This window comes from Megasphaera sp. ASD88 (assembly GCF_002287425.1).
GTDB classification, from domain to species: domain Bacteria; phylum Bacillota; class Negativicutes; order Veillonellales; family Megasphaeraceae; genus Megasphaera; species Megasphaera stantonii.
Genome location: NZ_NQXW01000012.1, coordinates 1 through 57,671, shown reverse-complemented (window position 1 = coordinate 57,671; position 57,671 = coordinate 1). Strand labels below are relative to the sequence as shown.

The 57,671-nt window shown below is 54.9% G+C and carries 49 protein-coding genes, 1 rRNA gene, 1 pseudogene, 1 riboswitch and 1 other annotated feature (1 of these 53 running past the window's edge); of the genes and pseudogenes, 12 read left to right on the top strand and 39 right to left on the bottom strand.

Annotation, left to right across the window (positions count from 1 at the left end; genetic code table 11):
• Positions 1–378, top strand: the 3' portion of a protein-coding gene (locus tag CJ260_RS07660) for a flavodoxin family protein (protein WP_095629762.1). Its footprint begins 189 nt before the window's first position; 378 of the gene's 567 nt are visible here — the last part of the coding sequence; the start codon falls outside the window, past its left edge; the stop codon is at positions 376–378.
• Positions 379–403: 25 nt separating this feature from the next.
• Positions 404–1,255, top strand: a complete 852-nt coding sequence (locus tag CJ260_RS07655) for an aldo/keto reductase (protein WP_095629761.1) — start codon at positions 404–406, stop codon at positions 1,253–1,255.
• 129 nt (positions 1,256–1,384) lie between these two features.
• Here the strand turns inward: CJ260_RS07655 and CJ260_RS07650 are convergent, their stop codons facing one another.
• Entirely contained in the window at positions 1,385–2,290 is a 906-nt protein-coding gene (locus tag CJ260_RS07650; RefSeq protein WP_143747681.1) for a LysR family transcriptional regulator, read from the bottom strand.
• 143 nt (positions 2,291–2,433) lie between these two features.
• Here CJ260_RS07650 and CJ260_RS07645 point away from each other — a divergent pair, with 143 nt between their 5' ends.
• Entirely contained in the window at positions 2,434–3,333 is a 900-nt protein-coding gene (locus tag CJ260_RS07645; RefSeq protein ID WP_095629759.1) for a DMT family transporter, read from the top strand.
• 17 nt (positions 3,334–3,350) lie between these two features.
• The gene (locus CJ260_RS07640) at positions 3,351–4,415 is read left to right on the top strand and encodes a hypothetical protein (RefSeq protein ID WP_095629758.1); all 1,065 of its coding nucleotides are present in this window, start codon (positions 3,351–3,353) and stop codon (positions 4,413–4,415) included.
• 90 nt (positions 4,416–4,505) lie between these two features.
• Here CJ260_RS07640 and CJ260_RS07635 read toward each other — a convergent pair whose 3' ends face one another.
• A complete protein-coding gene (locus CJ260_RS07635; protein WP_095629757.1) occupies positions 4,506–5,495 on the bottom strand; it encodes a bile acid:sodium symporter family protein in 990 nt (329 codons plus the stop codon).
• Between the two features lie 496 nt (positions 5,496–5,991).
• Positions 5,992–7,341 carry a hemolysin family protein gene (locus CJ260_RS07630; protein WP_198947422.1) on the bottom strand — a complete coding sequence of 450 codons (1,350 nt, stop codon included), beginning with the start codon at positions 7,339–7,341 and terminating at the stop codon, positions 5,992–5,994.
• A gap of 261 nt (positions 7,342–7,602) precedes the next feature.
• On the opposite strand from CJ260_RS07630, the gene CJ260_RS07625 reads away from it, so the two are divergent.
• Both CJ260_RS07625 and CJ260_RS07620 read left to right on the top strand, forming a co-directional pair.
• Positions 7,603–8,490, top strand: coding sequence for a radical SAM protein (locus tag CJ260_RS07625; protein ID WP_087477606.1), 888 nt, complete (start codon positions 7,603–7,605; stop codon positions 8,488–8,490).
• 15 nt (positions 8,491–8,505) lie between these two features.
• Positions 8,506–9,138, top strand: coding sequence for a hypothetical protein (locus tag CJ260_RS07620; RefSeq protein WP_095629756.1), 633 nt, complete (start codon positions 8,506–8,508; stop codon positions 9,136–9,138).
• 56 nt (positions 9,139–9,194) lie between these two features.
• Here CJ260_RS07620 and CJ260_RS07615 read toward each other — a convergent pair whose 3' ends face one another.
• The 5 genes and pseudogenes from CJ260_RS07615 to CJ260_RS07595 all read right to left on the bottom strand — a co-directional run bounded on the left by CJ260_RS07615 (position 9,195) and on the right by CJ260_RS07595 (position 13,412).
• A complete protein-coding gene (locus CJ260_RS07615) occupies positions 9,195–10,481 on the bottom strand; it encodes an aldo/keto reductase (protein WP_095629770.1) in 1,287 nt (428 codons plus the stop codon).
• A 10-nt stretch (positions 10,482–10,491) separates the two neighbouring features.
• Positions 10,492–11,487 (bottom strand): annotated as a pseudogene (locus CJ260_RS13150) (DUF6282 family protein).
• Between the two features lie 194 nt (positions 11,488–11,681).
• On the bottom strand, positions 11,682–12,086 hold the full coding sequence (locus CJ260_RS07605) for a hypothetical protein (protein WP_095629755.1): 405 nt from the start codon (positions 12,084–12,086) through the stop codon (positions 11,682–11,684).
• A 294-nt stretch (positions 12,087–12,380) separates the two neighbouring features.
• A complete protein-coding gene (locus tag CJ260_RS07600) occupies positions 12,381–12,965 on the bottom strand; it encodes a LysE family transporter (RefSeq protein ID WP_095629754.1) in 585 nt (194 codons plus the stop codon).
• Positions 12,966–13,013: 48 nt separating this feature from the next.
• The gene (locus tag CJ260_RS07595) at positions 13,014–13,412 is read right to left on the bottom strand and encodes a GNAT family N-acetyltransferase (protein WP_095629753.1); all 399 of its coding nucleotides are present in this window, start codon (positions 13,410–13,412) and stop codon (positions 13,014–13,016) included.
• A 135-nt stretch (positions 13,413–13,547) separates the two neighbouring features.
• Between CJ260_RS07595 and CJ260_RS07590 the strand changes: the two genes are divergently transcribed.
• Positions 13,548–14,519 carry a LysR family transcriptional regulator gene (locus CJ260_RS07590; RefSeq protein ID WP_095629752.1) on the top strand — a complete coding sequence of 324 codons (972 nt, stop codon included), beginning with the start codon at positions 13,548–13,550 and terminating at the stop codon, positions 14,517–14,519.
• 93 nt (positions 14,520–14,612) lie between these two features.
• On the opposite strand, the gene ilvD is transcribed toward CJ260_RS07590, so the two are convergent.
• From ilvD to CJ260_RS07535, 11 genes are all read right to left on the bottom strand, one after another.
• Positions 14,613–16,265 (bottom strand): dihydroxy-acid dehydratase, encoded by a 1,653-nt coding sequence (gene ilvD, locus CJ260_RS07585; RefSeq protein WP_095629751.1) that lies wholly within the window; start codon positions 16,263–16,265, stop codon positions 14,613–14,615.
• Between the two features lie 29 nt (positions 16,266–16,294).
• A complete protein-coding gene (gene ilvN, locus CJ260_RS07580; RefSeq protein WP_198643509.1) occupies positions 16,295–16,807 on the bottom strand; it encodes an acetolactate synthase small subunit in 513 nt (170 codons plus the stop codon).
• Entirely contained in the window at positions 16,804–18,501 is a 1,698-nt protein-coding gene (gene ilvB / locus CJ260_RS07575; protein WP_095629750.1) for a biosynthetic-type acetolactate synthase large subunit, read from the bottom strand. Before ilvB ends, ilvN begins: the two co-directional genes overlap by 4 nt.
• A gap of 34 nt (positions 18,502–18,535) precedes the next feature.
• Complete coding sequence (gene ilvC / locus CJ260_RS07570) at positions 18,536–19,546, bottom strand: ketol-acid reductoisomerase (protein WP_087477615.1); 1,011 nt, start codon at positions 19,544–19,546, stop codon at positions 18,536–18,538.
• Positions 19,547–19,637: 91 nt separating this feature from the next.
• Positions 19,638–19,881, bottom strand: a binding site (T-box leader).
• A 143-nt stretch (positions 19,882–20,024) separates the two neighbouring features.
• Positions 20,025–21,254 (bottom strand): ATP-binding protein, encoded by a 1,230-nt coding sequence (locus CJ260_RS07565; RefSeq protein WP_087477616.1) that lies wholly within the window; start codon positions 21,252–21,254, stop codon positions 20,025–20,027.
• 640 nt (positions 21,255–21,894) lie between these two features.
• Entirely contained in the window at positions 21,895–22,944 is a 1,050-nt protein-coding gene (locus CJ260_RS07560; RefSeq protein ID WP_095629749.1) for an S-layer homology domain-containing protein, read from the bottom strand.
• Between the two features lie 217 nt (positions 22,945–23,161).
• Positions 23,162–24,582 (bottom strand): IS3 family transposase gene (locus tag CJ260_RS07555; protein ID WP_095629748.1). Its coding sequence is split into 2 segments (ribosomal slippage): positions 23,162–24,015 and positions 24,015–24,582, totalling 1,422 coding nucleotides; the frame shifts between segments, so codons are not numbered across the junction.
• Positions 24,583–24,630: 48 nt separating this feature from the next.
• Positions 24,631–25,446: an ISL3 family transposase gene (locus CJ260_RS07550; RefSeq protein ID WP_095629769.1), complete on the bottom strand. Its 816-nt coding sequence runs from the start codon at positions 25,444–25,446 to the stop codon at positions 24,631–24,633.
• Between the two features lie 6 nt (positions 25,447–25,452).
• Positions 25,453–25,761, bottom strand: coding sequence for a transposase family protein (locus tag CJ260_RS07545; RefSeq protein ID WP_087477620.1), 309 nt, complete (start codon positions 25,759–25,761; stop codon positions 25,453–25,455).
• 322 nt (positions 25,762–26,083) lie between these two features.
• Positions 26,084–26,605, bottom strand: coding sequence for a flavodoxin (locus CJ260_RS07540; RefSeq protein ID WP_095629747.1), 522 nt, complete (start codon positions 26,603–26,605; stop codon positions 26,084–26,086).
• Positions 26,606–27,106: 501 nt separating this feature from the next.
• Positions 27,107–27,682, bottom strand: coding sequence for a flavodoxin family protein (locus tag CJ260_RS07535; RefSeq protein ID WP_095629746.1), 576 nt, complete (start codon positions 27,680–27,682; stop codon positions 27,107–27,109).
• A 197-nt stretch (positions 27,683–27,879) separates the two neighbouring features.
• Between CJ260_RS07535 and CJ260_RS07530 the strand changes: the two genes are divergently transcribed.
• Together CJ260_RS07530 and ychF are read left to right on the top strand one after the other, a co-directional pair.
• Positions 27,880–29,121, top strand: coding sequence for an LL-diaminopimelate aminotransferase (locus CJ260_RS07530; protein WP_087477622.1), 1,242 nt, complete (start codon positions 27,880–27,882; stop codon positions 29,119–29,121).
• A 16-nt stretch (positions 29,122–29,137) separates the two neighbouring features.
• A complete protein-coding gene (gene ychF, locus CJ260_RS07525; protein ID WP_095629745.1) occupies positions 29,138–30,244 on the top strand; it encodes a redox-regulated ATPase YchF in 1,107 nt (368 codons plus the stop codon).
• Positions 30,245–30,316: 72 nt separating this feature from the next.
• Here ychF and CJ260_RS07520 read toward each other — a convergent pair whose 3' ends face one another.
• From CJ260_RS07520 to CJ260_RS07510, 3 genes are all read right to left on the bottom strand, one after another.
• On the bottom strand, positions 30,317–30,562 hold the full coding sequence (locus tag CJ260_RS07520; protein ID WP_087477624.1) for a helix-turn-helix domain-containing protein: 246 nt from the start codon (positions 30,560–30,562) through the stop codon (positions 30,317–30,319).
• Positions 30,563–30,816: 254 nt separating this feature from the next.
• Positions 30,817–32,226, bottom strand: a complete 1,410-nt coding sequence (locus tag CJ260_RS07515) for an FAD-binding oxidoreductase (RefSeq protein ID WP_087477625.1) — start codon at positions 32,224–32,226, stop codon at positions 30,817–30,819.
• Positions 32,227–32,506: 280 nt separating this feature from the next.
• Positions 32,507–34,426, bottom strand: a complete 1,920-nt coding sequence (locus CJ260_RS07510) for an ABC-F family ATP-binding cassette domain-containing protein (RefSeq protein ID WP_095629744.1) — start codon at positions 34,424–34,426, stop codon at positions 32,507–32,509.
• Positions 34,427–34,581: 155 nt separating this feature from the next.
• Between CJ260_RS07510 and CJ260_RS07505 the strand changes: the two genes are divergently transcribed.
• Positions 34,582–36,120 (top strand): hypothetical protein, encoded by a 1,539-nt coding sequence (locus CJ260_RS07505; protein ID WP_095629743.1) that lies wholly within the window; start codon positions 34,582–34,584, stop codon positions 36,118–36,120.
• A gap of 51 nt (positions 36,121–36,171) precedes the next feature.
• Here the strand turns inward: CJ260_RS07505 and CJ260_RS07500 are convergent, their stop codons facing one another.
• Positions 36,172–36,594 (bottom strand): C-GCAxxG-C-C family protein, encoded by a 423-nt coding sequence (locus CJ260_RS07500; RefSeq protein WP_087477628.1) that lies wholly within the window; start codon positions 36,592–36,594, stop codon positions 36,172–36,174.
• 166 nt (positions 36,595–36,760) lie between these two features.
• A riboswitch (SAM riboswitch) is annotated at positions 36,761–36,856 on the top strand.
• A gap of 103 nt (positions 36,857–36,959) precedes the next feature.
• Here CJ260_RS07500 and CJ260_RS07495 point away from each other — a divergent pair.
• Together CJ260_RS07495 and metF are read left to right on the top strand one after the other, a co-directional pair.
• The gene (locus CJ260_RS07495; RefSeq protein WP_087477629.1) at positions 36,960–37,793 is read left to right on the top strand and encodes a MetQ/NlpA family ABC transporter substrate-binding protein; all 834 of its coding nucleotides are present in this window, start codon (positions 36,960–36,962) and stop codon (positions 37,791–37,793) included.
• A gap of 149 nt (positions 37,794–37,942) precedes the next feature.
• Entirely contained in the window at positions 37,943–38,806 is an 864-nt protein-coding gene (metF, locus tag CJ260_RS07490) for a methylenetetrahydrofolate reductase [NAD(P)H] (protein ID WP_087477630.1), read from the top strand.
• A gap of 60 nt (positions 38,807–38,866) precedes the next feature.
• On the opposite strand, the gene speC is transcribed toward metF, so the two are convergent.
• From speC to rrf, 16 genes are all read right to left on the bottom strand, one after another.
• Positions 38,867–41,026: an ornithine decarboxylase gene (gene speC / locus CJ260_RS07485; protein WP_095629742.1), complete on the bottom strand. Its 2,160-nt coding sequence runs from the start codon at positions 41,024–41,026 to the stop codon at positions 38,867–38,869.
• Positions 41,027–41,189: 163 nt separating this feature from the next.
• Positions 41,190–42,356, bottom strand: coding sequence for an acetylornithine transaminase (locus CJ260_RS07480; RefSeq protein ID WP_198947419.1), 1,167 nt, complete (start codon positions 42,354–42,356; stop codon positions 41,190–41,192).
• 40 nt (positions 42,357–42,396) lie between these two features.
• On the bottom strand, positions 42,397–43,272 hold the full coding sequence (gene argB / locus CJ260_RS07475) for an acetylglutamate kinase (protein ID WP_087477652.1): 876 nt from the start codon (positions 43,270–43,272) through the stop codon (positions 42,397–42,399).
• 128 nt (positions 43,273–43,400) lie between these two features.
• Positions 43,401–44,120, bottom strand: a complete 720-nt coding sequence (locus tag CJ260_RS07470) for an arginine biosynthesis protein ArgJ (RefSeq protein WP_095629740.1) — start codon at positions 44,118–44,120, stop codon at positions 43,401–43,403.
• A 29-nt stretch (positions 44,121–44,149) separates the two neighbouring features.
• On the bottom strand, positions 44,150–45,097 hold the full coding sequence (gene argC / locus CJ260_RS07465; protein WP_095629739.1) for an N-acetyl-gamma-glutamyl-phosphate reductase: 948 nt from the start codon (positions 45,095–45,097) through the stop codon (positions 44,150–44,152).
• Positions 45,098–45,392: 295 nt separating this feature from the next.
• Complete coding sequence (gene carB, locus CJ260_RS07460; protein ID WP_095629738.1) at positions 45,393–48,599, bottom strand: carbamoyl-phosphate synthase large subunit; 3,207 nt, start codon at positions 48,597–48,599, stop codon at positions 45,393–45,395.
• A 1-nt stretch (position 48,600) separates the two neighbouring features.
• Positions 48,601–49,659 carry a glutamine-hydrolyzing carbamoyl-phosphate synthase small subunit gene (gene carA, locus CJ260_RS07455; protein ID WP_095629737.1) on the bottom strand — a complete coding sequence of 353 codons (1,059 nt, stop codon included), beginning with the start codon at positions 49,657–49,659 and terminating at the stop codon, positions 48,601–48,603.
• Positions 49,656–50,945: a dihydroorotase gene (locus CJ260_RS07450; RefSeq protein WP_095629736.1), complete on the bottom strand. Its 1,290-nt coding sequence runs from the start codon at positions 50,943–50,945 to the stop codon at positions 49,656–49,658. Before CJ260_RS07450 ends, carA begins: the two co-directional genes overlap by 4 nt.
• Entirely contained in the window at positions 50,929–51,873 is a 945-nt protein-coding gene (locus tag CJ260_RS07445) for an aspartate carbamoyltransferase catalytic subunit (RefSeq protein ID WP_095629735.1), read from the bottom strand. The genes CJ260_RS07450 and CJ260_RS07445 overlap by 17 nt, the downstream gene beginning before the upstream one ends.
• 258 nt (positions 51,874–52,131) lie before the next feature.
• Complete coding sequence (locus CJ260_RS07440; RefSeq protein WP_087477639.1) at positions 52,132–52,653, bottom strand: copper amine oxidase N-terminal domain-containing protein; 522 nt, start codon at positions 52,651–52,653, stop codon at positions 52,132–52,134.
• A 26-nt stretch (positions 52,654–52,679) separates the two neighbouring features.
• A complete protein-coding gene (locus CJ260_RS07435; RefSeq protein WP_095629734.1) occupies positions 52,680–53,579 on the bottom strand; it encodes a DMT family transporter in 900 nt (299 codons plus the stop codon).
• A gap of 123 nt (positions 53,580–53,702) precedes the next feature.
• Entirely contained in the window at positions 53,703–54,641 is a 939-nt protein-coding gene (locus CJ260_RS07430) for a hypothetical protein (RefSeq protein WP_095629733.1), read from the bottom strand.
• Between the two features lie 18 nt (positions 54,642–54,659).
• Positions 54,660–55,247 carry an orotate phosphoribosyltransferase gene (gene pyrE / locus CJ260_RS07425; RefSeq protein WP_087477642.1) on the bottom strand — a complete coding sequence of 196 codons (588 nt, stop codon included), beginning with the start codon at positions 55,245–55,247 and terminating at the stop codon, positions 54,660–54,662.
• 4 nt (positions 55,248–55,251) lie between these two features.
• Positions 55,252–55,965 carry an orotidine-5'-phosphate decarboxylase gene (gene pyrF / locus CJ260_RS07420; RefSeq protein ID WP_087477643.1) on the bottom strand — a complete coding sequence of 238 codons (714 nt, stop codon included), beginning with the start codon at positions 55,963–55,965 and terminating at the stop codon, positions 55,252–55,254.
• 89 nt (positions 55,966–56,054) lie between these two features.
• Entirely contained in the window at positions 56,055–57,002 is a 948-nt protein-coding gene (locus tag CJ260_RS07415) for a penicillin-binding transpeptidase domain-containing protein (protein WP_095629732.1), read from the bottom strand.
• Positions 57,003–57,551: 549 nt separating this feature from the next.
• Positions 57,552–57,668, bottom strand: a 5S ribosomal RNA gene (gene rrf, locus CJ260_RS07410).
• Positions 57,669–57,671 lie beyond the last annotated feature (3 nt).

The following is a 57,671-nucleotide window of genomic DNA, read 5'->3' as shown; positions in this document are numbered from 1 at the left end:
GACGACATTACGAAATTGCTGCCGGTCATCGAGGCCTGCGACGCCATTGTCGTCGCCACTCCCATTTACAACCAGCAGGTATCGTCGCTGGCAAAGCTGTTTATCGAGCGGTTCTATCCCTGGTTCGATTTCAGTAAAAAGGGCATGTCCAATACGGCGAAATACGGCAAAAAAGCGGCCCTCGTCTGCTCCTTCTGGGACAGCCCCAAAGAGGAGGTAAAAAAATATGCCGATTGGACAGTAAGCGGCTTTTGCCAAATGGGAGCCGAACAATTTCAAACCCTCATCTTCAACCATATCCCCAATGCCGGCGACGTCGCAAACCGGCCCGATTACTTAGAACAAGTGCATCAGCTCGCCTGCTGGCTGAACGAATAACCTGTATACCAAGGAGGATACTCAGATGGAATACATAACCTTACGTGATGGAAATACTATCCCCGCCGTCGGCTTCGGCGTATTTCTCATTCCCAACGACGGCAGCACCTATGACGCCGTGACGAAGGCCCTGCATCTCGGCTACCGCCACATCGACACGGCGGCGGCCTATTTCAATGAAGACGAAGTTGGCCGGGCCGTCCGTGACAGCGGCATCCCCCGTGACGAAATATTCGTCACCAGCAAGCTCTGGCTTCAGGACTACGGCTACGACGCCGCCTGCAAGGGCATCGATGCGTCCTTGAAAAAGCTGGGCCTCGACTACATAGACCTGTACCTGATTCATCAGCCCTACGGCGACGTGCCCGGCGCATGGAAAGCCATGGAAGACGCCCAAAAAGCCGGAAAGATCAAATCCATCGGCGTCAGCAACATGACGCCCAACATCTGGAACCATTTCGTTCCCCAGTTCGACACGATGCCGGCAGTAAACCAAGTCGAATGCCATCCCTTCTTCCAGCAGAAACAGCTTCGTGAAGCATTAGATACCTGCGGCACAGCACTGGAAGCCTATTTCCCCTTAGGCCACGGCGACGAAGCCCTTCTCACCCATCCCCTCGTCACGGCCCTGGCCCATAAATACAATAAGACAGCCGGCCAAATCATCCTGCGCTTCGAAGTACAGGAAGGCTTCGTCGTCCTGCCGAAGTCGACCAATCCTCAGCACATGGCCGACAATATCGCCATCTTCGATTTTTCCCTGACCGACGAGGACATGGTGCGGATACGCGGCCTCGATACGGGAAAGGGCAGCCACGACCCGGAAACGCCGGGCATGGGCGACATGCTGCTGAATGCGTATAAGGTACATGAGTGAAGTCAACGCAATATGCGTTCAATCCTAAGAACTATTTACCAGCATAGTCTTACAAGTAACCCATACTTCTCCATACAGCACACAGGGCCGGCCCCGCAAGGACCGACCCTGTGTGTCATATATCATATTTTATTCTGCCGAGCCGGCAACGTGCCGCCGAATGATGTCGATAAATCCCCGCACTGCCTCAGACGGTTTCCGGGCATATAAAATCCCGTAGGAAACGCCGTAATCCAAATCGACGAGGGGCAGCGTAATCAGCGAGGGATGCACGCCTGCCCAGGCGTCCAGCGTCAAGAGGGGCAAGCCCTGCTGCCCGCAGAGATTGAACGTATCGACGTCGTAATAATAGCTTGCCTCTTCGATGATAATCTGGGGATGCTCCCGCTTCAGCAGGCGATGAAACTCGTCTATCTGCTCTGTATCGCCGCTTTTTACCATGACGACGCGCTCGCCGTGAAGGTCGTCCAGCGTCAGGGTCTTCCGCGACGCCAGGCGATGGCCTTCAGGAAGGGCGATGCAGAACCGATACGTCCCCAAGGGCAGGTAATTGGCCCTGGCCTGCATGCTGCGGGAGTTGAAGGAGCCCACTAAGACGTCGATGCGGTCGCCCAGGGAAGTGATGACCGACAGAATCTGTTCCTTCGTATCTTCATAGGGGACGATGCGGAACGTATAGTTCCCATAGGTTTCGCGCAGCGGAGCCCACAGGTCCGTCAGCACCTTGCTGGGGTTGAGCAGGGAAGATCCGACGCGGATCGTCACGCCGTCCCGGCCGCCGGCCTGCTTCGCCCGGGTCACGGCGTCGGCGGCATAGGCCTGCAGCCTCAGGCCGTCTTCATACAGGGAGCGGCCTGCCGCCGTCAGCGAAACGCCCTGATTGTTCCGCATCAGCAGCGTAAGGCCCAACCGCCGCTCCAGGGCGTTCATCTGCTTCATGACCGACGCCGGCGTGACGAAAAGGCGCTGGGCAGCCTTGGCAAAACTGCCGCTGTCTGCGACTTGTAAAAAGACTTGCAGCTGTTGACTCAGCACGATGTCATCCTCCCCTTCTGTGTAGTACACGAATTGTAGCACGCCCCTTAGCAGAGGTCAAGAAATTGGTATCGTTTATTCCCGTTTCCGTCAAGGTATGCTATACTGATTAAACATACACGTGAAAGGAAGTTTGTTACAGTATGGCTCTATCGTCTCTTTATAAAGGCATTCTATACTGCGTCCTCGGCGCCGTCACCTGGGGCGTCAACGGTACGGTCAGCCAATATCTCTTCACCCACTACGTCGTCGACTCGGCCTGGATTACGGCGCTGCGCATGATCGCCGCCGGCGTCGTCCTCCTAGTCCTGTTTTTCCCGAAGCAGCGGGCTGCCTTTTGCGGCATGTTTCACGACCCGGCCAGCCTCCGCAATCTTCTCCTCCTGTCGATTTTCGGACTCCTGCTCTGCCAGTATTCCTATTTGACGGCCATCAAATATTCCAATTCGGCGACGGCGACGGTGCTGCAGACCCTCAACGTCGTCCTCATGTCCTTTTTCCTGGCCGTCCGCTTCCGCCGCAGGCCGTCGGCCCGCGAGCTCGTCTCCGTCGCCCTGGCCGTTCTGGGCGTATTCCTCGTCGCGACGAACGGCAACCCGTCGACGATGGTCCTGTCTCCCCAAGGGCTGACGTGGGGCCTCATCGGAGCCGTCGGCTGCGTCGCTTACCCCACCCTGTCCCAGGGCCTGGCCATCCAGTGGGGCGCCGTGCCGGTCAACGCCGCAGGCATGATTATCGGCGGCTCCGCCCTCTGCCTGGGCGTGCAGGCCTGGGGCATGACGCCGGAGCTGGACGCCGTCGGCTGGCTCACCGTCGCCTTTATCATCCTCGTCGGCACGGCCTTGTCCTTTACGCTCTTCGTACAGGGCATCCGCCTCGTCGGCCCGATGAAATCCACCCTCATCGGCACGCTGGAACCGGTAACAGCGGCCGTCGTCTCTGCCGCCTGGCTGGGCACGGCCTTCCACCCCGTCGAGCTCGCCGGCTTCGTCTGCATCCTGGCCACGGTCTTCCTCATCGTAGTACAGTGGCCTTCCCGGTAATGTAAAGGAGGATTCCCATGCCTGCCAGCACCTTCGACATCAGAAACAGCATCCGCATCGCCGGAGCCTTCATCGCCTGGGTCATCGGCTCAGGGTTCGCTACGGGCCAGGAAATGCTGCGGTTTTACGCCAGCTTCGGCCTTTATGGGTACGGGGCTGTCGCCGTCAATTTAGTCGGCTTTTTAGGAATGGCCTACTTGCTGATGCGGACAGGCTTCGAACACAAAAAAGAACCGGGCTTTAATCACTTTCAATTTTTCTGCGGCCAAAGGCTCGGCCTCGTCTATACGTGGCTCATCATCGCCACGCTGATCCTGCTCATGCCGGTCCTCGTCGCCGGCGCAGGAGCGACCTTGTACGAATATTACCGCGTGCCCCAGCCTCTCGGCTCCGCCGTCATGACCGGCTTGCTGCTGGCGGCCTACCTCATGGGCTTCGAGCGCCTCATCCAGGTCATTTCCTCTATCGGGCCGGTTATCATCGTCTTTTCTTTAGCCATCGGCTGCGGCGCCATCGCCGCCGATTACGGCCAATTTTCCCAAATAGAAAGCTATGAATCAGCCCTCACCCCCTATCAGGCGGCGCCCAACTGGTTTCTGAGCGCCGTCCTGCACCTGAGCCTGAATTTCTTTCCGCCCAGCATGTACTTCACCCGCCTGGGCGTTTCCGCCACTTCCAAGCAAGAGCTGCGGGCCGGCGCGTTCCTGGGTGCCTTCGTCGTCATCCTCTGCATCGCCGTCATGACCACGGCTATCCTGCTGAACGGCAATGCCGCCGCAGGACTGGACATCCCCGTCCTGTACCTGGCGCAAAAACTCCATCCCCTGTTGGGCGCGGCCTTTTCCATCACGCTGCTCCTGGGCATCTTTTCCTCGTCATCCGTCATGATGTGGTCCATCTGCAGCCGAGTCACCTGCTGGGGAAAACAAGGCAACGTCGCCTTTGCCGTCGCCGTCGCCCTGTTTACCTATGTCGTCAGCCTCTTTTCCTTCGGCCGCTTAGTCGCCGTCCTCTATCCGGCCATCGGTTACGCCGGGCTTCTCTTTATCGCCTGCGTAGTATACAAAAATTTCAAAACCTAAGATATGCAAAACAGCGTATGTCCATTCCCCTTTTATCGGACATACGCTGTTTTTTACGCCACAAATAGTATTCTATCAAAGTGCAGCGGCTCAGTGGTGGGCCGGCGCCGGTACGGCTTCCGCTGCGGTGGCCTTCCGCGCTTCTATGGCGTCCATCTTGCGGGCGAAGATACCAGCCAGAATCGAACCCGTGACCTGGTGAATAGCCGCGCCGATAGCCGCGGGAATCGCCACGGCGGGAGCAAAGAATACCGACACGAGGGAAATAGCCAGGGCGTCGTTCTGCATGCCTACTTCCAGCGTAACGGAATGGCGCTGACGCTGTCCCAGGCCCAGCTTGCCCGTCACGAAGTAGCCGATGCCGAAGCCGAACAGGTTATGGGCCAATACGATGAGGACCATGAAGAAGCCCAATTCCAAAATCTTCGCGCCGTTGATGGCGATGACGCCGCCGACGATGGTCAGCACACCGAAGGCCGAAATGAGGACCAGTACCTTGGACAACAAAGCGATGTGCTTTTCACCGATGATCTTGTGAACGATCAGGCCGGCAGCCAGCGGCACGAGAATTACCTTCATGACGGTCATGGCCATGGCCAAGAACGAGACTTCGACCCACTGGCCTGCCAGGGCCCAGACGATAAAGGGCATCATAATCGGCGCCAGCAGCGTCGAGACCGTCGTAATCGATACGGCCAGGGGGACGTCTCCCTTGGCCAGAAAGCTCATGACGTTGGACGCCGTGCCGCTGGGGCAGGAACCGAGCAATACCATGCCGACGGCCAGTTCCGGCGTCAGGTCAAAGGCCAGCACCAGGGCATAGGCCACGATGGGCATAATCGTGTAGTGAGCCGTGCAGCCGATGAGCACTTCCTTCGGCCGCTGGATGACCAGCTTGAAATCCTTGGCGTGCAGGGTCATGCCCATGCCGAACATGATAATGCCGAGAAGCGTAACCGTATGGGGCACGGACCACAAAAACGCGCCGGGCATGAAGTACGCCCAAAGGACGACCAAGAAGACGATATACGTCAAATACCGTCCAACAAATCCACTCAGCATTCCAATCCATTTCATCATACAAAAAACCCCTTTCTGTACCCCTATCTTACGTATAACGAACAGCAAAACGGCGATTGGCGAAAAAAAATACTTTGCCTCAAAAAGAGACAAAGTATCATATACTCTGCGGTACCACTCTTGTTGCCCGTCGGGACCCCTCGTCGGCATCTCCGGAAAATCCTTTTAATGCCCGGCATGATAACGGATGCCTGCCGGCTGCGTCTACTAACCGGAAAGATAAGCGTTCGGGCAGCTGCTCCTGGGCGACTTCCTGCAGCGCTTCCATCCCGCCTCTCAGCATACGGCCGGTTCTCTGTAATTTCTGCGGCAGCAGTACTATTCCCAATCAACACTGTTTTGTATTCGTTGAAGCTTATTATACGCTTAAATCCTTCAAAGTCAATACATTTTTAAGATTTTACGAAGTTTACTAAATAAATTAATCGTTTAACTTTATATTTTAAAGTCAGTAAAACGTATCATCTATCCGGCAGCGCCGAAGGGCGGAGGCCCGTCAATCCTTGTTCAGCTGCTCGTCGAGCATATCCTGGCTGACGTCGTCCAGCTCGCTCAGCAGCTTGATCTTCAAGCGCGTAATGCGGAGATTTTCCACTTCTTCCACGTAAATTTCCGCCTTGGGCAGCTTGACCATCTGGCCGGCTTCGGGCTGCGTGTTGAGCTGCGTGTAGACCCAGCCGCCGATAGTATCGCACTGCTGGTCTTCCAGCTCCAGCTCGAACAAGTCGTTTACGTCTTCCAGCAGCATCTTGCCATCGACGGAGTAGATCTTATCGGTCTTTTCCTCTACCTCCGGCCGTTCCTCGTCAAATTCGTCCTGAATATCGCCGACGAGCTCTTCCAGGATATCTTCGATCGTCACCATGCCGGCCGTACCGCCGTACTCGTCGATGAGGACAGCCAGCTGCTTCCGTTCCTTCTGGAGCTGGCGCAGGAGCTTGCTGATAGGCATGAAGACCGGCACTTCCAGCACGTCGCGGGCCAAGGTCCGCAAGTCCGATTTTTTCCCGTCCTTTAAGGACCGCAGCAAGTCCTTGATGTGCAGGAACCCGATAATGTGATCCTTGTCGCCGTCGCAGATAGGGTAGCGGGTCATGCGCTCGTTCAGGGCCGTCTCGACGCAGTCGTCGAAGCTGTCGTCCAGATACAGGCAGACCATATCCGTACGGGGCACCATGATCTCGCCGGCGCTGCGGTCGGAAAAATCGAAGACGTTGTCGAGATAGGTCAGCTCGCTTCTGTCGATATAGCCGTATTTATAGCTTTCCTTCATCAAAATGCGGATTTCTTCTTCGTTATGAGCTTCTTCCGCCTCGCTGGCAGCCTGTATGCCCATGCGGCGCAGCGTCCAGTTGGCGATATGGTTCAGCGTCCAGACGGCCGGGTACATGAGCTTGTTAAACAGAATCAGCGGGCGCGATACGAACAACACCACGGCTTCGGTCTTCTGAATCGACAGGGATTTCGGCACCAGCTCGCCCAATACGATGTGCAAGGCCGTAATCAGGGAAAAGCCGACGATAAAGGCCAGCGTGTGCTCCAGCTGTACGGGCACCTGGAAAAAATGAAACACCGGCGCCAGCATCTTGGCCACGGCAGGCTCGCCGATCCAGCCCAGCCCCAGGGAGGCCAGGGTAATGCCCAGCTGCGTCACCGACAGGTAGGCGTCCAGATGCTCCGTCACCGTGCGGGCGTATACGGCGCTCTTATTCCCTTCCTTAAGCAGCGTATCGACTCGCGACGGGCGCATCTTGACGATGGAAAACTCCGACGCTACGAAGAAACCGTTCAGCACGACTAAGGCTAAAATCAAAATGATGTTGAAAGTTATCTCAAAATAATCCAAGTACAGCGTTTCCCGAAGGAAACAGTCACCTCCGCTCAAAAAGCAAATAGTATTAAAAAGAAATATCATTTTTATTGTATCATATAACGCAAAGGCTTCAAAGGGGCGGTACGATTATAAATTTGCATAGCTGTCCTCAGGCGGCGTGATTCTTTGTCCCTGCCATTTCCTGCCATGGCCAGACCGAAAAAACTATTTGAAAATTTTACTTATATGCGTATAATTGTGTATAATATACATGAGAAAGGATGGTTTGCTTATATGATGATTGATAACGCAGAAGGCCTCGTATTCCGGCCGCCCAGCGAAGCGCGCAGCTTTATCCTGCGGGTGACTATCGGCTGTTCCCATAATATGTGCACGTTCTGTGCGATGTACAAAGATTCCAAATACCGCGTCCGTTCCCTCGAGGAAATCGACGGCATTATCGAGCGGGCCGCCCAGGCCTACCCCTTCGTGCGCCGCGTCTTCCTCGCCGACGGCGACGCCCTCGTCCTGCCGACGGACGATTTGATCCATATTCTGAAAAAATGCTATGCTACGTTCCCCAATATTAACCGCATCGGGGCCTACGCCACGCCGGCCGACCTGAACCGCAAATCGCCGGAAGACCTGAAGCGCCTGCGCGAAGCCGGCCTGGGCATCGTGTACATGGGCATCGAAAGCGGCGACGATGAAGTCCTGCGCCACGTCAAGAAAGGCACGACAGGCGCGCTGACTGTCAAAGCCGGCAAAAAGGCCCTCGACGCCGGCATGAAGCTGTCGGCCATGATCCTCATCGGCCTGGGCGGCAAGGAGCGGACAAAGGAGCACGCCCTTCATACGGCAGAAGTCGTATCGGCCATCAACCCGACCATGCTCAGCGCCCTGACCCTCATCATCCCCGGCAACGTGCCGCTGTACGAAGAAGTCGTCACAGGCAAGTTTACGCCTCTCACGGCCCGGGGCTTCCTCGAAGAGCTCCATATGATTCTGAGCCATACGGACATGAAAAATCCCTGCATTTTCCGCAGCAATCACGTGTCCAACCTTGTCCCCGTCGGCGGCACCCTGCCGATGGATAAGGACGCCATGCTGGCTACGCTGGAACGGTATATTCCCCGGGCCGACAACGTGCGTCCCCTCTTAAACGACACCGGTAATTTCTGATAGGAGGTCTTTCCTATGAAAAAGTTCCTGCTTCTCATCCTGGCATTGTTCACTATGACGGCGTCGGCCTTCGCCGCTGACAGCGAGCCGCGCTTTGACAACATGCGCACGGCCCTCATCGTATCTACGACGCAGCGGGGAGCCGAAGCGCAGTACATGCTGAAACGGCTGAGAGAACCGTTCCGCATCCCCTACTGGGACCGCGTAGAGGCGCAGGAACAGCTCACTCCCGACGATATTACCATCGACACCATGCGGGCTTTATCAGATAAATACAACGCCGACGTCGTCGTCGTTCCCGTCGTCCAGACCTGGTATTGGCGGCAGTACCAATTCTTCTTCCGCTTCGACGGCGAAATCGTCACAGACTGCGCTTATTACCTCTCGGTCTACGCCTACGACCGCCAGCAGGACACGCTGAAGAGCTACAGCTCCCGCGGCCGCGAACGGGAATCGGCGTCTATCCTCAACAATCCCTACGAAATCTTAGGGAAGGCCATGGACGAGGTCCTAGCCAAGCTGCCGTACAAGCGGATTCCTACGGACATCGAAGCCGTCCGCGGCAGCATTTCCAAGCTGGACGTCAAGACGACCGAAGGCGGGGCAAAGATCATTACCAACGAACTGCCTATCCCCGTAACGCAATAACACGACAAAAAATCGGAGCAGACACTTTCGTCTGACTCCGATTTTTTTATTGCATCCTATTTTCCAAAGGCCCCTTCGACTCGTTTTAACAAGGCTGGAATATCCAATCCCTGCGGGCACTTGGCCAGGCATTGGCCGCAGTTTGTACAAGATGAAGCCGGGTCGCCGCGCTGGATCGGCGACATGGACGTCGTGTAGTCGAACATGGCCCGTTTCAAATCTTTATGGAGCAAATAGTTGTTGTACACGTAGGCGAAGATATAGCCGATGGCTACGTTTTCCGGGCAGGGAATGCATTGATAGCAGCCCGTGCAGTCGATATGGCCCGGCATTTCGCGGTAGGCCCGGATCGCCCGCCCCAGGGCTTCCCGTTCGTCCGGCGTCAGCATGTTGGGTTTGGCCTTTGCAGCGTACTGCAGGTTTGCTTCTACGTCCTTCATGGAGCCCATGCCGCTGACGGCGACGCTGACTTCGGGAATATCCCACAGGTAATCCAAGGCCCATTCGTTATCGGGCTTGTGGATGCCCGTTGAGGCCAGTGCCTCGCGCATGGACTCGGGAAGATTCGCCAAAAAGCCCGTCCGCGCCGGCTTCATGACGGCCAGGCCCATGCCGTTTGCCGCCGCATACTTCGGCCCCAATACGCCGGCTTCGTATTCGTAATCCAGATAATTATGCTGAATAAGGCAGAAATCCCAGTCCGCCGCTTCGACGACCTCCTTAAACAGCTCCAGCCGGTCGTGGAAGGAAAATCCCATGAAGCGGATTTTGCCCTGAGCTTTCAGCTTTTCTATCTTTTCAATAAGGCCGAAGGGAATGACCTTTTCCTTCCAGCCGCGGTGCATGATCATGTGAATATGGTAAAAGTCGATGACGTCCGTGCCGATAGCCCGCCGCGATTCGTCAAACATCCTTTCAAAATCGTCGGGCGTCTCCATGATCCACCACGGCGACTTCGACGTGACGTATACCCGGTCGCGCCAGCCGTTGGCCAGGGCCTTGCCTACGGCCAGCTCGCTCTGTCCGCCCAGATACACCCGTCCCGTGTCGATGTAGTTGACGCCGCCGTCGATGGCCCGATGGACCATATCGACGGTCTGGTTCATGTCGACGGTCTTGCCGTCGGCCAGCATGGGCAGGCGCAGCATGCCGAAGCCCAAGGCCGATACTTTGACGCCGGTCTGGCCCATAGGCCGGTACTTCATCTTAGGATTGTAATTTAATATGTCTTTGCCGTCTTCCGCACCGCTTCCCGTCGTATCCTTGGCTAAGGCCGTCGGCCCCATGACCATGCCGGCGGCGACGGTCAGGGCCGCGCTTTTGAGAAAATCTCGTCGGTTCATCGCCATTTCCTTATCCCTCCAGTCCGAGTAAGTAGGCCGGATTCCGCCGCACCAGCGTATCGACGACACGCTGGGACACGCCGCCGTCCAGCAGCTCGCCGATGCAGGCCCGCATCCCTTCCGACGGGTCGGGCATGTTCGCCTGGCCCATATCGGTAGAAATAAAGCTCCGTTCCGGCGCGACGGAAACGTAATTCATAAAATCCCGGGCTGATTCCCGTTCATATTGGCTCATCGCCGTGCCGGCTCCCCACACGCGGGGCAGGTAGCACAGCTCGATATATGCGCCCAGATCGACGCAGCGCTTGATGTCATCGGCCGTCATGCGCCAAATCAGGGAATTGACATGGGTGACGACGAATTTATGTACGCCCACTTCCTTGGCCTTGGCCGCCATGAGCAGGCTCTCCTGAGGCGACGAATGGCCCGTCGCAAAGATGATGTCGTGGTCGGCGCAGATTTCCATGACCTGCACGACCTCCGGCAGGACCTTGCCGTCCTAGACGACGGGAATCCCCTGTCCCGCGCGGCCTTCGACGGCGTTAGGATATACGGCGGCCATCGTCGGCATCCAGATGCATTTGCAGCAGTGCCCTGTCGTTTCCACGGCCATCTTCGCCGCGTGGACGTTGATTTTGTCGTCGACGGCGTAATTCATGCAGAAGCTGCCGAACACTTCAAAATCCGGCAGGGACTGGCGGATGAGATAGGCCCGGTCGTGGCAGCTCCATTCGTTCGACTTGTACATGACGGCCCGATAGCCCAGCTTCTTGGCCTTGCAGGCGAAATCAAACTCATTGATGCACCGCTCCCGCACGTCCGGCGCGGCATGGATGTGGATGTCGCAGACTCCCTTCAATAATTCGTCCGCAGCGCCCTTCTCTTCTTCCATCGCCGCCGCAGCCGACGGGATGCCGCCGGCTACATTGGCCATGACCATGGCGCCGCCGGCTAATCCGGCTTTTTTCAAAAACTCCCGCCGCGTATATGTGAATCCCTCACGCATAGCAAGCTCCTCCTCATTTTATTACAGGTTAATACAAAACGTTATGTATATGGCAAGCAGTCGCCGTCCGGCGCCTTGCCTCTACCGATATTGTATCCCTTTCATGACAACGGGGCTAATGCTTGTTTCAAATAAAAAGAAATACGGCGCAAGCATTTTTACAGATCGGCAAGGTTCCATCTGTCTGGCGCCAATTAATTGTAGCTGGGCTGATGAAACAACGCTTCAAAGGCTTCCCGTTCGGCAACCCGGTCATAATAGGCCGCTTCCTGCTCCGGCGAATCGAAGGCCCGTACGGCATGATACGACGCGTTTTCCGAAGCAGTCTGGTTGGTATATCGTTCTTCAAAGGCCTGTCTTGCCTGTTCCTGCTGGTAATGGGCAGCTTCCTGCTCCGGCGAGTCAAAAGCCCGTACGGCGTAATACGACGCGCATTCCGAAGCGGTCTGGTTAGTATATCGTTCTTCAAAGGCCTGTCTTGCCCGTTCCTGTTGGTAATGGGCAGCTTCCTGTTCAGGTGAATCAAAGGCCGGCGCGGCGGCAAAGGCAGACGCGCTCATCAAGCATAATACGATAGCAGCCGTTACTTTTTTCATCATCGAATCTCTCTCCTTTAAATAAATAGTTAAGAAACTACACTAGTAATCCTAAAAATAAGGCTTTTAATTTTTTATTCTCCTTAGGATGACTTTAGTTTACACCCCGTTTTTTATTATGTCTAATGCCTATGTTTTATCGCTTAAAATACGATACGAGCATTTTTTATTGTCCCAAATTCACTCCGCTCCCACTGAGGTCATCGCCATGACCAAACAGCCAAAGGGCATAGAAATACCCCGACAGCTTGTCTTCACGCAATCTGTCGGGGTATTCCTCTGCTGCAGCATCCCTGTCTACAGCCATATTTCTATGACGGAAAAGACGAGGAGAGCCGCCAATATCCAGTTTAAAAGGCGTTCATAGTTTTTAAAGAAACGGTCCAGCGCCGCGCCGGCTAAAGCCCAGACGACATTGGACGCCGCGCAGGCCAGGCACATGACGATTCCCAGGCCGACGATGAGGCCTTCGCTCGTATATACGGGCAGGAGAAACGACGTGTAGCCGATGAGCAGGAAGATCATGACCTTGACATTCGTAAAGTTCAGCAGCATGCCGGCCAGAAACCGTTTCCCCTTGTCGACGGCCTTGCCGCTGCCGCCGCCTGCCGACGGCGCGAACATCTTATAGGTCAAAAATAAGATATACGCCGAGCCGACGGCCTTTAAGGGAATTTCTATCCACGGCAGGGCCGCCTGCAAGGAATGAATGCATCCATAAATCACGCCGTTTAAGATAAAAAAGCTGACGAACAGCCCCCACAGCAGGGGCGCTGCGCCGCGAAAGCCGAGACGCCGGCTTTCGGACATAGCCATGAGGTTATTAGGCCCCGGCGTGAAGGCCATGACGAAGGTATACGATAAAAATGCTATCAGTTCCATAGGGCACTCCCCTTCTCACGGCGTCTTACAGACACTCCTTGACCATCTTTATTTCGTATACCAGGTCTCCGTCAGGACGCCATTCCGTATTTTCACTCGTTCCGTTATATGAAATCCTGCCCTCTCGTACAGGCGTATCGCGTCGGTCAGGGGCTCTGCCGACCAGAGCATGAGGCGGGTATATCCCATTTCCTTTGCCCCGTCTAACACCACCTTCATTAAAGCCGACCCGACGCCGCAGCGCCGGTAGTCCGGCTCCACTAAAAACAGCCGAACCTGCCCTTCGCCGGCCTCGCCGCTCTGGCAAAGCATGACGCTGCCAATCAGCCTGCCGCCGCACTCGGCTACCCAAAGGGCTTCCCCCTCCTGCTGCGCGCCGGCAAAATCCACGGCGATCTTTGCAGCATACTCCGTAAAAGCCGGCCCCCAGCCGTATTCAGCCGGCAATGGGCGTCGGCGACGTACTGTTCTTCGCCGCGCCGATAGGGACGAACGATATACTTCATATTGCTATGGTCTCCTTTGCCTCTCTGTACTACAAGCATACCATACGATAGGTCAAAAAGAAATTTGACATTATTCATGCCCGGCCATAGAATGAAGTTATATCAGCAACCCGAAAGGATGAAATGTATGACCTTGCAGCAATGTCGTTATATCATGGAAATCGAGAGGTGCCGTTCCCTCACGGAAGCGGCGAAACGCCTCTTCGTCACCCAGCCGAGCATTACGAAGGCCGTGCGCGAGCTGGAAAAAGAGTTGGGCATCACGATTTTAAAGCGGACGAACCGCGGCGTCGACTTTACGCCGGAAGGCAAAGAGCTGGCATCGTACGCCCGGCTCCTCGTCGAGCAGGCCGACGCCGTGCGCAGTCGTTTTACCGGCAAACACGAGCCGACGCCGCTGAAATTGACCATCGCCTCGCAGCATTACCACTTCGTCACGCCGGCCCTGGCCGCTTTGATCGGCGAGATGGCCGATCGTTCCTATGAAATCGCCCTGCGCGAAGGAAAGGGAACGGACGTCGTCGAGCAAGTCGGCTCCGGTGCGGCATCCGTCGGCATCTTGTGCGCCTCATCCCTCAACCAGGCCGTACTGGAGCGCAAGCTGGCCGCCTATGGGCTGGTCTTCACGCAGCTGGCGACGCTGCCGGAGCACGTCATCCTCAGCAGACGCCATCCCCTGTCGGCCTTTTCCACACTGCGCCCGGAACAGCTCGCGCCCTACCCCTATATCACCTTCCGCAAGGACGATACGCTTCTCGATATTACGGAAAGCTATTTCACCCTCCGCCGTGCGTCCCGCCAAATCTTCGTCGAAGACCGGGCGACGATGAACTACCTCATCGTCCATACGGACAGCTACTGCCTCGGCACGGGCTGCCTGAGCGAGGGCTTTATTCCGCCGGATATCGTCCCTGTCCCCTTGGACGTGCCGTGGAATCTCTGCGTCGGCTATCTGCAGCGGAAAGACGCCCTGCTGTCGGAAGAATGCCTGCAGTTTATCGGGCACCTGCGCCAGGCCCTGCAGGACTCGCTCCCCCTTCGGTCCTAACGTACAGATCATCTGCGTATATTGCCTACAGCAAAGCCCCGGCTTCCGAGCGCCGGGGCTTGTCGTATATCCTGTATCCTGCAAAGAAAGGAATTATTTCAATACGGCTCCCGTATTGGCCGACGTAACCAAGCGGGCGTAACGGGACAGGTATCCCGTCTTGACCTTCGGCTCAGGCTGTTTCCAGGCCGCCTTGCGGGCCGCCAGCTCTTCGTCGCTGACCAGCAGCTCCAGCTTGCGGTTCGGGATGTCGATGGAAATCATATCGCCGTCTTCGATGAGCGCGATAGGTCCCCCTTCCATCGCTTCCGGAGAAATGTGCCCGATGCACGCGCCCCGGCTGGCTCCGCTGAACCGGCCGTCCGTAATCAAGGCCACTTTCAGACCCATGCCCGTAATGACTGCCGTCGGGTTGAGCATTTCCCGCATCCCCGGGCCGCCCTTCGGCCCTTCGTAGCGGATGACCACGACGTTCCCTTCTTTGATGTCGCCGCCGATAATCGCCTTGATAGCTTCTTCCTCCGAGTCGTAGCACTTGGCCGTGCCTTGGTAGACCAGCAAATCCGGTTCGACGGCGCTTTCCTTGATGACCGCTCCGTCGGGAGCCAGGTTGCCCGACAGGATAGCGATACCGCCGCGGTTCATGTAAGCATTGTCTACGCTGTGGATGACGTCAGGCCGTTCGATATCCGCTTGGTCAATGCGCTCGCCTATGGTTCCCGTCACGGTCCTGGCTTCCGTATGTATGATGCCCAGCTTCGTCAGCTCCTTCATGACGGCGCTGATGCCGCCGGCTTCGTTCAAGTCCTGCATGTGGTATGTGCCGCCGGGGCTCATCTTGCAGATGTATGCCGCCTTGCGGCTGATTTCGTCGAACTTCTGCAGCGGCAGGTCGAGGCCCGCTTCATGGGCGATAGCCGGCAGGTGGAGCACCGTATTGGTCGAGCCGCCAATAGCCATGTCGACGGCGATGGCGTTTTCAAAGGATTCCATCGTCATGATGTCCCGCGGGCAGATATTTTTCTTCACCAGCTCCATGACGACGGCCCCGGCCTTCTTAGCCAGCATGCGGCGGGCTCCGAAATAAGCCGCCGGAATGGTGCCGTTGCCGGGAAGGCCCATACCCAGGACTTCGGTCATGCAGTTCATCGTGTTGGCCGTAAAGATGCCGGCGCAGGAGCCGCAGCCCGGGCAGGCTTCGTGTTCCATCTGGTGCATTTCTTCCGGCGTCATCTGGCCCGATTCGACCTTGCCGGCCGCTTCGAACATGGTGCTGACGCTGATATCCTTCCCCTTGTGGCGTCCGGCCAGCATGGGGCCGCCGCTGACGACGACTGTCGGGATATTGATGCGTCCGGCAGCCATGAGCATGCCCGGTACGATTTTATCGCAGTTGGGAATCATGACCAGGCCGTCGAAGGCGTGGCCGTTGGCGACGGCTTCGATGGAGTCGCAGATGAGCTCGCGGCTGGCCAGCGGGTATTTCATGCCGTCGTGGCCCATGGCGATGCCGTCGCAGATGCCGATGGCCGGAAATTCGATAGGCGTACCGCCGGCGGCGGCGATGCCCAGCTTGACGGCTTCGGCGATTTCCCGCAGGTGCATATGGCCGGGAATGATTTCGTTAAAGGCGTTGACTACGCCGATCAACGGCTTCTGTAAATCTTCGTCGCTGTAGCCCATAGCGTGAAACAAGGTGCGGTGGGCCGTACGGGTGCTTCCTTTTTTTACTACGTCGCTTCTCATATCAACTATCCTTTCGTATATAGGGTATATTATCTCATGCGCATCTGCTTGACGGGGATGACGCCGCGGGACAAGGAAATCTGCCCCGTTCTGGCGATTTCAATGACCTCGTAGTCGTCGAGCATCCGCAGCAGCGCCTCGATATGGTCTTCCCGTCCCGTCAGGCGGAAAATAAGGGAGTCGCGCTGTACGTCGACGACCTTGGCGTGGAACAAGTTGGCAATATTGGTCAGCTCGTCCCGCACAGCCGGCGTATCGCATTTTACCTTGACCATAGCCAGCTCGTAGCTGACGAGAGGCGCGTCGTCCAAGTTGACGACCTTGATGACGTCGATGAGCTTGGCCAGCTGGTTGACGGCCTGGTCGAGCTCCCAGCGGTTTTCAACAGATACGACGATGTTGATGCGCGTCACGTCCGGCTCTTCCGTATAGCCGGCGTTGATGCATTCGATATTGATGGCCCGGCGGCTGATGAGGCCGGCCACGTGGGTGAGTACGCCCGGTTTATTGTCGGCTAAAATAGCCAAGTGCTGTCTCATCATTGTGCTTCTCCTCCTAAGACCATTTCGTCCAGGCGCTTGCCGCCTGGTACCATGGGATATACGTTTTCATCGGCCGGAATGTAGACGTCCAGCAGCGCCGCCCCTTCGGCGGCAAAGAGCCAGTCCAGGCCCTGTGCCAATTCTTCAGGCTTGCGGACAGTCCGCCCCGGCACGCCCATGGCTCCCGATACGGCCGTAATATCCGGGTTGTCAGCGATGACCGACTGGGAATAATGCTGGCCATAAAACAGGCGCTGCCACTGGTTTACCATGCCGAGGACGCTGTTGTGCAGGACGATGACCTTGACGTCGACGCCGTACTTATGGAGCGTCGCAAATTCCTGGCAGTTCATCATGATGCTGCCGTCGCCGGTAAACAGCAGAACCGTCGAGCCGGAGCATCCCAGTTTAGCCCCCATGGCCGCCGGCAGGCCGTAGCCCATAGTTCCCAGGCCGCCGGAGGTGATGAAGTGGCGGGGCTTGGAAATGTCGCAAAACTGAGCGGCCCACATCTGATGCTGGCCTACGTCGGTGACGACGAAGTCGTCTGCGCCCAAACGGCTGTTGACGGCTTCAAACAGCTTCTGCGGCGATACGGCGTCGGGAAGGTCCCGCGTCGCAAAGGGATGAGCCTCGTTCATGGCCAGGACTTCCTTCCGCCAGTCGGCGAACTGGGCGGCGAAATCGACGCCGCTTTGCCGTACCTTTTCGTCAAACAGCGGCAGGGACCAGCGGAGGTCGCCGTTGACGCTGATGTCAGCATGGACGATCTTGTTGATTTCTACCTTGTCGATGTCGAAATGGACGATCTGGGCGTTGGGCGCAAAGTTTTCCACGTCGCCTGTAATGCGGTCGTCAAACCGCGTGCCTACGGCGATGAGCAGGTCACACTTCGTCACGGCCATGTTGGCGGCGTACGAGCCGTGCATGCCTATCATGCCCAGATGGGCGTCGTACGAATCGGGCACGGCCCCCTTGCCCATGAGGGACGTAATGACCGGCACCTGCGTTCTCTGGACGACGTCCCACAGGGGAGCGGCCATATCGGCGAGGATGATGCCGCCACCCGTCAGGAGGACGGGGCGCTTCGCCTGTTCCAGCGCCGCCACGGTGCGGTCGATATCGTAAGCCTGCCCCGTATATACGCCGCTGTAGCCCCGCAGCTCTACCGTTTCGGGATATTCATAGTCGAATTCGGCGTCGAATACGTCCTTGGCTACGTCGACGAGGACCGGGCCGGGCCGGCCCGTCGTGGCGATGTAAAAGGCTTCCCGTAGCACGCGGGGCAGGTCCTTGACGTTCTTTACCAGGTAATTGTGCTTCGTAATAGGCGTCGTAATCCCCGAAATGTCGGCTTCCTGGAAGGAATCGCGGCCGATGAGGGTCGTCGCGACCTGCCCGCTGATGACGACGAGAGGGATAGAGTCCATGTTGGCCGTCGCAATACCCGTGACCATGTTGCACACGCCGGGGCCCGACGTGGCGAAGCATACGCCCGCCTTGCCCGTCGCCCTGGCGTAGCCGTCGGCAGCGTGGACGGCGCCCTGTTCGTGGCCTGTTAAAATATGGGGAAATTTGGCTTTGTATAATTCATCGTACAAGGTCAGAACAGATCCGCCGGGATAGCCGAAGACGACTTGTACTTGTTCACGTTTCAAGCTTTCGATGATCGCTTGTGCTCCGGTCATTTTCATAGGCACATACCCTCTTTTCTATGTATTGGAATGATTAGTCGTTGGTGTCGTTTTCATGAAGCCACGGCATCATGTCGCGCAACTTCGCGCCGACCTGTTCGATCGGGTGTTCCGCATGCTGGCGGCGCATCGCCATGAAGTGGGCCCGGCCGCCGGCCTTGTTTTCCAGGAGCCAGTCCTTGGCGAAGGTGCCGTCCTGGATATCGCTCAGGATCTTCTGCATAGCCGCCTTCGATTCAGCCGGGATAACCTTCGGGCCGGCCGTGTAGTCGCCGTATTCCGCCGTGTCGCTGATGGACTTGCGCATCTTGGCCATGCCGCCTTCGTACATGAGGTCGACGATGAGCTTCATTTCGTGGAACGTTTCAAAGTAGGCGATTTCCGGCTGATAGCCTGCGGCGACGAGCGTTTCGAAGCCGTTGGTGATGAGCTGGCAGATACCGCCGCAGAGGACGGCCTGTTCGCCGAACAAGTCCGTTTCCGTTTCTTCCTGGAAGGTCGTCTGGATGACGCCGGCCCGGGTACCGCCGATGCCGCGGGCATAGGCGAGAGCAATGTCAAAGCACTGGCCCGTCGCGTCCTGTTCGACGGCGAATACGTCGGGAACGCCGCCGCCTTCCACGAAGGTACGGCGTACGAGATGGCCCGGCCCCTTCGGAGCTACCATGAATACGTCGACGTCGGCCGGCGGCACGATCTGCTTAAAGTGGATGTTGAAGCCGTGGGCAAAGGCCAGGGCGCTGCCGGATTTCAAGTTCGGCCCGATTTCGGCGTTGTATACGTCGGCCTGCTTTTCGTCGGGAATGAGGATCATCGTGATGTCCGCTTCCTTGACCGCTTCAGCTACTGTTTTGACTTCCAGGCCTGCGGCTTTTGCTTTTTCAGCAGATTTGCTGCCTGCGTACAAGCCGACGACGACGTCGACGCCGCTTTCCTTCAGGTTCAGCGCGTGCGCGTGGCCCTGGCTGCCGTAGCCGACGATGGCTACCTTTTTGCCGTGCATGACATCCCAATTTACGTCCTGATCATAAAATACCTTTGCCATTTGAACATCTCTCCTTTTGTATGTAACAAGTAATGATTTCGTTGGCCTTTAGAGAATACTGCAATAGGGAAATAAAAAAATCCGTCCCTCACTGAGGGACGGATTGAATTCCGCGATACCACCCTGATTCCCAAATCCATTACTGGACCCAGGCTCTCTACAACGTACCAACATACGCGTTTCCTATAACGTGGAAAAATCGTCAGCGCTTAATACGTACTTCAGCGCTCCTCTTCCGGGATGATTTTCACGGCCCTGCAATTACCGGCTCGCACCGCCCGCCGGCTCTCTGTGAATTGACTGAGGCAATTACTCTTTCCCATCATCAGATTTCATCTATGTCGCCCTCAGAAGGACATCCTTCTGAAGAACTTGAACTTATTCTACAAAATGCCGTCCCGTTTGTCAATACATTTTACTTGCATTTTTCTTAAAAAATCAAAGTTAAACGTTGCATTTGTTAAGTAAAACGTTTATTTTATGTTTGATTTCCAAGATACCAGCGGACGAACTGGCGGGCGATGCGGCCGTTGCGGCCCGAATGTTCCATTTCCCAGCGCAGTCCCAGAATACGCAGCTCGTGAGCCTCCAGGGCGACGCCGGCCTTGCGCAGCTCGTGGTCGATGATCTGCAGATACTCGTCCTGCGTCGGCGCGGCGTAGTGGATGATGAGGCCGAAGCGATCCGACAAGGAAATGGATTCGTTCTGGCTGTCGTCGCGGTATACCTCGTCCAGATCGTCGCGCCGGTCGCGCCACGTTTCCTTGAGCAGGTGGCGGCGGTTGGACGTGGCGTAGATGACCACGTTATCCGGCTGGGGGATAATGCCGCCGTCGATGACCGATTTCAGGTATTTGTATTCCTTTTCATCTTCATCAAAGGACAGGTCGTCGAAAAAGAGGATAAACTTCTTGCTCTTGATGGCGCTGAGATGCTCCATGAGAGGCGGCAGCTTCTTCATCTGCCCCCGCTCAACCTGGACGAGGCGCAGGCCCTCCTTGTGAAATTTGTACACCAAGGCCTTGACGGCCGTCGATTTCCCCGTGCCGCGGGCGCCCGTCAGGAGGACGTTGTTGGCCTGCCGCCCTTCGATGAAATTGACCGTATTGCGCAGGAGCTTTTCCTTCTGTACGGCGTAGCCGATGAGGTCGTCCCATTCGCGATGGCGGAATGTCTCGATGCCTTTTAGCTCCCCTGACGGCAGCAGGTAAAAGGCCATATACCGGGCCATATCGCCCCGGCCGTAGGCCTTGTAGTGATGGAGCAGGGCTTCGGCCATCTGCGCCGCGTCGGCCTCTTCCATGGCCTCTGTCAAAGCCTGCAAGAACTCATATTCCTTCGGAGCAGCAGGCTCGTAGTCGTCCAAGAAGGCGTCGAAGCGGAAATCGGAAGGCTTGGCCTGCAAGTAAGGCCGCAGCAAATGCATGTCCTTCTGCAAAGCCCGCAGCAGCCCCGCCCCGTAGGAACCGCAGTCCTCGATAGCCGTCGCGGCGATGTTGTTGCCGCGGCACAGCAGATACAGCAGATACTGCCGCCAAACATTCCCCGATAAGCCAAGCCGTTCTGCCGCTGCCAGCAGCGCCGCAGCCGCGGCATTCCGCTTATTGACGTTGTCCGAACTCAGCAAATATTCCCCCATAATCAACAACACCGGGTCGGACAAAAATTCCCGGCACACCAGCAATCCCCGCAAATCAGGATAATTCATACGTCATTCCCCCTGTCCGGCAACAGCCGAATCGATATTTCATTTTTCAAAAGAATAGCAAAAAAAACATAAAAATGCAAGCCACGCCGCCGTCTCATCGTCAAACGCTTCGATTTTACTTGACGACTACGAGGCCGACAGCATATAATAAACATGAAAAGAGGCATGACGCCGACAAACGGTTATAGCCCCTATACTAAAAAGCGAGAAATAGACCGCCTAAGTTTGGAGACTAGAGGGCGGTCATTTCTTTTGGATAAGAAGCACTAAAACGATAAGCAATGCTAAAAAAAGATTCGTATCGTTCATGGGCATCACCCCCATTCATTTCAAATGGATAGGGGCGACATAACCGCCTGCCGTTGTATGCGTCATGCCTGTATTAAGATGATACTTGACAGGTGGACATGCTGTCAATATAGTATAAAAAAACGATATATCCATTTGCATACTAACAATCCCTGTAAAGCTCCATCGCTTTATAGGGATTTATTTGTATATGCAGTTGTTACGCCTTCGACGCTACATTTTGCAGAGCGATACTACCTCCCAGATGTAATCTTCTGCTTAACGCAAACAGACACTGCCAAACGAGGGCAGTGTCTGTTCCGTATGCACATACAGCGTCAAAAACGCAAGCTTATTTTGCTGCGTCGTCCCGTTTTACGACGCGGACGCGTTCGACCGTCGGGTTGCCGTCTTTATCTTTGTGAACAACGTCGACAGTGAATCGTTCTATTTCAGGCGCAAATTCCGTCAAAATCTTATCGGATAACTTCGCGCCGTTGAGCATCGCTTTATACAACATAGCTGCAAATTCATACCGCGTCATGGGACGAGCGCCGTCGAAATTCCCGTCAGGATAGCCTTCGATGACGCCGTTGCCAGCCAGGGTCGCAACGTATTCATACGCCCAGTGGTTCTGCGGCACGTCTGGGAAGAGCTGAAGCTTCGACGTATCCAGTCTGCGGCCGGCGTTGACGTCGAGCATCGCTGACTTCATGGCTTCCAATTCCTTACGCAGGTCTTTGATTTCCTTAGCCATGGCGACGCGGGACGTCGATACGCCGTTTCCTTGTCCAATCTTGAAGGACACACCGGCATTGACCATGTTGTCGTCATTGCCGACAGTACCGCCGACGCTGAACATGGTGTCTTCATTCGGACGGTAGAATGCGCCGATAGCCACAGCGTTTTCACCGCGGTAATTGCCGTAGCCTGCGGCGAAATCCCACTTGTCGTCAGGGTCGAAATCCAGCGGATGAAGGGCCGCCAAAGCAGCTGCACCTGCGCCGACTTCATCAATGCGGCTGTCTAATTCGCCGACTTTGTTGCCGATGTTGGTAATAGCCGTCGTATTGTTGTTGATCTGATCCCATGCTTCGTTGAGCTGGCTGACATTGACGGCATCCGTATCTGCCGTACCGGCTGCCACATTGTGAATGACCGTACCGCCTTGGTCGAGATAGATATCCACTTTGTTGACTGTGCCATCTTCGTTTCGGTAAACCAAACCGTCGCCAACACCGTTTTCATCTTCTTTATTGATTGTAATAGCGTTGCCTTTGTCATCTTTTTGGACTGTCAATCTGCCGGAATTAAAGGTTTCGTCATTATTCTTTTCACCCAGAACGACATCTTCGGTCAATCCGACGTAATTGGCGTTGGCTTTAGCAGTACAACGTACCATTTCGTAAATTGTTCAGATGTATTTTCCCGTGTTGTTTCTTCGCAAATTGTGCTGCCTGGAGGCAGGTCAATTGGCACAAATTCCCCTAAAATATGCTGTCTTACAACGGCTTTTCAAATTTCGTATTACCAGGAACCCCTTGTGACAAGGGGTTCTGATGTGACCCCAAAAAGTTAGACTTTAGTAACGAGGTAGTTTTTGCTATCTCGTTACTTTTTTATGCCGCGGACAAGGACAGCCTGTATTTGACAGGACTCTTCCAGCCTAGTTTTTCTTTGATTCGTTGTTCGTTATAGTATTTGATATACTGTTCGATGGCTGATTTCAATTCTTCGTAGCTATAATACACGACGCCGTAGTACATTTCTTGTTTCAGTAGGCCGAAGAAGTTTTCCATCACCGCATTATCCAAACAATTCCCTTTTCGGGACATGCTTTGAAAAATCCGCTCTTGCTTGAGCTTACGGACGTACGCCTTCATTTGGTATGCCCAACCCTGGTCGGAATGGAAGGTTCGGCGATAGGGGCAATCCGCCGTGATGCGGATCGCTTCCGCCTGTGCTTCTAATATATGTTCGGCCGAAGGACGGTGCCCTATTCTATAGCTGAGGATTTCTCCATTGAACAGATCCAGAAAGGGATCCAGATACAGCTTATGCTGCGTCAGATGCCCCTGGGCATCCACTTCATAGTATTTAAATTCTGTCGTATCTGTTGTGATTTTCTGATGGGGAACCGTCGTGTGGAAGCGACGGCGTATTCTATTGGGAGCGATGGTTCCCACCTTACCTTTGTAAGAGCTGTATCTGCGACTCTTTCGCGTAAAACAAGTGACCTGAAGGCTTAGCTTTTGCATGATGCGCTGCACCTTCTTCTTATTCACGCACCATCCCTGATTGGTAAGCTCACCCGTGATTCGCCGATAGCCATAGGTGGTATGCTGTTTGCAAAGTTCCTGTATGGTATCTTCTAATTCTTTGTCCGGATTTTCGCGGCCAACGCGTTTTTGCCAGTACATGTAGGTTGACTTTGCCATGCCGGTGTAGGAGAGAAGATCTTTTAGTTTGAATTGTCCTCGGAGACTGAAGATGACGTTCGCAACCCTCTCCGTTTTGCTTCGTCCTCTAACCGCAGTCTCCTCAGTTCTTTTAAAACTGCATTCTCTATACGGAGTTTAAGAAGTTCATCCTCTAATTCCTTCACGTGCTCTGCGCGGGTATCAACCTCCGTATGCTGAACTTGTGCTTTTGTTTCTTTTGCTTGCGATGTATTCAATGTCTTCTTCCTGCCTTTCCTGTGCGGTCTTAACGCATCCGGCCCAGCTATTTTAAAGTCATTTACCCATCTGGCAAGCATCGACGGATTGTTGATTCCCATTTGAAGAGCCAGTTCCTGATACGAGAGTTCGCTTGTTAAGTAAGACTCTACCACAGAAAGCTTTTCTTCGAAAGAGTATTCTTTCCGGGATCGAGATCGTTTTAACCCAGTATCCCCCAATTTTTTGTAGGCAGCAACCCACGTTTTTAACTGGCAACTGCTCGACATGCCATGTTTTTGTGAAATGGAAGCGTAGCTTCCCTGATTGTCCAAGTATTCTGATACCAGTTGCTTCTTAAATTCATATCTGTGTTTCGCCATAAAAAAACTGACCTCCAATCGTTAGATTTTTGGTCTAACTTTTGGGGGTCAGTTCACCAAGCTGGTCCGTTTTAGTACTTTAATCTTATTGTTGCACCCTTCTGTATACCCATTGGACCATGGGAGGGCATTTACAATCTCCTCAAACCAGTCTGTAAACGATTTTTGCAGCGATTGAAATTCTTCCAGGTCAGCAGAACGGACCAATTCCAGCCACTCCTGCAGCGCTGGTTCTGCATACGGAGTTCTCTTCATATCCAGTACCTTATAAAAGGCTTCTTTGAGTGCGTACGCTTTCCATAAGTCTTCCGAATGCGACAGGATTTCCTCAAGGCATACTAGTTCGTCCGGCGTCAGCGTATGGCCGGCTTTCCGCAGAATCCGTTTATTCCGCTTGAAGTAACGGCTTTTCTTGGGGAATGATTTCTGGATCCACTTGCGTACTCGTTCCATAGCCCGCAGCACCAGTCGGATGATATGAAACCGGTCGCATATAATGACGGCATTGGGAAAGACTTCTTGTACGACTTTCCGAAACAGGTTAGATATATCCATGATGACCCAGCGCACCCGGTTTCGCTGTTTCTTTGGGAACGAACGGAAATACTTGATGATATCCTGCGTATTCTGGTTGGGCAGGATATCCAGAATCTTATGCGTAAAGGGATTCGTGATGCTCGTCTGATACTTCTGCCCTTGGGCGTTGCCTTTGAATTCATCCAGAGCCAACAGCCATGGCAGTCTTGTTGGTTTAGCATATTGTATGCGGTCAAAATAGCGAATTACTGTAGGAACAGACACTCGGTAGCGGGCGGCAATGGAGGTAAAGGTCTGGCGTTGTCTGCATTCCTTGAGAATCAGCATCTGTACTTACTGGCTACGGCGCTGATACGGCTGTACAAACGACAGCGACGGATAGAAGGTACGATAACAGGCCGGGCAGCTATACCGCCGTTTACGAAACTGCGCATATACGGGAAGGTCATTTACAATGGCAATGAACACGGTTTGCGAACGGTAATCCTTAATACGGGAAGTACGGGTATGACAATGCGGACAGCACTGTTCTTTCTTTGGTATAGACAGATGAAGAATCTGCTTATCTTCCAGCATTTCCAAAGAAGTTACTTCAGCCTCTTTTAAAGAGAGCATTTCTTCGATATAATAAAAATTGGACATAGGACATCTCCTTTTTATTGGGTTTGGTCGCTTTAATAGTAACAGGAGATTCGTCGTATGTCCATTTTTTTATAAAATGGGGTAGCGGCAGATATATGATGTCTGTCGTTACCTCAACACCTATTTATTATAGAACCAGTTTTTGCTGATTTTTCCATTAATCAATTAATCAAAAAATTAATCTAAAATTTCGCCGCATTAAACAGACCAAAAAACGGAAATAAGCAAAATAATTAATTACAGTGCTAAAAAGCGCAGCTCTGTGAGTTATTCCACAAAGCTGCGCTTTTGTTGTGCCGTATGTCAACTGTATACGGGCCGTTTACTGCTGGAGCCAGCGGCGCACGTCGTCTTCGGCATCGAGGATCGTCGTGCCGAACAGCGTCAGTCCTTGTCCAATCGTCGCCGTCGGGCACAGGTCGTGCAAATCCTGCAAGCTGGTGCCCCAGCCGCTGCCTTCGTGAGTGCAGAAGGGCATGATGAGCTTTCCGCCGAAGTCATGGGATTCGAGGAAGGTCCACACGGCCATGGGCATCGTGCCGCACCAGTTCGGATAGCCCAGGAACACGACGTCGTACGGCGCAACGCTGTCCAGCTGCCGTTCCAGAACCGGGCGGGCGCCGTCGGCCTTTTCCTGTCTGGCGGCAGCTACGGTTTCTTTATAATCGTACGGATAGGGAATATCGCGCCGTATATGGAACAACGCGCCTCCCGTATACTGCCGTATCATGCGGGCCACCCGCTCCGTATTGCCGACAGTCAGATCGACTAATTTCCCGCTGGCATAGTTTTGGCCGGCGTGAGAAAAATACGCAATCAGACAATTTTGTTCCCTATACTTCATGCTCTCGCATCCCTTCTCTCCAGATACGCCGCAGATGTTACCTGCTGCGGCATCTATTATTATATGCCAAAAGCAGCCTTCCGTGAAGACAGACAAGACATCGGCATAACGAATCATTTTGTTATGCAGTGCGCAAATAGATTCCCATGTATCATGCTATGCATTCTGCAATCGTCATGATATACTAAGACCGTTGCTCGCTCCATCCTGGCAACAGGAAGGGGGTGAAGCCTGTGCCAAAAAACACTCTCTATTTATTTTGGAAAGCTGTCATGGTAAATGTAACCGCCTACTACATTTGCAAAGGACTAGACATGCTTTTCCAGTTACTGAGCAACTAGTCTCGGATTGACATTTCCGTAATTATGTCAAAAAGCCCATGAGACCGCCATCTCATGGGCTTTTTCATACCTGTGCAAAACACTCTCTATATAGTCTTGCCTAACTGCATTATAACAAGGCTCGCACTGCAAGTCAATGCTCCGCGCCCCGATATGCCGCTTATCCCTGCAGCAGCTGCCGGGCAAAGGCTCTGGCACGTTCCGCTTTTCCTTCGTCCATGAATACGGTCTTATATCCCAAATGCCGCTCGGCAAACAGTCCGGCGTAGCGGAGCCTGGAATGCTTGCAGTAGCGCCGTACGCCTTCGGCGAAGAGGTCCGCGCCGTGCTCCGGCTTATAGCCGCAGGTCGTAAAGACGGCGACCTTCTTGCCGGCCCACAGCGCCGGGCCTACTTCGGCGCCGTAATATTTATTGAAGCCGTATACGCAGCGGTCCAGCAGGGCTTTCATCGGCGCCGTGCAGTACCAGGAATAGATAGGCGTCGCCAGGACGATGACGTCGCTGTCCTTTATGTCGGCAGCGATGGCCGTCATATCGTCGTCGATGACGCAGTTGAAATCAGACCAGTCCTTCTGGCAGCCGCGGCAGGCGTGACAGCCTTCTATCTTTTTGTCGTACAGCCAGGTCAGCGTATATTCTGCGCCGCCCCGTTTCAATTCGTCGCAGAAGGGCTCCAGACATTGGGCCGTATTGCCGTGCTTTCGCGGACTCCCCATCAAAATCGCAAATTTCATCGCCTCATCTCCTCATACATCACAAAAACTGTTTCATCCCTATAGTTTCATTTATGAATCGAATAATGATGATTTTATTTTATCATAAGCCAGCCTATTTGGCGAATCTTTGCAAGGACTGCGTATTGTAGTACAATAGTAAAAGATTATGCAAATCATACTATAGATTAGAAGCTATATAAGGAGGGCTCCGCATCATGGCTCATGTAAATGAAAATTATTTAAAGCTCCCCGGCAACTATTTATTCGCTACGATTGCGAAAAAAGTAGAAGCCTTTTCTAAAGCGCACCCCGAAGCAAACATCATCCGTCTCGGCATCGGCGACGTAACGCGCCCCCTGGCTCCGGCCATCATCGAAGCGATGCACAAGGCCGTCGACGAAATGGGCAAGGCCGAAACGTTCCGCGGCTACGGCCCCGAACAGGGATATGATTTCCTCCGTCAGGCCATCATCGACGGCGACTACAAGACGCGCGGCATCGACCTCGACATCGACGAAGTATTCGTCGGCGACGGCGCAAAGACCGACGTTGCCTGCATTCAGGAAATCTTCGGCAGCGATTTGAAATTCGCCGTAGCCGACCCGGTATACCCGGTTTACCTCGACTCCAACGTCATGCTCGGCCATACGGGCGACTGGAACGCCGAAAAGGGCATTTACGACGGCGTCGTCTATCTCCCCTGCACGGCTGAAAACGGCTTCAAGGCCGAACCGCCGACGGAAGACGTAGACATCGTATACCTGTGCAACCCCAGCAACCCGACGGGCACGGCCATGTCCAAGGCCGAACTGGAAAACTGGGTCAAGACGGCGAAAGAAAAGAAATTCATCATCATCTACGACTCGGCCTATGAAACATATATTACAGAACCGGACGTTCCCCACAGCATTTTTGAAATCGAAGGGGCTAAGGAAGTCGCCATCGAACTGCGTTCGTACTCCAAATGCGCCGGCTTTACGGGCACGCGCTGCTCTTACGTCGTCGTCCCGAAGGCCTGCGTAGGCTATAAAGCCGACGGCACGGCAGTCGAACTGAACCCCATGTGGAACCGCCGCCAGTGCACCTTCTTCAACGGCACGCCTTACGTCATCCAGCGCGCCGCCGAAGCGTACTACAGTCCGGAAGGCCAGAAGCAGTGCCTCGCCGACGTCAACTACTACATGGAAAACGCCCACATCATCCGCGACGGTTTGGTAGCGGCTGGCTTCACGGTATACGGCGCGACGAACTCCCCCTATGCCTGGGTACAGACGCCGAACGGCATGAAGAGCTGGGATTTCTTCGACCTGCTCCTGGAAAAAGCCCACGTCGTCACGACGCCGGGCTCCGGCTTCGGACCTCACGGCGAAGGCTACCTGCGCCTGACGGCCTTCGGCACGAAGGAAAACACCATCGAAGCGGTCAAACGTATTGCTGATTTAAAATTATTCAAATAAAAAGGTGGTTTAACCATTGAGTACCAATCTGGAAGTCGGCATTGTCGGCTTGCCGAACGTCGGCAAGAGCACCCTGTTCAATGCCATTACCAAAGCCGGGGCAGAAGCGGCAAACTATCCTTTCTGCACGATTGAACCGAACGTCGGCGTCGTCGAAGTGCCGGACAACCGCATCCAGGTCCTGACGGACATGTATCATCCGAAAAAGACGATTCCCGCCGTCATGCGCTTCGTCGACATTGCCGGCCTCGTAGCCGGCGCGTCCAAGGGCGAAGGGCTGGGCAATAAATTCCTCAGCCACATCCGCGAAACCGACGCCATCGCCGAAGTCGTCCGCTGCTTTGAAGATTCCAATATTACCCATGTGGCCGGCTCCGTCGACCCAACCCGCGACATCGAAATCATCAACACCGAGCTGTGCCTGGCCGACTTGGAAACGACGCAGAAGCGGGCCGACCGCATCGCCAAGGTAGCCCAGTGCGGCGACAAGGCGGCGAAAGCGGAATACGAAGTCCTGAAAAAGGTCCTGGCGGCTCTCGAAGAAGGCGAACCGGCCCGTAAAGCCGGCCTGACGGAAGACGAGCTCCCTCATGTCAAGGACTTGAATCTCCTCACGCTGAAGCCGATCATTTACATCGCCAACGTCAGCGAAGACGAAGCAGGCGATCCCGACTCCAACCCGAACGTCAAGCGCGTCGAAGAATACGCCGCTCAGGAAGGCGCTCAGGTCGTCGCCGTATCGGCTAAAATCGAATCGGAAATCGCCGAGCTTCCCGATGACGAAGCCTCAGTCTTCTTAGAAGAGCTGGGCCTTCCCGAATCGGGCCTGGACAAGCTCATCAAAGCCAGCTACTCCCTTTTGGGCCTTATCAACTTCTTCACGGCCGGCGCCGACGAAGTACGGGCCTGGACCATCGTCAAGGGCACGAAGGCGCCGAAGGCGGCGGGCAAAATCCATACGGACATCGAACGGGGCTTTATCCGCGCCGAAATCGTATCGTATGAAGACCTCATCGCCTGCGGCAGCGAACAGGCCGCCAAGGAAAAAGGCCTCGTCCGCCTGGAAGGCAAGGAATACGTCATGCAGGACGGAGACGTTACGTACTTCCGTTTCAACGTCTAATATCGTCTATATTCGTAATACACGCATAAAAAAAGCGCTGTTCCCATCAGGGGCAGCGCTTTTTCGCATGATTTACATATATTCGTCTTCGTCGTGCCAGGACTTGCGGCCTTCCCGTTCGTCCGTAAAGCCGACGAGATAGTCCAGCGACACATGGTACAGCTTAGCCAGTACCATGAGCTTTTCTACGGAAATTTTTCGTTTTCCCAGCTCGTACATTCCATATCCAACTTGCGAACAGTTCAACACTTTCGCCACATCGGCCTGGGACATTTTCGCTTCCAGGCGAAGGGGCTTCAAACGGCTATAATATTTCATCGTACCACCCTAGCTCCACTGCAACAACGGGGAACACCGCATTCCCATTTACTTCATTATCTACCTTATATAACTATAATCTATTTGTATGGTTATATCAACATTTTTATGACTATCTTTCCGCGAAAATATGGCACAAGTTCATTCTTTCTTTACATATTATGATATTCCGTAAGGTAATAAAAAACGACAGGGAATATATTTAAAAAGTATAAACCCTGTCGTTATCTTTGTTATGCCCTGCAAAGGCGCTCTCAGCCGACGTTGACGAGCTTGCCCGGATTCATGATATCATTCGGATCCAAGGCTTTTTTGATAGCCCGAATCATCTTTAATTCTCCTTCAGGCGTGCAGGCTTCAAATTCTTCCAATTTCTTAAAGCCGATGCCGTGTTCTCCCGACATTTTGCCGCCTAAGGCATATACGCGGGGGAACAAATCGTGATGAAAAGCTTTGATTTTATTAAACCATTCTTCCGGCGATAAGCCTTTATTATTCAAAGGCAAGACGTGAATGTTGCCGTCGCCGATGTGGGCTACGGTGACGCAGTACAAGTCGTATTTCCGGCGCAGTTCCGGCAGCTGTTTCGTAATATCGGGAATCTTGTCCAGCGGCACGACGAAATCTTCCGTCTGGAACATCTTGTCGACGCTGCGGGCCGCTTCGGCAAATTGCTTGCGCAGCTTCCAGATACGGGCGTCAGCTTCAAATTCATCGATAGAGCCGTTAGCTTCCGCCAAGTCACAGAGCTGTTCCATCTTGCGGTCCGAATCATCTTCGTTAAACGATTCGACCGTAACGATGACGTAGTCGCAGCCGTCGTCGACGTGGGGCATCTTCATGTCCAGGAATTTGCAGGTCAGCTGCAATGCTTCGTTATCCATAAATTCGATGCTCGTCGGGTCGATGCCGGCTTTTAAAATCTTATTCGGCAGGGCAAAGGCTTCTTCATCGGATTTAAACACGCAGACCATGTTGAAGCTATACGGCGGCAGCGGGCGAAGTTTGACCGTAACCTCTGTGATGATGCCTAAAATACCTTCCGAGCCTGCCAGCAGCTGTTCCAGACATAAGCCGGTAGAGCACTTTTGCAACCGCGCGCCGAGCGTGACGATATCGCCGGTCGGCGTAACGACTTTCAAGCTGTAAATCTGGTGGCGCGTCGTGCCGTATTTGACGGCTTTATTGCCACCGGCGTTGTTGGCGACGTTGCCGCCGATCTGGCAGCTTTCGGCGCTGGACGGATCGCCTGCGTACAACAAATTATGTTTCCGCGCTTCAGCCTGCAAATCGCCGGTCAATACGCCGGTCTGGCAGGTAGCGTACATATTGTCGGCGTCAAATTTCAAAATCTTGTTCATGCGTTCCAATTCGACGACGATGCCGTGATAGATGGGAATAGCGCCGCAGGCGACGCCGGAGCCGGCCGAACGGGGCGTCAATGGAACCAAATACTCGTTCGCCAGCTTGACGATCGCCGCTACTTCTTCCGTACTGCCGGGAAATACGACGACTTCGGGCTTGCGGAAGTAAATCGAATTTCCTTCTTCATCAGTCTGATAGGCCGTCAAATAATCTTCATCGGTCTTGACATACTTATCCCCTACGACGTTTCGTAATTTTTCCAGTAATTCCGGCGTAACCGGATTAAACGTTGCCATCATTCAATCGCTTCTTTCTGTATCTAAAATTTAGCTCATACCCCTCACTTTGAGCCGCTCGCGAGTGTAGGAAATCCTACCGGCTAAAAAGCGATTGAAGATAGTATAGCACGTTAAAATATATTGTAAAGGCTGCTGTTTTCAATATATTTATCATTTACAAGGCAAGACGTCATTATAAAGATAGGCTTTCTTCCGATAATTACTTATGGTTCTACGTTTTACCAAAATTCATTCTCTTCGGTTATATATTATTTTATCATACAATTCATGATTAGAATATCTACTCAGAAAGCTGCTCCCACGTCTCGTACGCAGCGTCCAGCTGTGCCTGCGTTTCGTCGTAAAGGCGGGTCAGCTCCATCATCTTGTCGGCGTCGGTCTGCACGTCAGGCAGGTTCATCTGCACTTCGTACATCTTGAGCGTCGCTTCCAACTCGGCGATTTTCATTTCTATTTTTTCCAGCTTCAAGGCCGTTCCGTACGACGGTTCCTTGCGCGCAGGCCCTTTCTTGGCAGGCGGTTCCGCCTTAGCCGCTGCAGCGGCCGGCTTAGGCTTTGCCGCAGCCGTTTCCGCTTCCCGTTCGGCTAATTCCTGAGCCGCCCGTTCTTCCGCTTCCCGCACCTTTTCCCGGTAATAGGTATAGTTTCCTAAAAATTCCTTGATCTTCTTATCTTCCAGCACGAGGGTCCGCTGGGTAATCTTGTCTAGGAAATAGCGGTCGTGGGATACGACGAGGTACGTGCCGCCGAATTCCTGCAGGGCCTGTTCCAGTACTTCCCTCGTCGGAATGTCGAGATGGTTCGTCGGTTCGTCGAGGATGAGGAAGTTGGCGCCCTGCAAAAACAGCTTCAATAAGGCCAGCCGCGCCTGTTCGCCGCCGCTCAGGCTGTCGACGACCTTAAATACGTCGTCGCCTTGAAAGAGGAAGCGGCCCAGCACGGAACGGGCTTCGTCTTCGCCGTAGCTGAAATCGTTCATGATTTCTTCCAGCACCGTCCAGGCGCCGTGCAAATCCGTATGCTCCTGGGCGAAGTAGCCGATATGCACGCGGCTGCCCAGGGTGATGTGGCCCTTGTCCGCTTCGATTTCGCCCATAATCATGCGCAGGAGCGTCGTCTTGCCCGTGCCGTTCGGCCCGATGAGGGACGCCGACTCGCCGCGGCGCAGCAGCAGGGACAAGTGGTCAAATAACTGCCGGTCGCCGAAGCCGCCGCAGATATCGTCGAGGACGAGGACCTTTTGGCCGCATTCTTCTGCCGGCGCAAAATGGAAATGCAGCGTTTCCGCTTCAGGAGCCAGTTCGATGCGCTCCAGCCGGTTGAGCTGGGACTGACGGCCCCGGGCCTGCTTGGCCTTGATGCCGGCCTTATACTTGCGGATATATTCTTCGGTCTGGCGGATATGGTCCTGCTGCTTTTGGTAGGCCCTTTCCAGAGCCTTGCGCTGCTCCGTCCGCTGGACGATATACCGGGAATAATTGCCCTTGTATTTGGTCACCTTGCCGTGTTCCAGCTCCAGTATGCCCGTCGCCACCTTGTCCAGGAAATAGCGGTCGTGGGACACGATGAGGATGCCGCCGCCATAGGACAGCAAGTAGCCTTCCAGCCATTCCAGCATGTCCATGTCCAGATGGTTCGTCGGTTCGTCGAGGAATAAGTAATCGGGACGGCGTACTAAGGCCTTGGCCAGGTTGATGCGCGTCTTCTGGCCGCCGGAAAACTGCTGCACCGGCCGGTCCAAATCGGCTTCGCCGAAGCCCAGGCCGTGGACGATCTTCCGGGACATGGATTCGTATTCATAGCCGCCGAGCCATTCAAACCGTTCCTGCAGGCGGGCGTATTTGTTCATGACGCTTTCATCGTCGGGATGGGCCTGCATGTCCTTCTCCGCATCCTTGAGCTGTTCTTCCAGGCGCAGCACATCCTGCCAGGCCTCGGTGATGGTCTGCCGCAGCGTCACGTCGTCTTCAAAGGCAATATCCTGCTGCAGGTAGCCGACCGATTCGCCTTCGGACACGACGAAGACGCCGCTGTCATATTCTTCCTGACCCATAAGGCATTTCAGGAGCGTCGATTTGCCTGCGCCGTTGGCTCCGATGAGGCCGATGCGTTCGCCGCGGCGGATTTCAAAGGATACGTCCTGAAACACCGTATGGACGCCGAATGATTTCGATAATTTCTGTACTTTTATACTTCCCATGGTTATCCTCTCATCTATGCTGCATCATGATATAATTTGCTAAGTATACATTATAGCATATCTGCTGCCGCCGCGACAGCTTCCGGCCGTTGTCATATCCCGGCGAATATGCTACAGTAAAGGCAAAGACACCTTTTGAAAGCGGGGGATAGATTATGATGTACAAACACGTTATGCGCCGCGCTGCGGCGGCCTGCCTGTTCGTAGTGAGCGGGCTGTTTCTGAGCGGCTGCGCCGACCTGCACGCCGACATGACCTTTAAGGACGACGGCTCCATCGTCCTGCGCAAGGACTTATCCTTTCAGATTCCCATGCAGGCCGACATGGCCGCTTCCCTGAATCAATGGAAGCAGGAAGACCGGCAGAACGGCTTCACCGTCGAAGATACGGCAAACGGCTACCGGTCCAGCAAAACCTACGCCGGCATACAGGATATTGCCGATACAGGCGGCGAATTCTGGACGCCCGACCCGGAATACGGTGAAATCCGGCTGCACAAGGGCCTCTTGTATGACTATTATTCCATCCATACGCGGATCAAGGGACAGGAAAACGCCGCCCTGCCACAGGCCCATTACGAAGACAATATTCCCAATTTCTTCCAGGTACCATCCAGCGTCGACGTCTGGAGTTATTTGGAATACCGCAAGCAGGCTGAACGGGAAGCGGCCCAGCTCAACGAAATCCATAACCAGGCCGTCGCCGCCGCCGTCAACTCGGCGTCTCTCGACTTTACGATGCACCTGCCCATGGCCGTCGACGCCACAAACGCCGACCAGGTCCTCGACGACGGCAAGACCCTCGTCTGGGATTTGAAGCCGGCCTTTATCAACACCCAGGGCGCCTCGGCAGGCCAGGATATTCACATGCAGGCCCAGTTCCGCATTTTCCATCAGACGACGGCCATCCTGCTAGGCGTCGTCTGCGCGGCCCTCGTCATCGCGGCGATTGTCTGCGCCGTCCTCGTCAAGCGCAAGCAGCCGACGGGACAATCCAAGCCCTATCTCATCGGCCTGGCCGTCTCCATCGTCTGCCTCGTCGGCTTAGGCGGCCTCGTCCAATCGGCTACGGCAACGCAGGTCACCTTCTCCGACAGCGACCGCATCATCAGCAAAGCGTTGCCAGAAGGCTCAGCCTATCAAACGCTTCCGTCCCCCAACAGCCTAGACACCGCCAAGGCAATGGCAAAAGACCATACTCTCCATGGTGAAGTCGTGGCTGTTTCCGAAGAAGATGACGACGGCTACCTAGCATTGTTCCAGACGACAGCCGGCCCTTGTTTCGTCATTGCCGACAAAGCCAGTGATTCCATTGCCGTTGTGCCATTCAAACAGTCGCTCATCTATTTCCGCACACAGTACACCCAGTTCTCGAACGGTAAAAAGAGCTATTACCCCCTTACCTTTATCATGGCCCGGCAGAATGACACGAAAGATAGCCCTGACGTAAAACTAGGCATCTGGCAAAACGACATGCATCAAATTCCCACATACGTTCTCATTGAACCCGATGAAAACGATGTCATCCACGTTGACGGCAATCCGTCTTCAGCCTGGAACACCCTTACGCCATCGCATTATCAAGTGCCAATGAAAGATGAAATAAATATCCGCATGGCCAAGATTTTTGCCAACCACATCGACAGCCTGAGCAAGGACGTCCGGGCCCGCGACGTCATCCTGCCGAATAAATAAACCCGCAAAAAAAGACCTCGTACGACGCCGTACGAGGTCTTTTCCATGTCTTTATTTTTTAAGCAATCCCTTTTCTTCTATAAAGGCCGCCAGGAGCTCCGCCGTACCGACCATGAGTTCCGGACAGGATACGGGGCCGCCGTTGGCCGGGCTCTTGAGGACGCGGCAGCACGACGCGTGGAACTTACCCATCCACAGCTGATAAAATTCCTTTACGGGAGCGTAGATTTCCGCCTTGGTCTTTTCTTCCGGCGTATTGCGGCCTACGAGAAGGCCCAGGATATGGCAGGCGCCGTTCAGGGCGCCGCAGAGACAGCCCGAGCCGCCGACGCCGCCGCCCATGACCGATACCATGCGGAACACGTCGTCCGACAGGTTGAGGCCGTAATATTCATTGCAGGCCTTTAATACCGTTTCGGAACAGTTATTACCGCCTTGCTGGTATTTTTTTACTACGTCTTGAATCGATTCCATTTCGTATTACCTCCTAATGCAATATCTCGTCCTTTGATTATATCACATTTTTGCCGTTCTGCCCGTTACTTTCGTTCTCGTCATATCAGGCCGGCAGGCTATGCAAATATAGCAATTTGACAAATCTGAGATTCATGATACACTATGTTCAAGACAATTTTACATCCTTTTATCCAGAGCGGCGGAGGGACTGGCCCAATGAAGCCCGGCAACCGATAACGACGGTGCTAATTCCTGCGGATTGATTTCCGAGAGATAAAGACCCTGCGACGCTACCTCTTTCTCTTGGGAAAGGGGCTTTTTTCATGGGATAAAAGGCTAAACGGTCTTACGCCATATCATTTTATATTTAGGAGGAATCATTTATGAAGCATTTCAAAAAACTTACCGTCCTGGCCGCTGCGGCTCTCTGCGCGCTGGCCGTATTGGCCGCCGGCTGCGGCAGCGACGCCCCGGCAGGCGGCAAAGAGTCGACGCAGAATAAGGTCCTGACCGTCGGCGCGACGCCCGTTCCCCACGCGGAAATCTTAAACGAAATCAAGCCCCTCTTAGCCAAGGACGGCATCGATTTGAAGATCATCGAATTTACAGATTACGTCAAGCCGAATCTGGCCCTGAACGACAAGGAGCTGGACGCCAACTTCTTCCAGCACGGCCCCTACATGGAAACGTTCAATAAAGAACACGGCACGCAGCTCAAGGCCATCTGCAAGGTCCACATCGAACCGATGGGCATTTACTCCCATAAAGTCGCCAAACTGGACGAATTGGCAAACGGCGCGAAGGTCGCCATCCCCAACGACCCGACCAACGGCGGCCGGGCCTTGCTCATCCTGCAGAAGGCCGGCCTGATTTCCCTGAAGGATAACGGCAGCATCACCTCTACGGTACAGGACATCGTGAAAAACGACAAAAACCTCCAGTTCGTCGAATTGGAAGCCGCCCAGATTCCCCGCTCCATTGACGACGTAGACATCGCCGTCATCAACACGAACTTCGCCATGGAAGCCGGCCTCAATCCGCTGAAGGACGCGATTTTCCTCGAAGATAAAGACTCGCCGTACGCTAACATCTTAGCCATCCACGAAGGCGACGAAAACCGCCCGGAAATCCAGGCTCTCGTCAAAGCCCTCCAGTCTCCGGAAGTGAAGAAATTCATCGAAGACAAATACCAGGGAGCCATTCTGCCCAGCTTCTAATACAACACACATATATATTCATGCAAAAGGGCCTCGTTCCAGGCCCTTTTGTTATACATACGGCCATACTTCATGATATAATATAAACAAAAACACGCGGCTGTACTCGTGCTTACCCCCTGTCAGCTATGCAGCAAGGAGCAATATATATGCGCACAAATGAATTATTTGCCAAAAAAACAGTCTTTTCCTTTGAAGTCTTCCCGCCCAAGCCGGATACGCCCATCGAGACGATTTACGCCGCTTTAGACGAGCTGAGCCAGCTTTATCCCGATTTCATCAGTGTCACCTGCGGCGCCAGCGGAAGCGGCAGCGGCGGCAACCGCACCGTCGAAGTGGCCTCGGCTATCAAGCACACCTACGGCTGCGAAACGGCGGCTCATATGCCCTGTATCTACCTGACCGAAGATGACGCCCTGCGCACGTTGGACGAGCTGAAAAAGGCGGGCATCGAAAATATCCTGGCCCTGCGGGGCGACGAAACGCCGGGCCGCGAACGAGCCCATGTCTTCGAACATGCCAGCGATCTCGTAGCCTTCATCAAGCGGAACGCCCCGGAATTCAACGTCATCGGCGCCTGCTATCCTGAAGGCCATACGGAAGCCCAGACGATGGCCGCCGACATCCGCAACTTGAAGACGAAGGTCGACGCCGGCGCCAGCGAGCTCATTTCCCAGCTCTTCTTTGACAACGCCACCTTCTACCGCTTCCTCGAACGGTGCGAAATCGCCGGCATCAGCGTCCCTATCGAAGCGGGCATCATGCCTGTCACCAATAAGAAGCAAATCGAACGGATGGTGTCCCTGTGCGGCGCGACCTTGCCGGTCAAGTTCCAGCGGGCCATCGCCAAATACGGCGACAATGCCGAAGCCATGCGGGATATCGGCATCGCCTACGCCATCGACCAGATCGCCGACCTTTTGGCTAACGGTGTCGACGGCATCCACGTCTACACGATGAACAACCCCTATATCGCCAAGAAGATTACAGAAGCCGTAAAAAATCTATTATAAGAAATCCAAAAAAGCCCTGTACAGCATCGCTGCACAGGGCTTTTAGTTTACCATGTCGTTTTATTCTTTCAGCACATAGCCGTAGGCGTGGACGCGGCCGTCGTCTTCGTGTTCCAGGTACACGCCCTGGATTTCCGAGGCAAAGCCGGGAAGCTCGTTGAGCCCTTCTTCGAGGGCCTTGAAATACTGGACGGCCGTCGGCGACCACCGTTCGCCCGGCACGACGCAGAGGACGCCCGGCGGATAGGGCAGGGCCCCTTCAAGGGCGATCCGGCCTTCCAGCTCGTCGAGAGGCACGAGCTCGCCTTGTCCGCGAATAAAGGCGTGCTGCGCTTCCTGCGGCGTCATGACGTATTCGGGGAAATAGTCGCGGCGGAACAGCTTCTTCTGCAAATCCTTTACATTTCTCGCCTTGTAGAAATCGTGCATTTCCTGGCAGAGCTGCTGGATCGTGTAGCCGGCGTAGCGTGCCGGATGGGAGTTGTACACGCCCAGGAGGACTTCCTGCATGGGCACGTTGTTGTCGACAAACCGTTCGAATCGGACGAGCTGCGACGTCAGGAAGCGGAGCTTATTCCAGTTTTCCGCCGGCGTCAGCAGGAACAGGATGGAATTCAGGTCGCACTTTTCCGGAATGACGCCGTTGCCCCGCAGGTACGTCGCCAGGATATTAGCGTGGATGCCGAAGTCTTCGTACTCGCCCGTCTCGGCGTCGATGCCCGGCGTCGTGAGCAGGAGCTTGCACGGGTCGACGCGGTACTGATCCGGGCCGTAGCCTTCAAAGGCATGCCATTTCGCGCCTGGCTCAAAGGTGAAGTAAGCGATGTCATCGGCCATCTGCTCCGTGTCGCCGTCCTGCCAGGGCTTTCCGTGTACCGTCGGCGCGATGAACGGCTTGATGTAGTGGCAGCGCTGGAGGATGCTCTTGCGGGCGTCGATGCCCAGCTTCACGCAATCGCGCCACATCTTCCGGCCGGCGTCGCCCGAATGGATCTTGGCGTTGACGGCGATAGTGGCGAACATGGGATAAAAGGGGCTCGTCGAGGCGTTGGCCATAAAGGCATTGTTAAAGGTCTTATGGTTGCAGTAGCGCTTCTGGTCGTGAATGTGATTGTCCTTTTTATGAATCTGCGAGGCCTGGGAAAAGCCGGCTTGCTGCTTGTGAACCGACTGGGTCACCATGATGCCCGGGTCGTCGCCGTGCAGGTCCAGGAGCAACGGCGAGCTGTCCCGCAGCATGGGGATAAACTGCTCGTAGCCGACCCAGGCCGAATCGAACAGGATATAGTCGCAGAGATGGCCTATCTTGTCGACGACGTAGCGGGCGTTGTACAGCGTGCCGTCGTAGGTGCCGAGCTGAATGACAGCCAGGCGGAAGGGCCGGGGCTGCTTCGCCTTTTCCGGGTCCCGCTCGGCAGCCAGCTCGCGCAGGTAAGCTTCGTCGAAGCAATGGGCGTCGATGCCGCCGATGAAGCCGTAGGGATTGCGGGCCGTTTCCAAATATACCGGCGTCGCCCCGGCCTGGATGAGGGCGCCGATGGCTACGGATTTATGGTTGTTCCGGTCGTACAGCACCAGGTCGCCCGGCGTCAGCAAGGCGTTCGTCACGACCTTATTGGACGACGACGAGCCGTTGAGGACGAAATAGGTCTTATCGGCGTGGAACACTTCGGCGGCAAAATCCTGGGCTTCCAGAGCCGGCCCTTCGTGAATCAGCAAATCGCCCAGCGTAACGTCGGCGTTGCATATATCGGATTGGAAAATATGGGGACCGTAGAAATCATAGAGATAGCGTCCCGCCGGATGCTTCTTGAAAAATTCGCCGTCCTGATGGCCAGGGCAGTCGAAGGGATTGTTTTTTTCGCTCACGTACTCTACGAGGTCGGCGAAAAAGGGCGGCAGGACAAACTGCTCGTAGTTACTGGCCAGCCGCTCTGCCGTAGAAATGCAGCGGCTCTTGTTGACCATTTCCTCCGTAATGACGGCGTCGACCTTGCCGATATATTTTTCCGGAAGCCGTTCGCCGCCAGGCATGATAATCATGATGGGAATGCCGAAGCCCGTCGCATCGATCTTGTCGATGTAGGCGAAGTCCTGGTCGGACAACACGGCGACGGCTACGTCGGTAAAGTCCGTCTGTTCGACAGGCACGATTTCCCTGTCGCTGTCTACGAAGTAGTATTGTACGTCAAAGCTGTACGCTATCTTTAAATGTTTCATATCTAGTCTCCTTATCCTCTTCCTTTACTTTTTATAGTTTTTATGGGGCATACTTCATTTTAAAACAATAGGGCCGTCCCTGACAAGACTTGCCGGAAAATTAACCGCTTACAGGTAATACAAAAAGCGAGCCCTGCAGGACTCGCCTTTTTCAGCATAGGTATTATTCTGCGTCAATGACGTCTTTCACGATGGCAACGGCTTTTTTCAAGACATCCCAGGGAATGTTGAGGGGCGGCAGGAGGCGCAGCAGGCCGTTGGCCGTCAGGACCAGGACGCCCTTGTCCACGCATTCCTTTACGACGGTTCCCAAGTCCTTCTTGAGCTTCACGCCGATCATCAGGCCCATGCCCGACACGAATTCGACGTTTTGGCAGCCTTCCAGCTCAGCCTTGATATACGCGCCCTTTTCCCGTACTTCGGCCATCAATGCGTCGTCCAGCCGTTCGATGATGGAGATAGCCCCGGCGGCGCAGATCGGGTTGCCGCCGAAGGTCGAGCCGTGGGTGTGATCCGTCAGCGTATATTGGCAGGAATCGGCAAACATCGTCGCCGCAAAGGGCAATCCGCCGCCGATAGCCTTGGCCGTCGTGACGATATCGGGATGAATGCCGTAATTCATGTAGGCGTACAGCGCGCCTGTACGGCCGTTGCCGGTCTGTACTTCGTCGATAATGACCAAGATATCCTTTTCATGGGCATAGTCGATGACGGCACGGACAAAGGCCGGGTCAAGAGGATGGACGCCGCCTTCGCCCTGTACCAGTTCCATCATGACGGCGCAGACGTTATTTTCTTCAGCCAGAGCCTTGACCGATTCGAAGTTATCCGCTTCGGCGTAGACGAAGCCGTCCAGGAAGGGGCCGAAATCCTGATGGAGCTCATCTTGGCCGCAGGCTGTCAGCGTGGCCATCGTCCGGCCGTGGAAGCTGTTTTTCAGCGTGATGATCGTATAGCGTCCGTCGCCGTATTTGTCGTGAGAATATTTGCGGGCCGCCTTGATGGCGCATTCGTTCGATTCTGCGCCGGAATTGGAAAAGAAGACCTTTTTCATGCCCGTCTTTTCGCAGAGCATTTTTGCCAGGATGACCTGGGGCTCCGTGTAAAATACGTTGGAAATATGGCTCAGCTTGTTGAGCTGGGCCGTCACGGCGTCTTTCCAGACGTCGTCGCAGACGCCGAAGACGTTGACGGCGATGCCGGCGCTGAGGTCGATATACTCCTTGCCGTTGACATCGTACAGGACTGAACCCTTGCCGTGGTCCAGCACGGCGTCCATCCGGTTGTATACGTTTACGATATATTCTTTATCTGCAGCTTTAAAATCCATAGCCAATTCGCACATCTCCTTTTTTTCATGCAATAGCCGTTCAGCGGCCTTCGGAATACTTGTTGACAAACATCGTGCCCAGGCCTTCTTCTGTCAGCAGCTCGATCAGGATAGCGTGGGGAACCATGCCGTTGACAATAAAGACCTTCTTGACGCCGGCCTGAATGGCGTCGATGCAGCACTGCACCTTGGGAATCATGCCGCCGGCGATGACGCCTTCTTTTTTCAGCTGGTCCGCCTGGGCCAGGGTGAGGTCCGTAATCAGCGACGACGGGTCGTCCTTATCGCGCAGGACGCCGTCGATGTTCGTCATGGACACCATGCATTCGGCGTTGAGGGCGCCGGCGATTTCAGCCGCCGCCGTATCGGCGTTGATGTTGTAGGCCTGTCCGTTTTTGTCCGTACCGATCGTAGCGATGACAGGAATGTAGCCCTTATCCAGATTGTCCTGAATGATTTCAACGTCCAGCGACGTAATCTTGCCGACGAAGCCCAGGTCGTCGCTCTGCTTGCGGACGCGGATCATCCGGTCGTCGAGGCCGCACAGGCCGATGGCGTTGCCGCCCATCGAGCCGATGAGGCTGACTAAATCCTTGTTGACCTGGCCGGCCAGCACCATCTGGACGATTTTCATCGTCTCCGCGTCGGTGACGCGCAGGCCGTCGATGAACTTCGATTCGATGCCGACGCGGTCCAATACTTCCTTGATGTGCGGGCCGCCGCCGTGCACCAGGACAACCTTAATGCCGATGAGGTTGAGCAGGACGATGTCGCCCATGACGGCTCGTTTCAGGCTCTCGTTGACCATCGCGTTGCCGCCGTATTTGACGACAACGATTTTGCCGCTGTATTTTTTGATATACGGCAGGGCGTTCATCAAAATCTGCGCCTTCTGCGCGTTCGTTACCGATTGGATATCGTGCATTGCTATGTCTTTATACTCTGTCATTTACCTTTCCCCCAGTACAAAAAAATGTAACGTGGTACAAGAAGCTGCGTTCCCGCAGTTTCATTGTACCACGCAGTTCGTTCAGATTCTGCTGCTCAGCTGCAGGCCTGTAAGGCCAGCTGGAATCCCAGCTGCAGCATGGCGCGCTTCATGGCCTGGGCCAGCGCCGCGCCTCCGACAGACTCGGACGCCATGCCGTTGGCCAGGGCAATAATCGTATACCCTTCCGTATTGATCGCACCCGTACAGGCTGCCAGGGCATCCCGCAGCTGCTGCGGCGACGCGGCGGCGTCCGTCGTGAGGATGCACAGTCCCGGCTTCGCCTCGGTGCCGTCGGCGGCCATGCCGTTCAGGTGCACGGAGCCGCTTCCCAGCGACACGGCGCTGTCCGTCATGTCGCCTAAGTTATCGATGACCGCGCCGACCTGATCGCCGTGAGACGGCGAAAGCGACGCGCCTAAGGTTTCCAGGCTGTCGATGAGGCGGGACGGGCGGAAGTGCTGGCCTTTCACGCCGCTGGCGACGAAGGCCACGTCCTGAGCGGCTATCGACAAGTACTGCGATGCCGCGCTGCATACTTCCTGCCGGATTTCCTGTCCCCGCAGGCCGTCGGGAAGAGCCGCCCCGTTGTGCAGCAGCAGGGCCTTTCCCGCGCTCTGCCATACGCCCTGAGAGCTGGAGACGACGATGGAGCAGTTGGTACGGCTTACGATCATAGCCAAATCCAATCGTACGCGGCTGTCGCAAAGGCCGCTGTACGTACCGGCCGCGCTGAATCCTTGCGGTAAGCAGCTGTCATCATATACCTGTTTCATACTAACTCCACCTTTCTATGGCTGCGCCTTTACTTCGTTATCTGTAATCCTGTCGTCGGGTCGAGGCCCAACATGATGTTCATATTCTGAATCGCCGCGCCGGAAGCGCCTTTTCCCAAATTATCGAACAAGGCCGTCACGACGACGCGCTGGTCGTTGCCCGTCACGAGAATTTCCATGTCGTCATATCCGCTCATGGCGTTGGCCGCGACGAAGCCGCTCTTGTCTTCGCCGAAGGGAAGGACGCGGACGATGGGGCTCCCTTCGTAATGAGCCGCCAAGGCCTGCCAGACGTCCTGCGCAGACGGCGTTCCCTTCATCAAATGCGTAAATAAGGGAACCATGACTTCCATGCCGCTGTAGTAATCGTCGACGATGGGAGAGAAAATCGGCTCCTGAGCCAAGCCGCAGACGGCGACGATTTCCTTCAAGTGCTTGTGCTGCTGCGTCAGGCCGTATTGGCGGGGCGAGAACAACTCCTCGCCTTTGTCCTCTCCCTCATACTGGGCGATCATCTTCTTGCCTCCGCCGCTGTATCCCGTCAGGGACACGGCGCTTACGGGATAGTCGTCCGGCAGGATGCCGGCCTGTACCAGCGGCTGGACGACGGCGATGACGCCGCTGGCGTGGCAGCCCGGGTTGGCGACGCGGTCGCTTTCGGCGATGGCCTGATACTGAGCCGGTGACAATTCAGGGAAGCCGTAGGTCCAGCCGTCGGCCGTACGGTGCGCCGTCGACGTGTCGATGAGGCGGACCTGGCAGTCGGCCGCAATGGCGACGGCTTCTTTCGCCGCCCCGTCGGGAAGGCACAAGAACGCCAGATCAGCTTTCTTCATGCATTCCGCAATCGCTTCCGGCTCCTTCCGCAGCTCGTCGGCAATGGGAACCAGCTCGATATCCTGGCGGCTCTTCAGCCGTTCGTGAATTCTGAGCCCTGTCGTACCTTCATGACCATGTATAAATACCTTCGTCTTCACCTTTCATGCACCTCTATACCTTACTGCCCCGCGGCCTTACCTTCCTTCTTACCGCGGCGGCGTTTTGTTGAATTTTTATTCATTATAATTGCATTTTAATAGTTTGTCAAGATTTATGCATGATTTTTTACATAAAAATAACCTGTTGGCCTCCATTCTCACAGAAAATACACGCGATTTGTTATATTTTTTCGTATTTTCTCAAAAATTTCTGTAAAAAGGCAACAAAAGACCGCAGGAACCTGTTTCCAAGTTTCTGCGGTCTGTATATGTAATCTGTCTTAACGCATATTTTTTAACGATCCATGTCGTAATCCTGCAAGGCGGCGACGTGATGATAGCCGTCGTTTTTGCCTTTATTGGCGAAAACGCGCAGTACTTCGCGGGCCGTGTCGAGAGACGTCAGGCAGGGAACGGCCAATTCAACGGCCATGCGGCGCAGGTTGAAGCCGTCCCGTTCGGGATGCTTGCCGAAGGTCAGCGTATTGACGACCAGGTCGATCTTGCCGTTGCGGATGAGCGTCGCAATGTTCTGCCCGCTTTCATGAATCTTGCGGACGACGTCGACGGGCATGCCGTGGTCGTTGAAGTACTGGCCCGTGCCTTCCGTAGCGATGATGTGATAGCCCAGTTCCTTGAAGCCGTGAGCCAGCTGCAGGGCTTCTTCCTTATCGCGGTCGGCGACGGTGACGAGAATCGTGCCGCCGGCGGGGATACGCATCTTCGCGCCGTTGACGGCTTTGTACAGGGCTTCGGAATAGGTCTTGCCGATACCCATGACTTCGCCTGTTGATTTCATTTCCGGCCCGAGGGCGATTTCCGCCAGGCCGATCTTGCTGAAGGAGAATACAGGCGCTTTGGCGGCGACGTGGCCCTTAGCCGGCAGGAGGCCGCTGCCGTAGCCCATGTCTTTCAGCGTTTCGCCCAAGGCGATGCGCGTCGCGACTTCGACGATGGGGAAGTGAGTTACCTTGCTCAGGAAGGGAACGGTACGGCTCGAACGGGGATTTACCTCGATGATGTACAGCTTGCCCTTCGATACGACGAACTGGATATTGACAGCGCCTTTAACCTGCAGTTCCAGGGAAATGCGCGTCGTGTAGTCGACGATCTGGTCGATCATTTCCTGGTCGAGGTGCTGCGGCGGATAGACGGCGATGGAGTCGCCCGAATGGACACCGGCCCGTTCGACCTGTTCCATGATGCCGGGGATGAAGACATCCGTGCCGTCGGCAACGGCGTCGACTTCGACTTCGCGGCCCGTCATGTATTCGTCGATGAGGATCGGATGGTCCGGCGAGGCGATAACGGCTTCGCGCAGGTACCGTTCCAGTTCTTTTTCATTATATACGATTTCCATGGCCCGGCCGCCGAGAACGTAAGACGGACGGACGATGAGGGGGAATTCCAATTCCTGAGACACCTTCATAGCTTCGCTGTCGCTGGTGGCGATGCGGCCATCGGGGCGAGGAATGTTCAGCTTCGCCAATACTTCGTCGAACCGTTCGCGGTCTTCGGCCCGGTCCATGCCTTCGACAGACGTGCCGAGGACCTTGACGCCCCGTTTTGCCAGGGGAGCCGCCAGGTTGATCGCCGTCTGGCCGCCGAACTGGCAGATGACGCCGACGGGCTTTTCCTTGTCGATGACGGCCATGACGTCTTCTACGGTCAGCGGTTCAAAGTACAGGCTGTCGGACGTATCGAAGTCCGTACTTACCGTTTCCGGGTTGTTGTTGACGATGATGCTGTTCATGCCGGCCTTGCGCAGCGCCCAGGCAGAATGGACGGAGCAGTAGTCGAATTCGATGCCCTGGCCGATGCGGATCGGGCCGGAGCCGAGAACGACGACGCTCTTGTCGCCCAGAGGCTTAACTTCGTCTTCGGCGGCATAGCAGGAATAGTAGTACGGCGTAGCCGCTTCAAATTCGGCGGCGCAGGTGTCTACCATCTTGAAGGTCGGCGTAATGCCCTTTTCCTGACGGAAGGCCCGTACTTCGTCTTCCGTCTTGCCGGCAAAGCCGGCGACGACGGCATCGGGCATGCTGTACCGTTTTGCCAGCCGGACGTTGTCTTCCGTAAGGCCCTGCTTCTTCAGGGCTTCTTCCAGGTCGACAATGTTCTTCAGCTTGCTGAGGAACCACATGTCGTAGCCCGTAATATAGTGAATCTTTTCTTCGCTGAGGCCGAGGCGCAGAGCCTGGGTGACGACGAAGAGCCGTTCGTCGTCCTGCTTCTGCAGGAGCTCAGCGATTTCAATGAGGGATTTGCTTTCCAGCTTTTTCAGCGTCAGGTAGTTCACGCCGATTTCCAGGGAACGGACGGCCTTGAGGAGGGCCCCTTCAAAGCAGCGGTCTAAAGCCATGACTTCGCCGGTAGCCTTCATCTGCGTGCCCAGGGTCTTGTCAGCCAAGGCAAACTTTTCAAAGGGCCAGCGGGGGAACTTGACGACGCAGTAGTCGAGGGTCGGCTCGAAGCAGGCCGTCGTCTTGCCCGTGACAGCGTTGGTAATCTGGTCCAGCGTCAGGCCTGTGGCGACTTTCGCCGCAACCTTGGCGATGGGATAACCCGTCGCCTTGGAGGCCAGGGCCGACGAACGGCTGACGCGGGGGTTTACTTCGATGACGTAGTACTGGTTGCTGTTCGGGTCGAGGGCGTACTGTACGTTGCAGCCCCCTTCGATTTTCAGGCGGCGGATGATGGCCAGGGACGCCGTGCGCAGCATCTGGTACTGCAAATCGTTCAGGGTCTGGCTCGGCGCGACGACGATGGAGTCGCCCGTATGGACGCCGACGGGGTCGATGTTTTCCATGTTGCAGACGATGATGCAGTTGTCCGCTTTATCGCGCATGACTTCGTATTCGATTTCTTTCCAGCCGGCAACGGACCGTTCGACGAGGATCTGGTTGATTGGGCTGAGCTTGATGCCGCGGGTCGCAATCATGAACAGCTCGTCTTCGTCGTGGGCGATGCCGCCGCCCGTGCCGCCGAGAGTAAAGGCCGGACGGACGATGATCGGGTAGCCGATTTTATCGGCGAAATCGATGGCCGACTGGACGTCTTCAAAGATGTCGCTTTCCGGCACGGGCTGGTTGATGTCCTTCATGGCTTCCTTAAAGAGCTCGCGGTCTTCCGCTTCCTTAATAGCCGAAAGGTGGGTGCCCAGCAATGTTACGTTGTATTTTTCCAGCACGCCGGCGTTCGCCAGTTCGACGGCCATGTTCAGGCCGACCTGGCCGCCCAGGGTCGCCAACAGTCCGTCGGGACGTTCTTTTTCAATGACTTCCGTCACGTAATCAAGGGAAATCGGTTCGATATATACGCGGTCGGCAATATCTTCGTCCGTCATGATCGTCGCCGGGTTGCTGTTGATGAGGACGACTTCCAGGCCTTCTTCCTTCAAAGCCCGGCAAGCCTGCGTGCCGGCATAGTCAAATTCTGCGGCCTGGCCGATAATGATAGGGCCGGATCCGATCACGAGAACTTTCTTCAATCCTTCTATCATGTTAATTTTCCTCCATCATCTTGATAAATTGTTCAAATAAATACAAGTTATCAGTCGGTCCCGGCGATGCTTCCGGATGGTACTGCACGCACATGATATGTTGTTCCGGCACTTCGAAGCCTTCCAGCGTATTGTCGTGCAGGTTGCGGTGCGTAATGACGACGTTGTCCGGCAGGGACGCTTCGTCGATGACGTAGCCGTGGTTCTGCGACGTAATGTATACGCGGTTCGTGCGGATATCCTTGACCGGATGGTTGGCGCCGCGATGGCCGAAGGTCAGCTTGCGGCTCTTGCCGCCCAGCGCCAGGCCCAGCATCTGCAGGCCGAGGCAAATGCCGAAGATAGGCTTCTTGCCGATGAATTTCTTGACTTCTTCTACGATGTAAGGAACATCCTTCGGGTCGCCGGGGCCGTTGCTGAGGAAAATGCCGTCGGGATTGATGGCCAGTACGTCTTCGGCCTTCGTTTCCGCCGGGAAAATCGTCAGGCGGCAGCCGTTGCGGACCAAATCGCGGAGGATGTTGGTCTTCGCGCCGTAGTCCATGACGGCGACGTGGAATTTGCCGCTGCCCATGTGCTTGATGTCCCGCGTCGTGACGCGGCGGACGAGCTGCGTTTCCAAGGGCGTGTCAAACAGTTCCTTGACGGCGCTTTCGCTCATCGTTTCGGGAACGATGACCCCCTTCATGACGCCGTGGCTGCGGATCGCCCGCGTCACGGCGCGGGTGTCGACGCCGTACAGGCAGGGAATGTGGTGCGTCCGGATGAACGTCGCCAGCTCGCCTTCGTTCTGCCAGTTACTCGGCGCATCGCAGAGCTCGCCGACGACGAAGCCTGCTGCGTAGGGGCGGTCGGCCTGTTCGATTTCGTGGAACAAGCCGTAGTTGCCGATCAGCGGGTAGGTCATCGTAATGATCTGGCCGGCATAGGACGGGTCCGTAAAGGTTTCCTGATAGCCCGTCATACCCGTATTAAATACGACTTCGCCGACAGCCGGTTCGCTCATCAGCATCTGGCCGTAAAATTTCTGTCCATTCTCTAATATGAGAATTCCTTTCATCGTAAGACCTCCCCATCTTTCATTACAAAGGCGCCGTCGACGACTGTCGCTACGGCCTTGCCTTTAAATATCATTTCATCAAAGGGCGACGCTTTGCCTTTGGAGTAGAATGCCGATGCGTCTACGGTCCATTCTTTGTCGAGGTCGAGAATCGTCAGGTCCGCGTCTTTACCCGGAGCGATGACGCCGGCGTCGAGGCGCAGGATCTTGGCCTGAGCCGTAGACATGGCGTTGACGATCGTCATGAGGTCGACTTCGCCCGTATGATACAAGTAGGTCAGTACGGCGCCGACGCTCGTTTCGAGGCCCACAAAGCCGCTGGGAGCCAGGTTGAATTCCTGATCCTTTTCTTCCCATTCGTGAGGCGCGTGGTCCGTGACGATGGCGTCGATAGTGCCGTCTTTCAGGCCTTCTACGACGGCAGCGCGGTGGTCGTCCGAGCGCAGGGGCGGGTTGACCTTAAAGCGTGTTTCAAAGGAGCGAATCGCTTCGTCCGTCAAAATCATATGCTGAGGCGTCGCTTCCGCCGTGACGTGGAGGCCTTTTTTCTTGGCCTGCCGTACCATGTCGACGGCGTTTTTCGTGCTGATATGGGCGATGTGAACGGGCGTGCCCGTCGCTTCGGCCAACAGGATGTCGCGGGCTACGGCGATGTCTTCGGCGACGGCCGGACGGCCCTTAATGCCCAGCTGATTGGACACGACGCCTTCGTGCATATTGCCGCCGGCGACGAGTTCCGTTTCTTCGCAGTGGTCGATGATTACCTTATCGAACATGCTGGCGTATTCCATCGCCTTGCGCATGAAGTCGGAGTTTTCGACGAAGCGGCCGTCGTCAGAGAAAGCAACGACGCCGGCCTTGACCATGCCGCCCATGCCGGACAGCTCCTGGCCTTCCAGGTTCTTGGAAATCGCGCCGATGACTTCGACCTTGACGACGCCTTCTTTTTCCGCTTTATATTTCAGGCCTTCTACGATAATGGCCTTGTCGATGACCGGGCTGGTGTTGGGCATCGTAGCGACACGGGTAATGCCGCCGGCCGCCGCGGCCCTCGTGCCCGTAGCGATGGTTTCCTTCGCCGACTGGCCGGGCTGGCGGAGATGGACGTGCATGTCGATAAAGCCCGGCGCTACGACCAAGCCCGACGCGTCGTATACTTCGGCTCCTTCTGCCGGAAGATTCGTTCCTACGGCTTTGATTTTGCCGTCTTCAATGAGGATATCGCATATTTCATCTTGCTGTACAGCCGGGTTGACTACCCTGCCGCCTTTAACGAGTAATGTCAACGTCATCGCCTCCTATGATTGTCAAATACAGAACTGCCATCCGGACGGACACGCCGTTTTTAACCTGTTCCTGAATTGCCGAATGGTCGCTGTAGCACGTATCCGTGTCGATTTCAATGCCGCGGTTCATCGGGCCGGGATGCATGACCAGGACGTCGTCCTTTGCCAGGACCAGGCGCTTCCGGTTGATACCGAAGAGGGAATTGTATTCGCCGGCGCTGGGGAAGAACCCGATGCCCTGCCGTTCCTTCTGAATGCGGAGGACGTTGATGACGTCGGCGTCCTGAATGGCTTCTTCCAGGTTGTAGTGCACGGTGACGCCCATGGATTCCAGCTCCGGCTGGAGCAGCGTGCGGGGACCGACGAGGTGTACGTCGGCGCCCATGGTCTGCAGGCCGTAAATATTGGAACGGGCTACGCGGCCGTGGTCGATATCGCCGACGATGACGACTTTCAGCCCGTCAATACGGCCCTTCGCTTCCTGAATGGTAAACAAGTCGAGAAGGCCCTGCGTCGGATGCTCGTGCGCACCGTCGCCGGCATTGATGATGATCGGGTCGACGCATCGGCGGGCAAACCAGGGAGAGCCTTCCTGCTTCTGCCGCATGACGATGGCGTCTACGCCCATAGCCGTAACGGTAAGCAGCGTGTCGCGGAAGCTTTCGCCCTTCTGGATAGAGCTGCCGCGGGGCGTAAAGTTGATGACGTCGGCGCCTAAGTATTTTGCCGCCATTTCAAAGGAGCCGCGCGTACGCGTGCTCGGTTCCCAGAACATGTTGACGACAGACTTGCCCTTGAGCAGCGACAGCTTCTTATCGCCGCTGTTGACGACGGCCTTCATCTTCTTTGCTACTCGCAGTATCAATTCAATTTCTTCTTTTGGTACTCCTTGCAGCCCTAACAGGCTTTTTCCTTGGATACTAGCCATTGGAATCCTCCTTATAAAAAAAGACCTTTGCCGAAAGGCAAAGGTCATATCCATATCGCATGCATGGCAAACATATGTCCCTTTTTAGCCTCTCTGGACTATATTAAAGGTACAGTCATAAATATGGTGATGAATAACCCGGCCTCTCTGGACCGACAGTCTATTCTCTCTTATTATTGTATCTACCCATTCCTATAAAGTCAAGATTTTTTTATCTACCTATAAGGCTGATTTAGAGTCGGCCTCTCCCGGCTCAGCTCAAGGCGCCCTGTGCAGGTATACTTCCTGCGGCGCAATGACCAGGCTGCCTTCCTCGATAAACACGTCGTTAAAAAAGGCTTCAAACAGCTTGGCCGGTACATACAGCATACCCTCGACGTTTTCCGGCCCGATACCATATTGGTAAATGTGATTCAGGTTCACCGTCTTCAGCGAGCCGATGCGCTCGTACATATCGACGCCGGGATAGAGGTGCATGTAGACCGTATTCGCCTCGATAAAGGCGCACTGTTTTTCTTCATCCCAGGCAACAGTATAGCCCAGCTGCTCCGCTACGGGACGAAGGGGCACCATGAGCACGCCGTTTTTCTCATACACTGGGGCCGTAAGAGGCGTCTGGGCGCTGTTCCGGCCGATAAGAATCGTATACTCCGGCAAGATCTGGCCGGACGTTTGCACCGTAAGGGCCGGCTGCATCGATTCTGCCGCCGTATCCGCCGCGCCGGCCGGGGCCGCGCAGAGCAGGCAGAACGCCAAGCCAGCTATATAATGTAGTCTCATAGCATATCCCTCCTTGAGATTTCCTGCTATCCCCCGACATGCTGCCGGGCCATGACTAAGAACACCGTCATGAGAACGCAGACGAACCCGATTAATTCGGGAATATAAAATACAGTCCCCAGCACCAGGGCCGAAACGACGGACGCCGAAACGGGCTCCAGCGTACCGATGAGCGTGGCCTTAATCGGGCCGATATCCCCGACGCCCCGCAGGAATAAGATAAAGGTCAAGTCCGTGCCGATTAAAATGACGGCGGCAAAGATGATATATCCCGCCGTATCCAATACGGACGGCGTATTCCAGGGCTGGATGAACAGCGAAAACAGCGTTCCGCCGACGAGAAGGCTCAGCGCGTTGACCGGCACGCTGCCCCATTTCCAGACCAGATTCTGCGCCAAAAAGGAATAGCATACCGTCGCCACGGCCGCCGCCAGCCCCCATTGCAGCCCTTCCGGCGACAGGGCCATCCGGGATAAATCGCCGTGCGTCGCAATGAGAACGACGCCGACGAGAGCCAAGACGATGGACAGGCCTTCGCGGAAGTCGGGAAGACGCCGCGTCCGCAGGCAGACGATGACCGCCATCATGACGACGCTCAGGGTCTGCAAAATCCCCGCCGTGCCGGCGTTCGAGTATTGAATGCACTTGAGGAACGACACCTGGCTGAGCAGGAGCCCCATCAGACTGTATCCCAGCATCGAGATGCAATCCTTTTTATTCCTCAAGATATTCAGCATCGTCTTGTATTCCCTGCCGGCCAGCAGGGTCAATACCAGTCCGGCGCAAACCATGCGGATGCTGGTCAGCCAAAAGGGATCGACGCCGTAACGGCTCAGCAAATACTGTCCGGCCGTCCCCGACATGCCCCAGATAATCGCTCCGCCGCCGGAACAAAGATAACCGCGCATCATGCTGCGCTTAGCCATAGTACCGCTCCTTTCTCCTTGCCTGTAATTGTAACACAGAGAGTGCTCCTTATCCAGTCGGCGCAAAAAGAAAACACAGCAACTTCATGAAGAAATTACTGTGTTTCATACATCTATATACGATTAGAAATGAAGCAGCCCGCCGCTTTCGTTCGAAACAGGAACGGCTAAGATGCCCGTCGGCTGGGGCTGGGAAATCAAAAAGATCAGCGCCGCCACGATAGCCAGGGCGATGGTCACCCGCGAGAAGACGCCTCGTTCGCTGTATTCCGGCACGCCGAAGAAGCGGATACCGATGGACGCGCCGATCGTCGCGAACAACGCGCCTACGGAGAAATACCGGTACATCCCATAAGCCAGGATCAAGCCGACGATGGACGCCGCGTTGATGACGATGGGATAGCAGCGCGCCAGCATCGACTGGTTGGCGCGGCGCATGCTCATGAGCCAGTCCGTCGCGTCGATGCCGACCAGGCCGGTAATAAAGGTCGAAGCGTATAAAATGCCGTCCCACTGCGATTCCAGCCTGCGGCGGTCGCCGGCAATCCACATCAATACCGTCAGCAGCAAAATAGCTGCGCCGGCGGCGAGATAGTAGTACTGCTCGGGAATAAACTGAATGACGAAGACGCCGACGAGGACGCATACGCTGGCGACAGCGCTCATCTGCACGAGCTGCTGTTTCGTCGGACGAATCTTCTTATTCATGCCGGTGTAAATCTTAGCGAAGATTTCCAATAGGAAAACGACGACAAAGAAGACGATGCCCAAAAACGGACTGAGCAGCGCCAACCCCAGGGTAATCACCAGCGGGATGATAAACTTGATTCCCGGGAAAATGATGAAGGTCTTCATCGTCATGACGTGCTGCTGCGAATACACCGTAAAGTAGGTAAAGGTATTAAACAACAGCATGGCGACGATGGTCTCGCCGGGCTTCGCCCCCATGTACAGGAAGATCATGAGCAGGTACATGCTCATGTTGATGCCTGTGAAGCGGGCAAATACGGCAGACATCAGGCCATACATCAAAAACGGTAGAATTACTGAAAAGATATCCATTCTGACCTCTCCTGCTTCTTATTTCAAATGGTGGCTGCCCCGTTCCGTCATGGGAAGGCCTTCCTTGCACAACGGGCAGTCGTCGGGCTGATACGTAGGAACGGTCAAGTGAAGCAGGGCCTGTACGTCTTCCTTCGGCACGCCGAATTCGGCCTTGCCGCCGCTGCGGTCTACGAGGAGGCCGACGCCGACGATGACGCCGCCGGCTTGTTTAACGACGTTGACGACTTCCTGTACGGAACCGCCCGTCGTGACGATGTCTTCTACGATGAGGACGCGTTCGCCCGGTTCGATGCGGAAGCCGCGGCGCAGCGTCATGACGCCTTTTTCCCGTTCCGTAAAGATGGCCCGCGTGCCTAAGGCCTTGCCGACTTCATGAGCCAGCAAGATGCCGCCGGTCATCGGCCCCATGACGGTCTGGACATTTTTGTCCTTAAACCGTTCTGCCAATTCCTTGCAGAGCTTTTCCGTATATTCCGGATGCTGGAGGACGTTGAACTTTTCAACGTACAGCGGGCTGTGAAGGCCCGACGTCAATAAGAAATGGCCTTCCAATACGGCTTTCGTGTCTACTAATAACTGTCTTACTTCTGCTTCTGTCATCATGATGCTATACCCCCTGGATTTCTTCTAATATTTTGCGAACGGCTTCCCGCGGTTCATCAGCCTTCGTAATGGGCCGTCCGATGACTAAGTGGGACGCGCCGTCCTGCAGCGCCTGCCGCGGCGTCGTAAACCGCTTCTGGTCGTTGGCGACTGCGAAGGACGGGCGAATGCCCGGCGTAACGATGAGGAAATCGGAACCGTTCATTTCGCGGATGGCCTTCGCTTCATACGGCGACGAAACGGTGCCGTCGATACCAGCTTCCTTCGCCAGCTTAGCCAGGCGGAGAACCGTTTCGGCAATCGTATATTTTCCGCCGATTTCTTCCCAGCACGCTTCGTCGATGCTGGTCAGAACCGTGACGGCCAGCAAGCGGGGCCGTTCGATGCCCAGCTTTTCCGCCTCGTCGCGGACGGCTTCCGCAGCAGCTTCCATCATCGCCCTGCCGCCTGTGCCGTGAAGGGTCATGAGATCGGCTCCCAGCCGGGTCAAGGCGCGAATGCTCTGGCCTACCGTATTCGGAATGTCGTGTACCTTCAAATCGAGGAACACGTGCTTTCCCTGGTCCTTCAAATAGCGAACAGCGTCCGGACCGGCGCTGTAAAATAATTCCATGCCGACTTTATAGAAGGAAACGCTGTCTCCCAACGATTCGACAAGCTTCTTCATGTCGTCTAAAGAATGTACGTCTAAAGCCGTTATAATGCGATTATCTGCCATTCGTAACCCTCCGCGCAAAAAAATAAACTGCATAAGCCCCATACTGCATGGGCATATCTAATTAATTATGTCACGTTTTACCATACCTGTCAATTTACTTTTCCACCTGGGAACGCGGCTTTTGCGGCAGTAGTTCCGGAATCCGAAATCCGCCGCACTTCGGCGAAAAGAGCATTCCCGTCCATGTCGTCGATAATCGACAAGGCAATCGCCTTAGCCTTATCGCTCGTAGCCCTCGGGTTATCCGGGTCATCCAGGCGCAGGGCAAAATACGCCGTCTTTCCATTCTTTTCATATAGCCCGACAAACCAGGCGTCCGTATTTTTTCCATCGACTCGCCCAAAACCGGTCTTGCCGTACACCTTCAATCCCGTCGCCGCGTCGTCCCGCGTCAGCATCAGCAGCTTCAACGTATTGGCAAGCTCGCCCTTCTTCGGATGTTCCATGATGCGCCGCAGCACTTGAATTTGTTCCTTCGGAGAAATCTTTAAAGACGACTCCAGCCAAAATCCTTTCAGGTCAGCCAAGGGTTCTCCTTCATTAAAATCGCCCTTCCAATCGGAAATATCCCTGTTGCCATAATTCATCTCGTCGATATAGGCCTGCATTACAGGCTGCCCAATGTCGTCTATGACTTGGCGGTAATACCAGACGCAGGATTGCCGAAAGGCGTCGGGCAATCCAATATCGCGATTCCACGGCTCATACCAGTACACCGTCCCGTTCCATGTCCGCACGGAATCATTCATCTGGATTACGCCCGTATCTAATCCAACGTAGGTAGAAAAAATTTTGAAAGTCGAGCAAGGCGACGAGCGTTTTTCGCTGAGCTCCTTTTGGTATACGACATAGGTATCGGCCTCGGGATAATAGAAAATAGCTGTGCCGTTCACATCATTGAAATACTCCTGCCAATTGATTTCCACCGTCGTTTCTGCTGTGGTACGGCTGACGCCTGCGGAAAAGAACATCGCCGTCAGGCAGCATACAAAAACGCAAAATTTTTTTAATAAGTTCGTCTGCATTTGTTTTTTCATTACCTCCTTAGTAATGTTATAGCTTTTCTTACTGATTCAAAAGTTCGCGGCATGTAAAACACAGGCCCCTCTCTCGGAAGAAAAGAACGCATACATGTTGCTATACGTTTCCTGCTGGCGGTCGTCGCACCTATCAGTCGGGTCTGCACACATGAATACTTCTTCATGCCATGTTCTTGCTTACGCACGGACCCGACATAAGCGACTCAGTCGCTTTTATGCGTCGCTTTGCTCCTTTAAAAGCGCTTCGCTGCTTATCCCAGGAACCTGGAAGGATAGGAAGCCGCACATATATAAAAAAGAACGCATGCACAATGTATACGTCTTCTGCTAACGGTCGTCGCACCTATCAGTCGGGTCTGCACACATGAATACTTCTTCATAACATGTGCTGCTTACGTACGGACCCGACATAAGTGACTCACACTCGTTTGCGCGTCGCTTTCGCTCCTTCAAACGAGGTTCGCTACTTATCCCAGGGCTTGCCCTGGGATGGGAGGTCGTTGTATGCAAAAAGAGAGCAGTGCCAATGCACTGCTCTCTTTTTGTAATCAGCGGCTTCCTATCCTCCCAGGGGGCCTCCCCCCAAGTACTTTCGGCGTTTGCGGGCTTAACTGCTGTGTTCGGCATGGGAACAGGTGGATCCCCGCAGCTATCGCCACTGAATTT

Bases quoted from the DNA above. Each gene is read 5' to 3' on its own strand.
- ilvC (WP_087477615.1), bottom strand. From the start codon at position 19,546: ATGGCAAAGGTATTTTATGATCAGGACGTAAATTGGGATGTCATGCAC.
- ilvN (WP_198643509.1), bottom strand. From the start codon at position 16,807: ATGATGAGACAGCACTTGGCTATTTTAGCCGACAATAAACCGGGCGTA.
- ilvD (WP_095629751.1), bottom strand. From the start codon at position 16,265: ATGAGAAGCGACGTAGTAAAAAAAGGAAGCACCCGTACGGCCCACCGC.
- CJ260_RS07625 (WP_087477606.1), top strand. From the start codon at position 7,603: ATGATGATTGATAACGCAGAAGGCCTCGTATTCCGGCCGCCCAGCGAA.
- CJ260_RS07635 (WP_095629757.1), bottom strand. From the start codon at position 5,495: ATGATGAAATGGATTGGAATGCTGAGTGGATTTGTTGGACGGTATTTG.
- CJ260_RS07645 (WP_095629759.1), top strand. From the start codon at position 2,434: ATGGCTCTATCGTCTCTTTATAAAGGCATTCTATACTGCGTCCTCGGC.
- CJ260_RS07480 (WP_198947419.1), bottom strand. From the start codon at position 42,356: ATGGATTTTAAAGCTGCAGATAAAGAATATATCGTAAACGTATACAAC.
- CJ260_RS07560 (WP_095629749.1), bottom strand. From the start codon at position 22,944: ATGGTACGTTGTACTGCTAAAGCCAACGCCAATTACGTCGGATTGACC.
- CJ260_RS07605 (WP_095629755.1), bottom strand. From the start codon at position 12,086: ATGATGAAAAAAGTAACGGCTGCTATCGTATTATGCTTGATGAGCGCG.
- CJ260_RS07640 (WP_095629758.1), top strand. From the start codon at position 3,351: ATGCCTGCCAGCACCTTCGACATCAGAAACAGCATCCGCATCGCCGGA.
- CJ260_RS07545 (WP_087477620.1), bottom strand. From the start codon at position 25,761: ATGTCCAATTTTTATTATATCGAAGAAATGCTCTCTTTAAAAGAGGCT.
- CJ260_RS07600 (WP_095629754.1), bottom strand. From the start codon at position 12,965: ATGGAACTGATAGCATTTTTATCGTATACCTTCGTCATGGCCTTCACG.
- speC (WP_095629742.1), bottom strand. From the start codon at position 41,026: ATGAAACATTTAAAGATAGCGTACAGCTTTGACGTACAATACTACTTC.
- pyrE (WP_087477642.1), bottom strand. From the start codon at position 55,247: ATGATGACAGAAGCAGAAGTAAGACAGTTATTAGTAGACACGAAAGCC.
- CJ260_RS07505 (WP_095629743.1), top strand. From the start codon at position 34,582: ATGATGTACAAACACGTTATGCGCCGCGCTGCGGCGGCCTGCCTGTTC.
- CJ260_RS07445 (WP_095629735.1), bottom strand. From the start codon at position 51,873: ATGGCTAGTATCCAAGGAAAAAGCCTGTTAGGGCTGCAAGGAGTACCA.
- CJ260_RS07520 (WP_087477624.1), bottom strand. From the start codon at position 30,562: ATGAAATATTATAGCCGTTTGAAGCCCCTTCGCCTGGAAGCGAAAATG.
- CJ260_RS07500 (WP_087477628.1), bottom strand. From the start codon at position 36,594: ATGGAATCGATTCAAGACGTAGTAAAAAAATACCAGCAAGGCGGTAAT.
- metF (WP_087477630.1), top strand. From the start codon at position 37,943: ATGCGCACAAATGAATTATTTGCCAAAAAAACAGTCTTTTCCTTTGAA.
- CJ260_RS07430 (WP_095629733.1), bottom strand. From the start codon at position 54,641: ATGGATATCTTTTCAGTAATTCTACCGTTTTTGATGTATGGCCTGATG.
- pyrF (WP_087477643.1), bottom strand. From the start codon at position 55,965: ATGGCAGATAATCGCATTATAACGGCTTTAGACGTACATTCTTTAGAC.
- CJ260_RS07495 (WP_087477629.1), top strand. From the start codon at position 36,960: ATGAAGCATTTCAAAAAACTTACCGTCCTGGCCGCTGCGGCTCTCTGC.
- CJ260_RS07620 (WP_095629756.1), top strand. From the start codon at position 8,506: ATGAAAAAGTTCCTGCTTCTCATCCTGGCATTGTTCACTATGACGGCG.
- CJ260_RS07470 (WP_095629740.1), bottom strand. From the start codon at position 44,120: ATGAAACAGGTATATGATGACAGCTGCTTACCGCAAGGATTCAGCGCG.
- CJ260_RS07440 (WP_087477639.1), bottom strand. From the start codon at position 52,653: ATGAGACTACATTATATAGCTGGCTTGGCGTTCTGCCTGCTCTGCGCG.
- CJ260_RS07535 (WP_095629746.1), bottom strand. From the start codon at position 27,682: ATGAAATTTGCGATTTTGATGGGGAGTCCGCGAAAGCACGGCAATACG.
- CJ260_RS07655 (WP_095629761.1), top strand. From the start codon at position 404: ATGGAATACATAACCTTACGTGATGGAAATACTATCCCCGCCGTCGGC.
- CJ260_RS07615 (WP_095629770.1), bottom strand. From the start codon at position 10,481: ATGAACCGACGAGATTTTCTCAAAAGCGCGGCCCTGACCGTCGCCGCC.
- carA (WP_095629737.1), bottom strand. From the start codon at position 49,659: ATGAAAGGAATTCTCATATTAGAGAATGGACAGAAATTTTACGGCCAG.
- CJ260_RS07530 (WP_087477622.1), top strand. From the start codon at position 27,880: ATGGCTCATGTAAATGAAAATTATTTAAAGCTCCCCGGCAACTATTTA.
- CJ260_RS07590 (WP_095629752.1), top strand. From the start codon at position 13,548: ATGCCCGGCCATAGAATGAAGTTATATCAGCAACCCGAAAGGATGAAA.
- ilvB (WP_095629750.1), bottom strand. From the start codon at position 18,501: ATGAAAATGACCGGAGCACAAGCGATCATCGAAAGCTTGAAACGTGAA.
- CJ260_RS07515 (WP_087477625.1), bottom strand. From the start codon at position 32,226: ATGATGGCAACGTTTAATCCGGTTACGCCGGAATTACTGGAAAAATTA.
- CJ260_RS07415 (WP_095629732.1), bottom strand. From the start codon at position 57,002: ATGAAAAAACAAATGCAGACGAACTTATTAAAAAAATTTTGCGTTTTT.
- CJ260_RS07565 (WP_087477616.1), bottom strand. From the start codon at position 21,254: ATGAATTATCCTGATTTGCGGGGATTGCTGGTGTGCCGGGAATTTTTG.
- CJ260_RS07540 (WP_095629747.1), bottom strand. From the start codon at position 26,605: ATGAAGTATAGGGAACAAAATTGTCTGATTGCGTATTTTTCTCACGCC.
- CJ260_RS07510 (WP_095629744.1), bottom strand. From the start codon at position 34,426: ATGGGAAGTATAAAAGTACAGAAATTATCGAAATCATTCGGCGTCCAT.
- carB (WP_095629738.1), bottom strand. From the start codon at position 48,599: ATGATAGAAGGATTGAAGAAAGTTCTCGTGATCGGATCCGGCCCTATC.
- CJ260_RS07435 (WP_095629734.1), bottom strand. From the start codon at position 53,579: ATGGCTAAGCGCAGCATGATGCGCGGTTATCTTTGTTCCGGCGGCGGA.
- CJ260_RS07550 (WP_095629769.1), bottom strand. From the start codon at position 25,446: ATGCTGATTCTCAAGGAATGCAGACAACGCCAGACCTTTACCTCCATT.